Consider the following 57,671-nt stretch of genomic DNA (forward strand, 5'->3'; position numbering starts at 1 on the left):
CGCGGGCGGCCCGGGGGGGGCGGGGGGCCGCCCCCCGGGCCCCCCCGCCCGGGGGGGGGGGCCCCGGCCCCCCCCCCCGGGGGGCCCCCGCCACACGTTGCCGGCTTGGTCAGTCCTGGCGGTCGCCGGTGTACCGGTAGATGTTGCCGTTGCGGTTGACGCCCCAGACGGTGCCGTCCGCGGCCGCCCCGATGTCCGTGAGGCTGCCCGTGATCTGGTTCCACGGGCTGGAGGTGCGCTCGTCGTCGCCGGAGAAGCTGTAGATGTTGTCCCCGGAGTTGACGCCCCACACGTTCGTCCGCGATCCGGCTGCGATGCGGGTGAGGTTGCCGGAGATCTCGAACCAGTGGTTCTTGTTGTGCTGGTCGCCGGCGTAGCGGTAGATGTTGCCGTTGCGGTTGACGCCCCAGACGGTGCCGTCCGCGGCCGCCCCGATGTCGGAGAGGCTGCCGGGGATCTGAATCCACGGGCTCGGGGTGAGGAAGTCGTAGCCGGAGAACTTGTAGATGTCCCCGGCTTCGTTGACGCCCCACACGTTCGTCCGCGACCCGACCGCGATGCGGGTCAGGTTTCCGGGGATCTGAACCCACTGGTCGGCGCTCTCCTCCTGGTCGCCCGCGTAGCGGTAGATGTTGCCGTTGCGGTTGACGCCCCAGACGGTGCCGTCAGCAGCGGCCCCGATGTCGGAGAGGCTGCCGGGGATCTGAATCCACGGGCTGGAGGCGAGGTCGTCGTAGCCGGAGAACTTGTAGATGTTGCCGGCCGCGTTGACGCCCCACACGTTCGTCCGGGATCCAGCCGAGATCGCAGTGAGGTTTCCGCGGATCTGCTTCCACTCAGGCATGCTCAGTGACCTTCCATCGAGGATGAAACCCAGAGTTTTATCGCTGCGACAGAAGGTCACATGCGAGGTAAGCACCGGGCAGACCTGAAAACGATGTTTGGCTACGGAGCGGCCCGCACCCCTGAAGGGATCCACGCTCCGACCGCAATGTTCTTGGCCTGATCGGGCATCACCCGTACGAGTCACGCGGTACTGCTGCACTGACTCTCAGCTCGCCGTGCTGAGCAATCTCCCCAGCCATCCACGGTCATGGGCACCTGGATCAGCAACACCCGCAGCAGCCGGGACAAGCTGCCCGACCAGCAGCGGCCTGACACACCCGCAGGCGAGTCCGGTCGGTTCGGGCCGTACTCCGAAAGACCCGCCCTGACCCGCACACCCATACGGCACGGACCACCCGAAACCTATCCAGCGCGTCGGGCTGTCACGGCCTGTTGAGCACGGTGTCAGGGCGGCGCACCCCGCAGGCCTGGACCCCGTCGGCCAGCTCAGCACGGGCCCGCTGGCTTCGTTCACGTTCAGCAGCGGCGTTTGTTCACTGGTTGCGGCAGCAGTTGGTGATCGGCAGGCTCGTAGATGTTCACGAGGAATGACGGCGCTGTCGCTCCGCGGCGGGAAATTGCCGTGCGGAGGTCCGGTCCAGGTTTCACACTGCGGGCATGGATGAAGTCAGCGTTCCCGCGGCCGTCGCGTCTTCGGAGCGGTCGAGTGAGTTGCTGGGGTATCCGCCTGATGCTCGGCTGCTGATCGTCAACTGCGATGACTTCGGGATGTATCCAGCGATCAACGCCGCGGTGATCGAGTCGGTCGAAGAGGGCATTGCCAGTTCGTGCAGCCTGATGGTCCCCTGTCCCGGGGCACCGCAGGCCATGAAACTGCTCAGCCGGCGGCCGCAGATCCCGTTCGGGATCCACCTCACTCTGGTATGCGAGATGCCCGACATCCCGTGGGGGCCGCTGAACGCCAGAGAACGGGTTTCCTCACTGCTGGACCCTGCGGGCGAGCTGTTCTCGCCGACGCCTGTCGGCCGGGCGGCCTTGCTCGGCCAGGCTCGGCTCGATGAGATCGAACTCGAGTTCCGCGCCCAGATCGATGCCGTCGCCGACGCTGGGCTCACGCCGACCCATCTGGACTTCCATTGCCTGGCTGATGGCGGCCGCGACGACATCCTCGACCTGACCGTGGTACTGGCAGCGGAGTACGGCCTCGCGGTCCGGGTCTGGCTCGAACCCGGGCGCCAAGCGATGCGGGAACGTGGCCTGCCGGTCACCGACAACGACTTCCTGGACAGCTTCTCCCTCGACATTGAAGGCAAGGCGGCCCGATACGCTCAGATGCTGCGTGACCTGCCTGCCGGGCTCAATGAATGGGCGGTGCATCCCAGTCTGGGCGACAAGGAGTCGCAGGCCGTCGACGATGGCTGGACCGTGCGTCGGACGGACTACGAGTTCCTCACATCGCCGCAGGCCCGTGAGGTTCTCCAGCAGGAGGACATCACGGTGATCGACTACCGAACGATTCAGCGAGTCTGGTCCCGGAGCATGAGACCTCGATGACCGATCGGGCCCGTCGTCCATGCGGACGACGGGCCGCTGAGCTGACTATGGAGGTCAGCCTGCGACGGCCGTTTGTTCGGCCCGCGTGCAAGTGGTGGCCAGGCGGTGCGCTGCGGTGGGCCAGAGGTTCAAAAACGGGCAGTCAGGTACGCAGGGACAGGTAGTAGTCGCCGACCTCGGACAGGTAGCCGGGGTCGGCTGTCTCGCTGTCGGTGGTGAAGCGGGGAGCGGATTTGATTTCCTCCCGGGACGGTGCGACCTCCACCTTCTGCGCCTCGGTGTCGATGGAGGTGACGGAGCCGGCTGGGATCAGGACGCTTCTGCCGAATTTCCACACGCCGGTGTCGACGACGAGGTGCTGCATTCCGGGCTGGTCCTGATGGCGGTCCACGTGCCCGATGACCCCGTCAGCGGCCTCCACCGTGAAACCCACCATCGACTGCTGGGCCCCGTACCCGCTGTCCGGCGCGTACATCCACACACTTCCCACCGGTCCCTCTCCTCGTCTTCGGCGACCCGCACTGCGGATCTTCCCGTTGTCTGCCGCCCTCCTTCCCCGGCGTCCGGCGAACAATCGGGGCCGCGGACCCTCGCAGGACGCATTCCCCTCCAGGCCGCGGAAGAAGGGTTCACCGGGCGGTGCGGTGGTGTTCGGCGTTGATGCGCTGGGCTTCTTCGAGCTGGTCTTCGAGGATGACGATGCGGCAGGCGGCCTCGATGGGGGTGCCCTGGTCGACGAGTTCGCGGGCGCGGGCGGCGATGCGCAGCTGGTAGCGGGAGTAGCGGCGGTGGCCGCCCTCCGAGCGCAGGGGGGTGATGAGGCGGGCTTCGCCGATGGCGCGGAGGAACCCATGTGTGGTGTTGAGCATCTCGGCTGCCCGGCCCATGGTGTAGGCGGGGTAGTCGTCGTCATCGATACGGCCGAACGAGTCGCCTGCTGCCACTTGCACCTCTCTGTGGAACACACTGGAGGGGCCCTGGTGCCATATGGCACCAGGGCCCCGAAGGAACTGCTACACCATCGGCCGGCCGTGATCGGCTGCGCCGGCTCTCTGTTTCCGCATGCCCGCCCCGGGAAGGGTCGGGAGCTGCGGGGATCGCGGTTGCTTGACCGGAGACCACCTCACTATCGATGTCCTGCGGTACCCGGGCCCACCTCTTGCACCCGGGCGATCCAGATGGTGACCAACTCCTCCGTTCTTCCCTCTGGGCCAACTGCTTGCGTACTGCTGATACTGCGTCCTGCTCGGTGACCTGTGGCAGCGTCACTCTCCGGCAGCCAGCCCCGTCGCCCGTCCCGCGTCTGCTCCGGCTTGGAACCCCGCTGCCGAACCTCCCACTTCTCGCGGCGGCCCCTGATCACTGCGGGCCACCCGGTCCGGTCGTCAGTCCCGTCGCCTTCCTGCAACAACCCTGGCTCCGGAACTCCACCACCGCACCGTCCTGCGCACTGCAACTGCCTGTACTGCTGCCCGCCAGTTCGTCTCTGCCGGGCCCTGTTGATCTCAGCTACGAGAGAAACCATAACCACGCCCTCACCAGATGTCTACTGTGGCCGACACAGATTTCCGATGGCCTGGTGCAGAGGTAATCGAGCGTTGCGGGGTTGAGCGGGGCGGGACGGGGCACATGGGACAGCCAGGCAGAGCCAGGCAGAGCCAGGCAGTGACGAGCAGACGAGACCAGGGTGAACCTGATGAACACGATGCGCGTCGACGCCACCGCCATCCGTCCCGCGACCACCGTCGCCGGTGCGCGCGAGAAGGCCCGGAGCTTCCTGGAAGCCCTTCGGGAACCCGCCCTCGCCCCTGGAGCGGCAGACAGCGTGATCCCGGTCGTCTCCGAGCTCGTCACCAATGCCCTGCGCCACGGAGGCGGCACCTACACCCTTCGCCTGACCGCCCACCCCGACCTCATCGAGGTGGCCGTGGATGACCCCAGCCCACGGGCCCCGCGCATGCGCACCCCCGACCTGACCGGCGCCACCGGCGGCTTCGGCTGGCACATGGTCACCCAACTCGCCCGCACCACCGCAGCCATCCACCGGCCCTCCGGAGGCAAAACCGTCAGCGCCTTCCTCGCCCGCTAGCACCACGACGCCGGACGACCTCCGACCCCACGCCGCAGCGAGATCGAGCCCGCTGGCGGGGCAGCGGCAGCCGGCTGGCGGGGCAGCGGCAGCCGGCTGCGCAACGCAGCGGCGAACGGCGCCAACTGAGCTGCTCAGATACGTGGCTGCGCACGGTAGCCGTCGGTCAACGCCGACTGACCTGCACCGTCACAGGGGTCGAGGACGGCGCACATCCGGGCCACCCCGAGCGCGAGCGCGGTCCCCGGGTCGTCCGCGAGAAGCCGCACCGTCCCCGTGGCCACGGAGGCGACCGCCAGCAGCCGCACCTGCTGGTGCGCAGTGAGCCAGGCCGGCTCCGCGAGAACGCACGGCACCACAGCCAGGACTATGTTCACGAGGGCGAGAGGTTGGCGGGGCGCGGTCGAGGAGGACCGCCTCGGCTACCTGGCGGCGGGATGGCAGAAGGGGTCGCGCATCGCGGGGACGATGGGGAACCGCGGCTGACTGCCGCTCAGGGCAGGATCAGCGGGCGGCGGAGCTGGTGGCGGTAGCCGTCGCGGCGTCCGGGTGGATGGTGAAGACCTGGTCCAGCCCGACGATGCCCAGGATGCGGGCGGTGTTGGCGGGAACCGCGGCCAGGGCGATGTGGCCGCCTTGTTCGATGGTCAGGTTCCTGGCCGACAGCAGGGCGTTGATTCCGCTGGAGTCGCAGAAGCGCAGACCGGCCAGGTCCAGAACCAACAGGCGCCCCGCGGCACCGGTGAGGCCGTCCACAACCTTGCGCAGTTCGGGCGCTGTGTCGTAGTCGAGGTCACCGGCGATCTCGATGACGGGACCGGTGGCGGCCTCGCGGGCGGTGATCGTCAGTGGGTTCATGTCACTCCTCGCTCGCAGTGGTGGGAAGCGGGGCGGGTGCGCCGAGGGCGAGCAGCGCGGTGTCGTCGTCGAGTCCGTCGCCGAAGGAGGCGAGCAGTCCGCTCAGGGCCGTGATCAGCGCCTGGGGGCCGGCTGGTGGCTGGGTGGTGGTGAAGGTGTGCAGGGCGTCCTCGCCGTACAGCTCACGGTCAGGTCCGGTGCGCGCTTCGGTCAGGCCGTCGGTGTACAGGAGCAGAGTGTCGCCGGGCAGCAGCCGGGTGCGGGCGGCTGCGAACGGGGCGTCGGGCAGGACACCGATGAGCAGTCCGCCCGGGGTGTCGAGGTAGTGGGCGCTGCCATCCGCGCGCTGGATCAGCGCGGAGGGGTGGCCGCCGGAGGCCAGGTGCACGCTGATGTGCCCTTCGGCAGGTTCGAGGACGCCGAATATGGCGGTGCAGTAGCGGGTGTCGCCGCTCGCGTACCGCTCGTGGAGCACGGTGTTCAGGGTGGTGAGGACGGTGACGGGGTCTGCGTCGTGCAACGCTGCGGCGCGCAGGGTGTAGCGGGTCAGGGAAGTGACGGCGGCGGCCTGGGGGCCCTTGCCGCACACATCGCCGAGGAAGAACGCCCACCGGCCGGCGTCCAGGGGGAACAAGTCGTAGAAGTCTCCGCCGAGCAGGTCCGGGGAGGCCGTGTGGTAGTAGGAGCCGGCCTCCAGGCCCGGGACCGCGGGCAGTTGGGAGGGCAGCAGGCTCTGCTGGAGGGCGGCGAGCGCTTCCTGGAGCCGCTCGCGGTCGGCCTCCGCTTGCTGGCGGGCCGTTTTGGCCTGGAGGGCGGCTTCCTCGGCCACTTGGCGGCCGCGCAGCAGCTCCTGCTCGTAGGCGCGGCGGTCGCGGGCGTCGAAGACGGTGGTCCGGATCAGCAGCGGTTCGCCGTCCTGGCTGGTCTTCACCTTCGAGGTGACCAGCACCGGCATCCGCTGCTTACCGGCGGCCTTGAGGTCCAGGGCGACGCCGCTGACCTCGCCCTTCATCTGCAACAGCGGCGCGAAGTGCGTCTCGTGATAGAGCTTGCCGCCCACCGTCAGCAGGTCGGTGAACCGCATCCGCCCCACCACCCGGGACCGCTCCAGGCCCAGCCACTCCAGCAGCGTGGCGTTGACCTTCGCGATGGTGCCGTCCATCAGCGTCGACAGGTACCCGCAGGGCGCCTGCTCGTACAGCTCCTCCGCACTGTCCTCCAGCAGCGAGGTGAACATCGCGTCCGTGGGGTCCACGTCCTGCTCCTCACCCGGCTCGGGCACCTGTTCCGTGCGGCACATCACCGGCTTGTCCCGATGAACTCGATGATCGCGCCCGCAGTGGCCTCGGGTGCGCTCAGCTGCGGGCAGTGCCCCGTCGCCTCCAGCGTGACCAGCCGGCTGCCGGGGATCGCCGCATGGACGTACGCGCCGACCTCACGGGGGGCGATCACATCCTGCTCGCACTCAAGGACCAGCGTCGCCGCCGTGACCGTCTTGAGGTCGGCGCGGCTGTCGGACAGGAACGTCGTACGGGCGAAGACCCGCGCCATGTGCGGATCGGTCGCGCAGAACGACGTGGTCAGCTCCTCGCCGAGCTCCGGCCGGTCCGCGTTCCCCATGATCACCGGGGCCATCGTCGCCGACCAGCCCAGGTAGTTCGAATCCAGCGACTCCAGCAGCTCGTCGATGTCCTCCGCGCTGAAGCCGCCCCGGTAGCCGTCGTCATCGATGTAGCGGGGCGAGGGCGCGACCATCACCAGACGGGAAATACGCTCCGGGGTCTTCGCCACCGCGAGGACGCCGACCATCGCGCTGACCGAGTGCCCCACGAACGTCACGTCCCGCAGATCCAGCTCCTCGCAGACCTCCAGCACGTCCTGTACGTAGCCCTCCAGGGAGCTGTAACGCCGCTCGTCCCAGGCCGAAGGGTCCGCCCGCCCCGAGCCCACGTAGTCGAAGAGCACCACCCGGTAGTTCTCAGCAAGCACCGGCACGACCAGGCGCCACATGTTCTGATCGCAGCCGAACCCGTGCGCCAGCAGGAGCACCGGACCGTCCACACGGCCGGTGACGGTGACGTTGTTCCTGCGACGGAGATCCATACCCGCCAGTTTCCCACCCCCCTTCCCGCCCGAGTCAGGGGCCCTGGCACTCCGGCCGCTGGGCGGTGTCGTCGAGTACCACGTCCGGATCAGAGGCAGCAACTACGAGCGGGGCCTCGCACGCGGTACGGTCGGCAGCCGCCGGGCGTTGTCATGGCCACCTGGCAGCAAGATCGGGGTGAGTGAAACCACTGAGCCTGAAGAGAACGCGGTTGCCGCTGTTCTGACCACGCCGGAGGAGCGGCGTGTCTTTCTGAAGCGATACGGCGAGCTGTGCGTGAAGGTCCGTGCCGACGGTGAAGAGTTGGTCGATCTGCTGGATGACGATCAGCTAGAGGTTCTGGATCGAGGGCGGCGGAGCTGTGGTTGGGCAAAGCACCTGCTCGGGAGGAGGCTCTGGTGACATCCGAGGAGCGGCTCGGAGTGGAGTTCCCACCGAGCCTGCGGGGATTCTTGCTGGCGAGCGACGGGTGGACGCACCTGGATGCCTGGGTGGACGGCGTCCATCCGTGTGGCCGCGTCTTGTGGATGCGGGACAGCGATGCCGGCAGACGGGTAACCGAGATCTACGACTCGATACCCGGCAACAAGGACGATGTTCAGTTGTTTCGCCGGTCCATAGAAATCGCCCAGGGAGAGGACTTCTGGCTGCTCGATCCGACCGACGTCGGGCCGGACGGCGAGTGGGCCGCCTACGAGTTCGCACCGAAGTACGGCAACCCTACGAAGTACCCCAGCTTCTCCGCGCTCTTCCACTCCGGGTACGAGAGTATGGAGGAGGACGAGGACATGGGCTGAGCTTGTCGTTAACATCTCTGCTTGATCATCAGGCCCATGCGTTGAAGAGCGTTCCGCCCAGCGTGGTGATGCCGTAGGAGCGGATTTGGCGCCATTCGCTCTGCGTAAGCACCGAGGTGTCCACGTCGGAGAGAGGTGTGGCGAGCTGCTCGGTACTCAGAACCATGAAGCCTGCTTCAGTGAAGGTAGCGGCCCACGGCGGAGGGGGGAGAAACTCCTCTGCGTACCAGTTCCGGCGTTCTTGTGCGAAGGCGATCCACGGGTGATGGGCGTGACACAGGATGACGCACTCGCCGGTGCGGTTGACGACCGACGCGGTGTGGAAGGTCAGGGGATACTCCTGGTTCCCGATCTCGCCCACTTGGCCTTCGACGACTCGGGCAGCGGCATACAAGGCGGCCCGGAATGCCCGCAGGTCGGTTTCCGGAAGGGGGCCGTCCGCCGGTACGAAGAAGCCTGTCGCACCCCGCGGCAGCGTGAAGCCCGTGTTTCCCTCATTGCCCATGTCGCTCATCTTGCCCGGTGCGAGAACCACTTGGTCGTCGTAGGTGCTGTGGGCTGCGGGTTCATCCAGGGCGGCGGGGCTTGGTTCCTGTCTTGTGGTGTGCGGGGCGGGTGTATGCCTGGCCGGTGGCCAGGCTCGCCCCACGTCGTAGCGGGGTGCTGTGCGGTGGTTCTTCGAGCCGAGTGGCCGGCCTGGGCCGGGGCGGGCGGGTTTCGGTGCACCGGCCGGGGGACCGGGAGGCTGTCGCTCAACTGCTGCTTGCTGGCCGTCACGTACGAGTCGATGTTCGGTTCCGGTCTTGCGCAGGGCCTCGGAACCTCGGTCTGTGGGGCGAACTATCGTCTCCCTTCGCGTTCGGGCCCTACGGCTGCGGGAACGGTCACGGGCCGGGATCCGCAGGTCACCGAGTACGCATCAACTCTGCTACGAGAGTGATGAATTGGGTGGCCGTCGACCTGACAACGCCCGGAACAGGCCCAGTCGATGCCCCTTCTTTCGGCCCGAAGGACGCCGATGGGCTGGAAGAATCGCGGTCATGACTTCGATCCGTGCGCTGCTGGTGGGGATCAACGACTACCCACCGGGCGTGGCGCCTCCGCTGAGCGGCTGTGTCAACGACATCACCGACGTGCGAGCGCTGCTGGCCGGGCGGACCGCGGCAGGGGTCGCGTCGGCCGTCCAGGTCCTGCTGGACCGGGAGGCGACCGCCGCGGCGGTGGAGGAGGGTATCCGGCGGTGCCTGGGAGCGGCCGGCCCGGGTGACACCGCGCTGTTCTGGTTCTCCGGGCACGGCACCGAGACGCAGGCGCACGGCGCCGACCTCCTGATCGAGGCGACCGGGCGCAATCAGGCGCTGGTCTGCGCGGACGGCCCGCTGTCCGACAAGCGGCTGCGGGTGCTGCTCGACGAGGTGGCCTCCCGGGGCGCAAGGGTGGTGACCGTCCTGGACTGCTGCTTCTCCGGTGGTGCGACGCGCGACCCGGTGTTCACGGCGAGGTACGCGCCCGGCATCCGGCCGCCGGTGCGGCCGTCCGCGTCCCGTGAGGCGGTCCCCGCGGAACCCACCGGGACTCCGGGCACGGAGGGTGCCCTGCTGCTGGCCGCCTGCCGGCTGGACCAACGGGCGTACGAGACCCATTTCGAGGGCCGGCGCCAGGGGGTGTTCACCCGCGCGGTGCTCGACGCGGTGCGGGAGGGAGGGCCGGACATCACCTACCGGGAGGTGCTGGCCGCCGCTGACGCCCGGGTGCGGTGTTCGGGCGCTCACCAGCAGCCGGTCCTCTTTCCCGCCGGCCCCGACGGTAGCGCCGATACGCCGTTCCTCGGGACCGGCTCCGGCCGGCTCCCTGCGGGTGAGCACCTGCTGCGTCACGGGGCGGGGGGCTGGGAGGTGGACTGCGGGGCGGGCCACGGACTGCCCGAGCGGGACCGGGCCGTGGGCCCGGCAGCCACGGAGTTCACCGTCGTGGACCCGCAGGAGGCCGGCCGGAGCGTAGCCGTCCGTGCTGTTCTGCCGGACCGTTCCCTGGTCGAACCGCTCGGCTGGGCCCCCGCACCGGGCCGGGTGTATCCCGTGGCACTCGGCGCGCTGGGGCTGCCCGCCGCCACGTTCACCCTTCCGCCCGCCGCCGGCGCGACGGCCGCACTCGTGGAGGCCCTTCGCCGGGCGTTCGCCACCGCCGGTCCGAACGCGGGCCCGTCCCCACTCCTGCGGCAGGTTCCCGATGCGCGGCAGGGGGGCGACCTGCACTTCCGCCTGGAGGTGCGCGGACCGGCCGTCCACGTCCTGCGCCGCGACGGCAGCCCCTTCGTGGCTCCGCTGCCGCTGTCCGGGCCCCAGGGCGCACGGCGGATCGCCGACTGCCTGACCCACCTGACGCGCTGGCACCGGCTGCGGGACCTGCCGCCGCGCCCTTCGCCGCTCGACGGGCTGGTGAGGGTCGAGATCGTCCCGTGGGGCGACGGGGACGGGCGGCCGCTCACACCCGACGGCAGCGGCGAGATCGTCTGCGCGTACGGTCCGGGTACGGACGCCCCGGTCCCCCCGCTCCTGTCCGTACGGCTGCACAACCGCTCCGCGGACCGGCCCCTGTGGTGCCTGCTCCTCGATCTGACCGACGGTTACGCGAGCCACTCGACGCTGTACCCGGGGCACTTCATCGCCCCCGGCCACACCGGGTACGCGCTGGACGGACAGCCTGTGCAGTTCTCCCTGCCCCGGGACCGCCCGCCTGTCGCGGGGGCGGAGGCGAGGGACTGGCTGAAGCTCGTCGTCGCCGAACGCGAGCTCAACACCGTGCCGTTCCATCTGCCCGCGTGGCGCACGGACCCGCCCGGCATACGGGCCGTCTCCCCGGCCCCCGACGACGGCGTCCTGCGCTTCTCGCCTCCACGGCCGGGAACGTCGGCCAGGGATCTCGGCAGGCCCGCGGACCGTTCGCACGGCCGGTGGACGACCCTTACGGTGCCGCTGCGCATCGTCGTACCGAACGCCTGACCGGGCGGTTTCTCCCGCGCCCGCCCCTCCCTACCGGCCGAGGTGGAGGAAGCCCGCCCACGCGCTCAGATCGCGGGGATCCACCCGTGCAGCCAGTGCGGCCCGGCCCGGGGGGAACCCCTCGGGCAGGTCCCGTTCCCGTCCCAGCATCCACAGTTGGGCCCGTCGCAACGCTCCCGCAGGGGACTCCTGTTCATGCCGCAGGTAGTGGTGCGCCAGGAGCATCAGCACGGACGTCGCCTCGTCCGGCACCGGCCACAGCGAGCCGATGACCGAGCGGGCGCCCGCCACCAGGAACGCTGTGGCCAGGGTGAACGCCTCGTTGTGCCCATGCCCCGAGACATGGCTCCGGCAGGCCGCCAGCACCACGAGCGCCGGACCGCCGTGCCCCGTGTCGCGCACCGCCTCGGCGATCTCCTCCGCGTACAGTGCGCCCCCGCGCAGGGCCAGTCCCGCCGTGTGCCGGGCGTTCTCCACGACCGAGGCGTGGCAGGCCAGGTGCAGCACACCGGCCGCGCTCCTGTCCCCCTGCAGCCAGGCGAGCACCTCGGCAGGTGTTCCCCCGCCGTCCACCGCTCCCCCCGCACGCCGCCCCAGGAACTGCCCGCGGGGGTAGTACGTCCGCTGCACGACGTCCGCCTCCTCCCCCGCGTAGCGCAGGTCGCCCGTGGGGTCACCGACGACGAGGGCACCGGCCGTCCGTGCGGCGGGCCGTGCGGCCACCTCGCAGAGCAGCCGCGCGGAGGCGGTGTAGGAGAGGTCGGCGTCCTGCAGCGCGTATCTGCGGCCATGGGTGTCCGCCCGGTAGGCGGCATGCCAGGGGACGGTCCCGAGGCGGCCCATCGGTACGAGGACGAGCCGCGGAACACGGTGCGGGCGGCTGGGAGCCGCGAAGACCTCCAGCAGCGGACGCATCGCCGCGGACCAGGCCCAGCCGCACAGCCGGTCCAGCGCGTCGCGCAGGGCGGGGCGGGCGGACGGTGCTCCGGGGGAGGGTGTGGCCGGCCCGAGGTCCCGCCCGGCGCCGGGAGCCGGGTCGTACTCCCGCAGCGGGCCCGCCTGCTCGCTGAGTGCCGGGAGCGCCAGCGCGTGCGCCTCGCCCGTCGCGGTGACGATGACGGCCGCGCCGCCGCCCTCGTCCGATTCCGGCACGAGATAGACCAGTGCGTCCCGGCCGAGGGCACGCAGCGCTTCCGCTACGGCGGCGATGTCCGGCGGGTCCAGGAGATGGTCCTGAGGGGTGTCCGTCCGCGCGCGCAGCGCGGTGAGCACCCGCCGCCGCAGCGCACTGGGTACGGCCCCTTCCCCGCCGCCTCCGCTGAACAGCCCGGCCGGCGCCGGGTCGTCGAGGGCCGAGCGCCACTCGTCCGCGAGGGAACCGAGTCCCGCACCGGCCAGCCGCTGCGGCAGCGTGCGGGAGGTGACGGCGGCGTGCAGGGTGAGGCCCCGGCATGCCTCCAGTGCCTCGACGGCCGAGACCGGATCGCCGTCGCGCAGTGCCCAGGCAGCGACCTCCCGCGCCTCCCCGGCCGCCTGGCCCACGGCCTGCGCCGCGTACTCCGTACCCGACTGGAGAAGTGCCGTCCATGCGTATCCGCGCAGCCCGTCCAGGCCGAGGCTCAGGGACGTTTGCAGGTCGCCGGCCGCGTTGCGGGGCACGCGGGCGGCCCTCTCCCGGCGTGCGCGGGCGAGGGGCAGCGCGGACGGCGCGTACAGATGGTGTTCGGGGCCCCCGCACATGTCCACGGCCTTCTCCAGCAGGGCGACAGCCTGCGCCAGGTGCTCGTCGCGCGCGCGGGGGGTGCTCAGTGTGCACGCCAGGATCAAGTGGCCGGTGCCCAGCAGCCCGGTGTACCTGAGGTGGTCCTCGCCGCCGGGCCCCGAGAGGTCGGCCGCTTCGCCGACGAGGTCCATCGCCTCGGCCAGCGCGTCGCTGTCCTGGTTCAGCATGGCCGCGGCGAACCGGGCCCCGCCGTTGGTGCCCAGCACCCAGGCCCGGTGCCCCCGGTGGAACGACAGGCAGTCGCGGCGCAGTTCGGCAGCGGTGGGGGCGTCGGCCGGCGGGAGCGAGGAAGCGCCGACGCGCAGGGCGAGTTCCTCCCGCGCCACGCGCATCGTGGCCAGCGCCGTCCACACCTCGACCCGCGCCGGATCGTCCGGGGCCAGTTCCCCGTGAATGGCGGCCGCCCGGTGGACGCACCGGTCCACCGCGGCGAGGTCCCGCCGCCGGCCGGCGGCCCGCGCTTCCATGAACAGCTGTTGCGCCTCCACCAGCAGCAGCATGTAGGCGGGCACGGACGCGTCGTCACGCAGGCGCTCGTGAATGGCGCGCATGGCGTCGAGCTCGTCGAATGCCCCCTCGGTCTGCGCCCTGTACATACGGGCGGCCAGGGCCATCAGGTCCAGGCCGTAGTCGTGGCCCGCACCCGGGTCGCCGGGCACGGACCGGTCCAGGTGGGCCATCACCCGGTCCATGCCGGGGCCCTTCCCTCGCACCTCGTACCGCAGCAGCACCCAGCCCACCAGCCCGTGGGCCCGCCGTTGCCAGGCCGGGTCGTCCTGATCCGTCCGCAGCATCGATTCCATCAGGGCGTCCCGCTGTTCCCCGGTGCCGGTCTCCGCCTGGAGATCAGCCAGGACCGACATGGTCAGCAGAGCCGCCGCGTACTCCGCGCGCCGGCGGCTGCCCTCGTCCATCCCGGCCCAACGCGCGTACATCAGGGCGAAGTCGGTGTCCCGGCGGCGCCTGGCTACAGCGCTCGAGAGAGTGCCGGGCAGGTGGGGATCCGTACCTCCCTGGTCCGGGTGGAACTCTCCGCTCTCGGTGTTCGCGACGAGGGCGTCCCATATCCTGCGGACCTCCCCCGGGTCCGTCGGCGGGAGCGAGCTGTCGTCCGGTCCCAGAAGCCCCCGCTCCTCCAGCACGGTCCTGGCCCAGCCCCGTATCAGCAGGGCACCGTCCGTCAGCGCGGGCTCCTGCTGCTTCTCGGCCAGGGCGCGTGCCGCCAGCCGGCCGACCTCCCTGATCCGCCGCGGGTCCTGGTCTGCGTAGTACCTCATCTGCTGGTAGCCGGCCATCAGCAGCAGCGTTCTGATTACTGGTCCGTCGCGCTCCGGCTGCCACAGCCGGAGCGCCCTGCGCAGCATGGCGACGGCACGGTCCTGGCCCGCGCCGTCGGAGCGGCGGCCGGCCCATTCGTAGACGACACGGGCGAACGCGTCCAGGAAGACGGGATCGAGCCGGTCCTCCGCGTCCGGCTCGGCCAGCAGCAGGCCCACCGCCCGAGCGGCGGCCTCACCGCGCGCCGGGTCCTTCCAGACCGACCAGACCACGGCATGGACGTAGGCCAGCCGGATCAGGGCGTCCCTGGACCAGGGCTGCTCGCCCGCGCCCGACGCGTCCGCCCGGGCGAGCGCCTGCTCGAACGCCTCACCGGCTTCCTCCCACAGGGTGCGGTCCCCTGTCGCGCGCGCCCTCACGAGCAGGGCCATGCCCATCGAGTGCCGGATGCAGGGGAGATCGCTGGTGGGCAGGCCGGCCTCGAGCACCGCCCCGTAGTGTGTGGCCGCCAGCAGTGCGGCCTCACTCTCGCCGGTCAGCAGGGCACGCTGGAAGTGCAGGTAGCCCTGGGCCTCGTGGAGCTCGGACAGGGTGCCCGGATCGGCGTCCGGGTGGCCGGCCCGGCCGGCGAACCTGACCACCGCCTCGGTGTGCAGCCGCACGGCCTTGTCCAGCAACGGCAGACGCGGGCCGGTGCTCCCGCCCTCGCTCGCCATGAAGCGGAACTTCGCGGCGTTCGCGGCCAGCACATGCGCCGTGGTGCGGGTGCCGTCCTGCTCACCGCTGCCGTCCGGGTCCGTCGCGAGTGCGCGCAGCCCCTCCTCGAGGAGGTGTTGCGCCTGGCGCAGCAGACGGTCCGAGGGAGCGGCGTCGTACTGGATGCAGCGCACATGCCCGAACATGACGTGCCATACGGCCCAGTCGGGCCCCGTACCGGGGTCGGCGAACATGTCCTCGAACGCGTCGATCGCCCGGAGGAGTTCACTCTGCTTCCCGGTTTCGCAGTAGGTCCGGTAGGCGGTCTCGGCGACGGACGCTCCGGCCGTACCTGTCTCCTCGTGCATGCGGCGCCTCTCTGCGCTCAGCGGTGTCCGGCCTGTGGTGACAGCTGGACGCGATAGGGCTGCAGCACCCCGTTCAGCCACTCCTCACCGTCCGGGGTGGCGAGGTCGAGCGTGCTGTCGGCCGTCGGTCCGAACACGTCGGAGGGGCACCGGTCGCCGAAGAGGACCACGGTGCGGTCACCGGGTTCCCTTTTCGAGGACCAGACCATTCCCTGGGCCCACGGATCGGTGTGGCTCCGAATCCAGTGCGCCCAGTCGCGGGTGTAGGCGTATTCCTGTGCCTCTGTGTGGACGAGCCAGGTGTCCTGGTGGACCGCGGCCAGGTCCGTGGCGTTCATCAGGGAGACGAGGGTGACGTTGGTCCTCAGCCGGAGTGTGGAGAGCGACCGGCCCTCGACGGCGACGCGCGGAAGGAGCCGCGCGCCGCCCGCCGGATCGAAGGGAAGCTGGCGCAGCAGCGTCTCGCAGACGGCGGCCGCCGCCCCGAGGCCCGCGTAGAGATAGCCGTACCCGTCGCAGGCGGTGGCGTCGAACCGGCCCCCTCCGTAGAGGCAGTGTGCCGGTACGAGGTTGAAGGCCACGGGTGCGCGGTGTGCGGCGTGCACCCGGTACAGCGGGGTCCCGGCGGGCAGTTCGGCCTTCGTGGGCGACTCTCGCATACAGGTGGGCGGACGGTAGTTCGGCACGGCTACTCCTGCTCCATCAAGAATCGTGCGGTGTCGAGCAGCCGCGCCTCGTCCGTGGTCCCGACGAGCGCTTCGGGGCGGACGCCGAGCCAGGCGTTGGCGGAGAGCCACCAGTCCGCCGCGCCCCACGGATCGCGGTCGGCGGCCAGCACCGCGTTGACACCCGTGACGATCGGCTGCGGCCGGGTGGTCACGGTGAACTGGAAGCTCGGCAGCCGCGCGGCGCCGCCGGGCCCGGTCAGCCGGATCAGCACGGGCGTGTCCGGGTCGGTGCCTGCCCGCCTCAGGGTGTCGGGGTCCAGTGCCGGGGCGGCCAACAGCCGTCGGCGTACGGGGCCGAGCAGCGGGCCCACCATGCGGTGCCCGTCCAGCAGCAGCACCGCCAGATCCTCGGCGGAGAAGCCCTGGTGGGTCGCGTGCTGAGCCCCGGCTCCAGAGGGCGGTGCCGTCAGGGTGAAGCGGCCCTGCCGGTCGCCGCCGAACAGGTCGGGCAGTCCGGCGGCAAGCAGTTCCGCGGCGTCGAGCGCGGCCGCGTGACGCCGCTCCTCGGACCGTTCTCCCTGGTCACCCTCGCGGCGGACTTCGCCGAGCAGACCGGCCAGCCGCTCCAGCGGTACGGGACCGAGCAGACCCCCGATCCGCTCCCACCGGGCAGCCGCGGAGGCGAGTACGGCGTACGGGTTCACGGTCGCCCCCTGTTCACGGTTGCCCGTTTCCGGACGGATCGGCGAGGAGCCGTTCGATGAGGTCCGCGCGGGCGTGCCGCCGGACCACGAAGTGGATGTCCCAGGTGGCTCCGCGTGCCAGTTCGGCCTCTACCGCGGACCACAGGGCCCCGAAGCTCTCCAGCGGCGAGAGGCCGCCGCGCCCCGCTCCGAGGAGTGGCAGGCACAGGGAGCGCAGTGGCGGGGCGTGGCCGGCGGACTCCTGCGCGAGGAGGGCGAAGACCGCCGTCACCGCGCGTGTGACGTCCACCGGCAGGACGTCGTAGTCGTTGCTGTCGAGGTGCGGGACCGCTGTCGCCGCGTGGTAGACCCGGCGTATGCCCTGGCGTCCCAGTGCGCCCGCGGAGGTGGCGGCCACGGTCCCGGGCAGGGCGGCCCTGCCCGGCATTCCGTGGCGTACGGCCCACTGCCGTAACTCGTCGTGGATGTGGTCCTCGACCAGTGTCCCGGTGGGGTCCTTGCGTGCTCCCGCCCGCCTCAGGGTGGCGGCCACCGATGACTTGTAGGCGGCGGGCAGGGCGAAGTAGACGTTGGACGGGGAGACCACGACGTCGATGTCGCGCAGCAGATCGACCGAGTGGACATGGACCGTGACGCCGACCCGTCTGCCGTGCACGAGCGGGCTGAGCACGCGGTGCGCGGAAGCGAGCGAGAGGGCTTCCGAGGCGGCGTCCGGGGCTGCCGGGGCTGCCGTCGGCCGCGCCCCGGTGGTCACCGCGACGGCGATGACGAGGATCTGCTCCGCCACCTGTCCCAGCACCATCAGCTCATGGTGCTTGCGGAACCGCTCGATGCTGACTCCGTAGACCTGTGCCGCGCGTCGGCGCCGGTCGGCGGCGGGCCAGTCCCTCGTTCCGTCGGCGAGGCCGAGGCTGTACTCGGCGGCGTTCTGCAGGGTGCCGCCGCCGATACCGGCGACCGCGCTCCGCAGCAGCCGCTCAACGGTGACGGGGCGGTCGCCGGTCGCGGCGGAACTCCGCAGGTCCGCGATGCGGGAGAGTTCAGGGGTGATGAGCGCACGCAGTCCCACGACCCCGGCCCGTCGTATCATCCGCACCTCCGCGAGTACCGACCCGTGATCCGGCAGGTGAAGGGGGTGCGCCATACCGCCAACCATGTCACCGGCGTTCCCCGCCCCACAAGCCGTTCGTCCACTCCCATTGCACACGTCGCGCCGGTCGGACTCCGGTCGCTTCCGGGGCGGTTTCCGGGGCCGTTCCCGAGGCGGTTTCCCGGGGCCGTTCGCCAGACCGTTGCCGGGGCCGTTGCCGGCGGGGGCTCCCCGCACCGGCCGGCGCCGGACATCGGGGAAGAACGCACACCTGCTGGACGCACAGCACGACGAACCGCAAGCCGGCGGCGCCGAGCATGCCGCTGCTGCTTCTCCGAGTCCGGACCTAGGAAGATCTGACGGGTCGTCCGGCAGCCAACCGGGCGCGCCTTCGGCGTCGGGGACGTCAGGGCTGTCGACCCGCAGCCCGCCAACCAGATCGGTCACCGTTTGCGGTGAGGCCGCGCCGGAGGTCGCCCACCCGGCTTCGTCGCCGAGAAATGTAAGGAGCGCAATGCCGTCGAGCGGTGCATCGCCCGACTCAAGCAGTGGCGCGGCCTGGCCGAGAACGGACAAGCCCGCCGTCACCTGCCGGGCCGCACTCCACGTCGCGTCCATCTTGATCTGGGTCCGGTGCTGAACAGGTCGCTGGACCCTGGCATTCGGATCGTCAGTTGCTGAGGGCCAGCCTGATACCGAAGGCGCCGATGACGGTGCCGGTGATCCGGTCGAGCAGGCGGCGGGCCTGGGGCTTGCGGAGCCACCCCTGCAGGACGCGAGCGAAGCCGATGAGGACGGCAGACCAGAGCAGACCGATCACGATGTGCACCGTGGTGAGCAGGAGACCCACGGTGAAGTGGCCGGTACCTGAGGGGATGAACTGAGGCAGGACGGCCATGTAGAAGGCGCCCGTCTTCGGGTTCAGGAGGTTGGCGGGCGTCCCCTGCCGCCAGCCTCCGCTGACCGAGTCCGCGGATGTTCACGAGAAATCGCGTGCCGGAGAGCGGCCGCGTCACGGAAGTTGAGCCAGAGCCACTACTCGTGAATAGAGCCAGACGCCCAATCACCGACATCAACCCGGCACATCGCAACCAAGCATCCCCTCTTCCCGGAACCCGCCCAATGCCGCCAGCGCCCCCTCCCCACCAGTGGGGGCGTGGCATGCGGGGCGCAGCCGTGAACCGGGCGTTCCCGAGGGGGTCAGCGGACGCGCCGGATACAGATCGGGCCATGGGCTTCGGCCGGCCCGACAGGGCGGCCGCCCTGCGTGATCTCCACCTGGCCCGCTTCGGCCAGCCGCTGAGCAGCGCGGCGGGCTGGTTCCATCAGGGAACGCCAACCGTCATCGTCGCCCTGGTAGACCCTGCGCGCGGCTTCGGAAGGGCAGATGGAGGCGGTCGGGCCGCGGCGCTCCAGGAGGTCGCGGATCGCCTGTTCCAAGCGTCTGTCGATCTGCTGCTCGCTTCCGGTCATATGGCCAGGATGACATCGGTGATGAACGTGCGAACCCAGGCAGGGTGCCGCGCACGCTCGAAGCAGCCTGATGGGACAAGCTCCGCTATCCATACCGGAGAGCCCCGGGCGGGTCGGGCCGGCCAGGGCGATACACCGCCCCTTCACGGCAAGGGAGCCACCTCAGGCGTCTTCTCCGGGATCCAGGAAGACCGGGGTGCCGCACCCCCTGTTCGTCCCTTCTCCGTGTCAGCCGGTCCCAGCCCCGGTCCGTCGCGGACGCGAGGGACGGGTACCCGCGCTCCTGGAGCCCGCGGTCGGCAGCATCCGGGCCGACGGCCGTGAAGAAGCCGCGGACGATGCCCTGCTCCCGCAGGAGGCTGATGTGCCAGCCGCCGCCGGTGGCGGGGCAGGCCACCGCGTACCAGCGCGCCGGAGTCACCCGGACCGCCTTCAGCACCTCCGGTCCCCAGACCACGCCCGGTTCGGGCGCGCAGCGGCCTTGCTTGGGCCGGGTACGGCGGGTACGGGCGAGTCGGGTACGGCAGGCGCGGACGCAGATGGGGCGGGTGGGGGCGGGGCGGGCGCGGCTGGTCAGCGGGTTCTCATGGGGAGGGGGTGCTGTCACGGGGCGAGTAGCCGGTGTGCGGGACCGCTGTCCTAGGGCTTCGTCCCGTGGCGGGTGATGCTGTCCCCGTTCCGAGGGTTCGCACAGGGCCGGCCCAGCCGTGACCGTCCCCGCAGTTGATCGTTGCCCACACGTACTGGTGGCCGGAGCCGCGAAGGCCGACGAACGTGGACAGGACAGCGAAGCTGATGAGTGTGGACAGGACAGCCTGCCCCGGACAACCGTTCGTGCCGCCGCCCGGCGCGGGAGTGCTCGCCCACTCCCGCGCCCTGCGGTTCTGGCTGGACCCGGCCAACCTCGCGGCCCGCCTCGAGCAGGCGGGCCCGGTCGTTCCGACCAGGACAGGCCCGGCGACCGCCTTCCAGATCAACGACCCGGCACTGCTGCGCAAGGTCGGCAGTGATGAGGACACCTTCCGGTTCTGGGGCCCGGACCCGAGCCTGCGCGACTTCGCCGAGGACGGGGTGGTCGGCCTCGAGGGCGCGGCCCACCGGGAGCGGCGCGCCGTGATGAGACCCGCGTTCGCCGCGTCCCGGTTCACCGGTCTCGGGCCCAGCGTCCAGGCCCGTACCCGGCAGCTTCTCGCCGACCTGCCCGCGGACCGACCGCTCGACATGCGGGTGGAGATGAGCCGGATCGCCTGCGGCCTCCTCGTCAGCTGTGTCCTCAACAGTGAGCTCGCTCCCGACATCCTGTCCAAGATCGCAGCCGCCCGCTCCACCCTGTCCGGTGGCATGTTCTGGCGCTACGCCCTCGCGCCCTGGCCCTGGGTGCCCGTGCCCCGGCGCCGGGCCTGCCGCCGCGCGCTCGCCGAACTGGACGAGGCCGTCCGCCAGGTGCGAGCCCGCCACCGGCCCGACCCGGACGGCCAGGACCTGGTGTCCTTGCTCGAAGCTGCCGCTCCCGGGAACCCCCAGGTGGTGCAGCGCGACGTTCGCGCTCTGCTGATCGCCGGCATGGAGACCAGCGCCTCCACCCTCGCCTGGGCCTGCTACGAACTGGGCCGCTATCCGCACTACCAGCAGGCGCTCCAGGACGAAGCCGACGCCGCGCCCGATACGAGCCGCCTCCACGCACACCAGCTCCCGCTCGCGACCGCCTTCGTTCAAGAGGTCACCCGCCTCCACGGCATCCCGTTCCTGGTCCGCCGCACCCGCCACGAGACCTTCCAGGGCGGTGTACGGATCCCGGCCGGATCCGTGGTCACCCTGCCCCTGGGGGCTCTGCGCCGCGACAGGAACCGCTACCACGACCCGGACGTGTTCGACCCGCGGCGCTGGCTCCCCCACGCCGAGCCGCCACCGGCCCCCACCGCGCTGTTCGCCTACGGTCTGGGGCCCCGGTACTGCCCCGGCGCAGCCGCGGCCGATGCCATGCTGCCCGTCGCCCTGGCGACCCTGGCCGGCTCCCGCACGCTGCGCCCGGCGCGGCCGGGCCGCAAGATCGGCGTGAGCCTGGAACTCACACCGACGCCCAAGGGCCTGACCATGTACGCCACACCATGCGAACCCCGGCTGCCCGGTACATCACCGGAGCCCGGTGTGCGTCACCTTGGCGACGTACACCGCTGAACCGGGCCGGCGGGCCTGTGGAGGCCAGGGCCCCGGAAGCCGCCCGGGGCCCGCCGGCCAAAAGGGAGGAGGTGCCGTCCCCGTTTCGCTCACCGGCCCGTCTGCGGGGAGGGGAGCGGGACCCGTGCCCTGCACTCGAAGGCGTGGTGCCCGCTGGCCAGTCCAGTGACCGAGAGCAGGTCGAGGTCGGCCTCGGTGAGCAGTCGCCGCATGTCCTCGGGCGTTTCGAAGGCGCCGGCGCCGCTTCCGGAGATCACTGTCCGGAAGAGGGCGTGGACGGAGTCGGTTTCCCGGTCGAGGAGTGGTTCGAGCACGATCAGGCGGGGCGGGGCCGCGCCGGGCGCGCGGGAAGCCGTCGAGTGCGTCATCGCGTTCCGCACGGACGCGAGAATGCGCAGGCACTGGTGCCAGGGCCAGTCGTGCAGGACGTTCTTCAGCAGGTACAGGTCGCCGCCGTCGGCCACCGACTCGAAGATGTTTGCCGGGTGGAAGCTGAGCCGCCCGCCGTGGGGATGCCCTGCCGCCGCCATCCGGTCGGCCGAGCGGGCACAGACGCTGGGCCGGTCGACGCATACGCCCTCCAGGTGCGGGTTCCTGGCCAGGATCGTGCCGAGTACCGTGCCGTTGCCACCTCCGATGTCGACGACACGCCGTACCGGGGAGAAGTCGAACTGCTCGGCGATCGCCTCCGCAGCCGACCGTGCCAGCTCGGCCATCGCGGCGTCGAAGACCTGCTCCGTGTCCGGGTCGCCTTCGAGGTACTCGTACAGGGAGGATCCGAAGACCTCGTCGAATCCGGGACGGCCGGTCCGTGCGGTGCCGAGGAGTGCGCCGAAGGCGTCGTCGTAGGTTTCCGCGAGCAGGATGCAGCGGTTGCGCACAGAGTGGGGATGGTCCTTGCGGAGCGCGGTGAACTCTTCGGCCAGGGCGAAGGTTCCGTCGGGGCGCGTTCGAAGATCTCGTACTGGGACAGCACGTGCAGGATGCGGAGCAGCACGTCCCGGTCGGTCCGGGTACGTGCCGCGAGGTCGTCCGGCGTCATGGAGCCGCCGTCCAGGATGTCCGCGAGTCCCAGTCTGGCCGTCACCGCCAGCACGCGGGAGATGCAGCCGCCCGAGGCCAGCGCCGCGAGCCGGGTACCGCCCAACGTGTCGTGCGTCCGGTGCAATGTCTCATCCCTCACAGGTGCTGGTGCCCCCGCGCCCGGCGCGGTCGTGGGCACGGTGTCCGGATGTGGCGCCTGCGGGTGTCAGCAGGTGTGGTTCCACCGCTCGGCGCGTGAATGAACAACGAGACCGGGGTCGGTAGGGGAACGGGCCCCGGCGCGGACCGGGCGGCGAACACACGGCCGGAGAAGCCCCATGGGGGATGAACGTGACCGTTTCGGATGGCGTCCCGGACCGGTGGGTCGGCACTCTGGTCAGGGGTCTGTCCGGCGCGTCGCAGGATGCCGGGGGGCCTCCGCCGCGGTGGTGGGCCGGGTCCTGGGGCTCCCGTCGCGTACGGGATGGGTGACCGGTCCGCGTGCGGCCCGGTCTTGGGTGAGGATGACGGTGACAGTTACCCCTTTGGACGCGGGCCGGGCTCCCGCGTACCCGATGGACAGGGTCTGCCCTTACGGAATGCCCCCGGGTTATGTCGCGCCGCGGGAGCGCAGGCCGCTCTCACGGGTGTCCCTGGGCGATGGCCGCGAGGTGTGGCTCGTGGCCGGGAACGCCGGCGTCGCCCGGAAAGCGCGGGCCGTTCGGGACGGACGGCAGCGGTCCGGAGAGCGATGCGGACGCACACAGCCACGTGCACGCCGAGCCGGTGGCGGCCAGGATGACCACGCTGGGGCGGGCCGCCGTCCTGACCGCCCCTCTACGGGCTCTGACGGGCTCGTAGAGGGGCGGTCGGAGCTGGTGTGCGAGGTTACCGGTGCCCTGCCGTCCGAGCCGAATCCTCACCGGTTCCGGGATCGAAATCCTGACCCGCTCGGGGCTCGTGGCGGCCGGCCGGTCGAGAGGCGCCGCCGGTCACCCCGCCCGGGTGGTCCAATGGCCGCTGCCACCAGGAGGCGGGGAGTATCAGGGGTTGCCGTTCACCAGGCGGAGGGCAGGTGGAAGGGGCTGCGGGTGACAGTGCCGTGCCGCCACACGATGTCGTCGGCGGCGATGGTGAGGCGCAGGGCGGGCAGGCGGCCGGCGAGGCGGTGGAGGGCGAGTTGGAGCTCGGCCCGGGCGAGCCAGGTTCCCAGGCAGTAGTGCCGGCCCGCGCCGAAGGCGAGGGAGGGCTTGGGGAGGGGGGTGAACAGGTTGTCGGGGTCGTGAGGGTTGCCGGGGAAGGCCGCCGAGTCGCGGTTGGCGGCGACATGGTCGGTCGTGACGAAGTCACCGGCGCGGACCGTCACGCCGCCGAGGCGGATGTCCGCGGTGGCGGCGAGTACATGACCGGGGCGTTCCTCGCGGTCGCCCAGGGGAATCAGGTGGAGCAGTCGTTCGGTGAGGACTGCGGCAGTCTGTTCGTCCGAACCCAGCCGGTGCCAGGCCGCCGGCTGTTCGGTCAGCAGGTAGAGCAGGGAGTTGCTGAGCATGGTCATGGTGGTGTCGTGACCGCCGACGACCATAGTGGCGATCAGGTTGACCAGTGCGGCCTCGGGGATGCCGCCTTCACGGTCGGTGGCTTGGACGACGGAGCTGACCAGGTCGTCGCCGGGTGACCTGCGCCGCTCGGTGATCAGCGTGGTGGCGAAGTCGGTCAGTTCGCCTCGGGCCTGGTCACCGTCTTCCGACGCCGCGGAGGCCCCGGGGAAAGCGTGTTCGGCCCAGTGGATGAGCCGCTCGGTGGGAACGTGGTCCACGGCCAGCAGCCGGTGGATGACCTTGCAGGGCAGGGGCAGCGCGTAGTCGGTGACGAGGTCGGCGGGCGGCCCCTTCGCGACGAGGTCGTCAAGAAGCTGGTCGACGACTTCGGCCACCCACGGTCGCAGGTGCTCGACCGCGCGCGGAGTGAAGGCCTGGCCGACGGCACGCCGCAGACGCAGGTGCCCGTCACCGTCCTGCCGTCCGATGGAGTCGCGGCTGTCCAGCAGGCTGGGGCTGTCGAGGACCGGCGGAGTATCGGGGGCGTGGACCGGTGAGCGCTCGAAGCGGGGGTCGGTCAGAACTTGGTGCACGTCGTTGTACCGGGTGATGAGCCATACCGGTGTGCCGTTCGGCAGCTCGATGAGCCGGGGCGGCCCTGGCGCCGGGGCATTCACCTGGTGCAGGGGGACAGTACGGACGACGGGCACGGTGTTCCTCCTGGTTGCTGCGACGTCGCCCGGCCGGCCGGGCATGCCTCGTACCCGGTCAACGACAGATCTCCGATTCAGGTCACCGGGCCGTTCTGGCCCCTTCCGTGCGCCGGGGCGTTGTCCGCGTACGGGTCGGGCAGCGCGCGGGATGGCGTCCGCTTCAGGAAGCACATCGTTGCCCTTGCGGCGCGCGGCCCGTGCCCTGGTCGATCTGGAGCTGGACATACATGTCGAAGGGCTCGCCGTTCGGGGTGTCTTGTGCCCATACCTTCAGGGTGGTGATGCGGGTCCATGAGCTGCCGGATGTTTCCGGCACGATGAGAGCGTCGCCGATCGCTACCGTGGTCTGCGGGCAGGAGACCGAGGGGGTGGTGACGAAGAGCGTGGAGCCATCGCTGGTGGATGCGCCGGGCACGCGGATACGGACGTTGTCGTCAGGCGACACCCAGGATTTCTCGTTCACGGTCAGCACCGTTTCGTAGGTGCCGGGCTTGAACCGCAGCCGCGCAGCGTCTTGCGGGGCGTCCGCTGCCGTTCCCGGTGTTCTGTCGCTGGGGCGTGCCTGGTTCCGGTCGTCGATGAGGGTGACGGCTGCCCAGGCCGCTGCTGCGACGCCCAGCGCGGTGACCGTGCTCACCACCCACACCGGAAGCGACTTCCTGCGCGGACCACGGACCGGCGCCTCGTCCCCGCGCGCTCCTCGATCCGGATCAGCCGCCTCTGCGCCCCCGCCCCGGGCGATGGAAAAATGGCTCGTCGCCGACCCGGCGACGGCGCCCCCGGTTGCCGGGCCGGGGGCGAGAGTGTCAGGGATCGGTGCGGTGTCGCTCTGCGCGGTGGTCGGGGTGCGGGCGGCGTCGGCCTGCTTCCAGCGGCGCAGGCATTCCTCGGCCGCGGGCGGGCCGCCCAGGACCCGGGCGATCGGCTCCACCGTCGTCCAGCGCGGGAGGCGTTTGCCGTTGAGGGTTTCGGAGATCGTGCTGACGACCACGCTCGCGGTCGGATCGGTCACCCGGATCCGACGCACCATCTCGGTGTAGCTGGGCTTCTTCGCTTCCCGGTGCAGGTGGCGCAGCCAAGCGGCGAACTCCTCGACCGGGTCCATCGCCACCTCCTGCTCTCGTCGCTGTTCGGCGTCGTTCGCCGTCCTTCGGCCCGCCCCACCGAACACTTCGGGGCTGTCTCAATGAGTGGCGTCAGCCCGATCCCTACCTGAAGGCGCTCTCGTGATGATGCTCATTGTGCCGCTCGTCGGCCTCGTACTGGGCGTACTTGGTCCGCTCCTGGCCACCGCGGTCGCGGTTCTGGCCCACGATCCCGCCCGGCGCTCCGACGCCCGCAAGGTCCTCTGTCTCCTGTTGACCCGCCCCAGGCTCAGGCGAAGCCGGGACGAGTGCTCTCCGCCGTCACCGGCCCCATGGACCCGTGACCACCCGGGACTGCCTCAGCGGCACGCAGAATGACGAGGACTCCGAGGAGCGGTGTACAGCCCCCTCTGGCCGTCTGGCCGGTACGAGGAAACGATCCGCACCGAAGGTCTCGACGCCACCACCCGCTCCGCCCGGCCGGGGGTACCTGAGTAGGGGCCGCAGACGCGCGGACCCTCCACCGGACTTCGGCCAGGGCACGGGGCCTGCCGCTCCTTCGGCAATTGACAAGTGTGTTCGCCTGGCCACGCCAGGGACGGAAGTGTCGGACGGGGTCCAGCCGGGAACGCGTGATCAGATGGTCACAGGGGATAGAAGGAGGACGCTGTGGAAGCTGGCCTGGTGCGATGGGTGGGCGCGGCGACCGCTGCCTACGGTGTGGGTGTCCTTGTGCGCCCGGAGTTGATGGCTCGTCCGTGCGGTCTGGACCGTGAGGACGGGTCCGTTCCCGCCCCTGCCGCTCTGCTGATCCGGGCCATGGGCGTCCGGGATGTCGCGATCGGCCTCGCCATGCTGGTCGCGAAGGACCGTTCGGTCCGGCGAGCAGCAACCGCCTGCCGGGTCGCGGCGGACCTCGGCGACGCGCTGATCTTCGGTACACAACTCCCTGATCCGGCCGCGCGCGGTAAGGCCGCCGCTGTGGCGGGAGGCTGGGGGGCGCTCTGCGCGGTGGCAGGTCTGGCGTCGGACGGACCGCGAGGACGCGACACGGACGGACAACGCTAGCCTCGGGTCAGCTCGCCGCTCCGCCTGTTCTCGAAGCCTTTGCTGTCGCGTGGAGCCGACCGGCAGATGGGAGGAGGACAGGTCCCGCAGGGCACGGATCGTCGCGATGTCCCCGGCATCAGCCGGTTCCGCGACAGCGGTAGGGACTGTCGCGCGAGCCCGTACGGGAACGGGCTGCGGCACCGAGGTGGCGGCGCTCCCGACGGGCCGCCCGGCTCTGTCCCCCGGTACGGGGCCGCTGCCGGGGGAGCCAACCGCTCAGGATCGGGGCAGGCGGCCCTGCTCGCATACCTGCCGGGCGGCATCGCCGGAGTTCGACGTTGCGGTCCGGGAGGAGTGGTACGGGACGTTGAGCGCTTCGTTCCGGGTGATGTGGTGGCGGGCCGGGCACGGGGCCGCGGGCGCCGGGAAGCGATGGCCTGTCAGCCCGGTCAGCTCTTGAGCCCTCCCCCCCCTCTCGGAGTCACTGCGAGGAACCCGAGCACAACGCAATTGCCTCGTCGCCAGGACGAGCCGGCACGAGTGTTACCCGATGAGCCCGCGTGCGTGGTGACCGTCGCGGCTGTCAACGGAGAGACTCCGGACTCCGACGGAGTGATGTGTGGTCACGGCGGACGAAGTCCTCGGCGATGAGCGCCGCAAGGTCGAAGTACGCCTCGCGCGTCCTGGGGCGCAGCATGTCGAGGTCGATCTCCGCGCCTGCGGACAGGTGCTCGTCGAACGGCACGACCACCACGCCGCGGCAGCGGGTTTGGAAGTGCGCAACGATGTCGTCCGCCTTGATCGTCTTCCCGGTCTCAGGGTGACGCGATAGCGGGCGCGCCCGGAGACCTCACCGGTGAGTATCAGTACGCCCTCCTGTTCGAGGAAGTCGTGCAGTGAGCGAAGGGCGCTCTTCCACTGTGTGGGCGGGATCCGATCCGCTTCGAAGGCGTGACGCAGTTCTGGACGTCTTCGATGCCGGGCACATGCGCCCTGGCTGGAAGCTGCTCGCCGGCGCCGAACGGGTCTACAGGCTCGGCGAGTCCGGCTCCCCGGAGGAGATCTCCGCGGTTGCGGCCGGACTCTCGCTGCGGGGTGCCGCCGGAGACCGGCTTCGTCGACGCCGATGAGGTCCAGGGGCGGCGGGTGGTGGTCGCGGTGACACCGGCCCGGGGATGGGGTGAGGTGGGGTGCGGTGGCATGTTGCACCGCACCCCGGGGGTCATTCGGCTGCTTCGGTGATGACGGCGAGGGTGGAGCCGGTGGTGGCTTTGCGTACGTGGAGGCGGTGGGGCGGCGGCGCAGTTCGGGGATCACTTCGGGACGCTCGAAGCCGGCTGGGGTACCGCGAATGCGGGCGCACGCGACCGGGTCAAGTTCACCGTCTCCCGCTTGCGCGGCAAGCTCGACACGACACCGGTGGGCGGCGGGTCCATCGTCTCGGTCCGCGGGATGGGCTATCTCTACCGCTCCCCCACCGCCCCTGCTCTGCCACCGCCCCCCGCACCCGTGTCCGTATCAACTGGGTACGGCCACACAGGCGCCCTTCGCAGCACGTCCCCCCAGCCTCACCGGACGGGGCGCGGGAGCGGTTGACTCCGGGATGTCCGGGCGAGGGAAAGGAGGTCCGGACGGGCTCGGACGCCGGTGTGGCGCGCTTCGCCCGGCTCGGGGCACCCGGCGGCCCGCGCAGCCTGCTCCGGGGTGCCACAGGCAAAGCCGTCCGGCCGGGGCCGGTGTTGCCTCCCGCCCCGGCCCGCAGAGGGCCATGAGGAGCCCTGGGCGTACCCCGCGGGCTGGGGGGAGCCGGCACGCGGGCAGTCGGTCAGGGCCGTCAGTGGCATGAACCGGCTTGCCGGCCACCTGTCTGAAGCGGCCGGCGCCGGCTACGAACCGGAAGGGGCCGAGGCGGGGGTGGTGGGGTGGTAGAAGACCGAACGTCCCTGCTTGGAACGCTCCAGCAGCCCCTGGGCGACCCCCTGTTCCAGGGTGTTGCGCACGACCGTCACCTGGACCGTGCGCTCGGGGTGCGTCTGGGTGAGCGAGGCCGCTACTTCTGCCGCGGACCTGGGCTCGCTCTGTCCTCCCAGGTAGGCGGTAGTCAGCTCCAGCCATGTCGGCTCGCCCGCCTTCTTGGGCGACGCGGTCTTCTTGGGTGCCTTGCGCCCGGTGGCGGCTGCCGGCTTCCCTGCCGCTGTCCTGCGGTTGGAGCCCCGGGCCGCAGGAACCGCGCCCCCCTTGCGGTGCTTGCGCTGCTTCGCTGCCTGCTCGGGCGTGCCGCCGAGCACTTCCTGCATCTTCGTCAGGACCTGCTCACTCTCTTCCAGGCGGACGAGCTCTTCCTGCGACCGTGCCAGTTCGGTGCGCACGCGCTCCTGATCGCTCCGGTTCGCCGCCAGGTCATCAGCGACCCGCTGGGCATAGTCTGCCGTGACACTCTGAACGGGAAGGTTTCCAGACATGTAGTCCTCGGCTCTCGACGTGGGGGGCGTTTAGCGACGATCGTACCCACACGAATCAAGCCAACCCGCCAGTGTGTCTGGTGGGAAGGCGGCAGCCGAGCTGTTCTCCCCCGGTCGTGAGGTGCACACGCACCCGCTCACCAGGTGTTCGCGCCCTGTAGGTGTGGCTGGGAATCGGTGCCTGCGAGCTCCGGGCAGTCCGGGACGGAGAGCCCCTCGGACCGGCGTCGGGCCGGTGCCGGCGCAGGGCCTTCCCAGTAGGACGAACGTGTTACGGGTGACGGCGGGATCCGCCCCGTCGGCATCGGACCACTCCCCCGCCGCAGGGCAGGAAAGACAGTGTTCGGGATTTCCGCGGCACCGGCGGTCGGCAGGTCGATGCGGAGCGTTCGGTCGCGGTGGACCAGCACACCGTGTGGGTATCGGGCAGGACAGTGGTGCGGGCCCGCCGGGTGAAGTCGGTTGCTCCGAGGCGGGGTTCGCGGTTTGGGCGCGGCTGAGTGCGGCAGGGGGCGATGCGCTCCGCCTTGGCCTTCTCGTGTCCCGCGCGTGCGGTGATCTTGCGGACGCGGTCCGTCTCCGGCTTCTCCGGCGCGGCTTCGCCTTCTTGATGCCGTCCCGCCGGGACGCGCAGCTCGGCCGGCTCCGCGTTGCAGGTCTTTGTGACCGTCACGATCGGTGCCGAGGAGGCGGGTTGGCCCCGGCCGGGCTGATCCTCCTCTGATCGATCCCGCCTCCTGACGGGATCGACCCGTGCCATCGGAACGCCGGAGGGCGGGGTTCAGGCCGTTTCGTCGCGGATCAGCTGCGCCGCCCGTTCGCCGAGCATCACGGCCGGGGCGTGTGTGTGGCCCCGTGTGATGTGCGGGATGACGGATGCGTCCACCACGCGCAGGCCCGGTACGCCGTGGACCTTCAGGGTGGGGTCCACCACCGCGGTCCCGTCGTCCGGGTGGCCCATGCGGCAGGTGCCCACCGGGTGGAAGAGCGTGTCGGCGTTCTCCCGGATGTGTTCGAGGAGGGTGGTGTCGCTCATGCCGTGGGTCCAGGGGGCCATCGCCCCGTCGACCAGGGGGCGCAGGGCCTCGGTGTCGAAGAGGCGCTCGGCGAAGCGGGCGCCCGCCGCGAGGGTGTGCAGGTCCTCTTCGGCCGAGAGGTAGCCGGGGTCGATCAGGGGCGGGAGGGCGGGGTCCGGTGCCGCGAGGGTGATGCGGCCGCGGCTTCGGGGCTGGAGCAGGATCACGGCGATGGTCAGGCCGTGGCCGGGGCCGCCCTCCTGGAACGCGACGGGCGCCCAGATCACTTCGAGGTCGGGCGGGCCGGGGCGGCCGTCGCTGCGGAACAGGCCGACCGCCTCGGCGATGTTGGAGGTGAGCGGGCCCGTCCGGTCCTGGTCGAACTGCCGCTGTGCTTCCGGGGTCGCGCTGCCCGCGAGGCGGACGGGGGACGTCGCGCTCATGACCAGATCGAGGGCGATGTGATCGTGCAGGTTGCGGCCGACGCCCGGCAGGTGGACGCGCGGTTCGACGTCCGCCGCCAGCAGGTCGTCCCGGTCTCCGATGCCCGAGAGCAACAGGAGGTGGGGGGAGCCGATGGCGCCCGCGCTCAGGACGACTTCGCGGCGCGCGTACAGGGGGCCCGCCGCCAGTTGCACTCCGTGCGCGCGGCCGTCCTCGATGAGGATCCGGTGGACCTGTTCGCCGGTGATCACGGTGAGGTTGGGCCGGTCCAGGGCCGGCCTGAGGTATCCGTCGGCGGTGCTCCACCGGGCGCCGTCGCGCTGGTTGAGCGGGGTGGTCGTGCTGCCGCGGTGGTCGGGTCCGCCGAGGCCGCCGGGGACCGGGCCGAGCCCCAGTTCGGCGCACGCTTCGAGGAAGTGCGCGGTGGTGGGGTCGGGGTCCCTCGGCGGTGAGATCCACAGAGGGCCGCCCCGGCCGTAGGTGGTGCCGTCCTCGGGGGGACCTGCCCAGTGCTCGGCCCTGCGGAAGTAGGGCTCCACGGCGTTCCAGGACCAGGAGGGTCCCGCCGTGTCGGCCCAGGCGTCGTAGTCGGTGGCGCAACCAGGGATCCACATCTGGAAGTTGAGCGATGAGGAGCCGCCCAGGACCTTTCCGCGCGGCCAGGGGACCGTGCGTCCTGCGATGCCCGGCTGCGGCACCGTCCCGTAGCCCCAGTCGTGTTCGCCGCCCAGCAGCCCGAGCGACCCCGCGGGCAGCCGGAAGGCCGGGTCCGTGTCGGGGCCGCCCGCCTCGACGAGTGCCACCCGCACCGCGGGGTCCTCGGAGAGGCGGGCGGCGAGGACGGCTCCTGCCGATCCCGCGCCCACGATCACGTAGTGGAAGTGCTTGCCGCTGTCGCTCATGCTGATGCCTGCTCCAGGTGGACGGACAGGGCGAGTGGGGACTTCGGGCGGGCGCCGAGGACGCCGGGCAGCTCCGCGCGCGCGGCCTGTCCCCGCTCGCGCGGGGGCTCGTCCGCCGCCCGGATGCCACCGGCGCCGGGGGCGGGGAAGAGGGGCGGCCGGCGGGTCATCGGCTGCCCAGCACGGTCGGGGTGCTCACCGGACGAGGATCTGGCCCGCGGCGCGCAGGCCGGACTCGATGGCGCCGTCGACCCAGCCGCTCCACCCGGTGGCGATGTCGCTGCCGGCGAAGGCGAGGCGTCCGACGGGGTTCTGGACGGTACGCAGGGGGCCGGTGAGCTGGCCCGGCTGCTTGTAGGTCCAACCGCCGCGCGCGTAGGGGTCGCTGCCCCAGTCGTGGCCCTTGACCGCGAGCACCTCGGCGTCGGGGACCCAGCGTCGCAGCGACTGCTGGACCTGGGCGGCGTTGTTCACATCGAGCGAGGGGTCCAGGCTGAAGCCGAAGGCGAGGTGTCCGTCGGCGAGCTTGTGGACCGGGGCGACGTCCGAGAGGCCGGGCTCGCCCTCCGCTCCCGCCGCGTAGAAGAGGCCCTTGCTGCTGCGGATGTGGAGGAAGAGCTTCTTGGCCTTGGGAACGGCGACGGTCGCGGCGGCGAGGCCGCGGTACACCTGCGGTAGTCCTGGGGTGAAGGTGATGGTGTTCCATACGTTGACCGGCACCGCGATGACGACCTCGGGGGCCTGGTAGACGGTCCCGCCCTTCGTGGTGACGCGGACGCTCCGGCCGTCGTCCGCGATCGCGGTGACGGGCGAGTTGAGGCGCAGCTGCGAGCCGGAGTCGTCGAGCATCGCCTTCAGGAAGGCGGCGGTGCCGTGGACGAGGCGGGAGGACTGGCCGCCGGAGAACTTCTGGAAGTCCCAGTCGGACAGGGCCCACCACTGGGCCATCTGCGTCAGCGAGCCGCGGGTGGAGTTGCCGGACAGGCCGCCGAGGTTGCCGGTGACCCACTTGCGGTCGACGGGCGAGTAGTTCAGGGCGTTGATCCGGTCGATCAGGCGCAGCTTGTCGACCGGGCGCAGGAGGTCCTCGCGGGCGAAGGGGTTTCGCGGGGTCGGGAGATAGTCCCGGGAGCCGTCGAAGACGGGGGTGACGAGGCTGGCCAGGTGGCCGAAGCCGTCGACGGGGGCGTACGCGCGAAATCCCTGTTCGGCCGGGAAGTAGGCGACCTCCGGCCCCGGGTCGCTGGTGAGCTGCAGCTTGTAGTGCTGGATCTCCTTCCAGGCGTGCGGGTGGGTCGCGTCGAAGAAGGCGCCGCCGAGTTCGACCTTCTCGCCGACGAAGTCGTGGGTGTAGGTGCGGCCGCCTATGCGGTTCTGGGCTTCGAGGATGAGCGGCTTGCGTCCGTTGCGGAACAGCTCGCGGGCGGCGGTGACACCGGCGAAGCCCGCACCGATGACGATGACGTCGTAGGTGGCGGCCGCTGCCCGCCGGTCGGCTGCGCGTGCGGTGCTCAGGCCCGTCGCGCCGAGGAGTGCTGTCAGGCCGGCGGCCTTCAGCATGGTCCTTCGTGTGCTGTCGGGGGCGTTGCGCGGTGTGCCGGAAGGGTTGTCGGTTCTCACCGTGTCTCCTTGGGATCGTTGTGATGAGGTGCCGGGGTGCGGTGGGGGTTCGGGGTGCGTGTTTCGGGGGCGGGTCCTGCCTGTGCGGGATGGGTCCTGCCGCCTCAGGTGGTGGGACCGCGCTGTTCCTCGACGAGGCTCCGCGGGCTGTCGGTGCCGTGGCCGTGTGCGGCCCGGTGGTTGAGCCGTGCGGTGGCGTACGGGTCCGGGGCCGGGGCGGCGTGCGCCCGGTGGGTCTCGGCGGGTGCTGTCCCGGCGTCGCGGCGGACGGTGTTCACGCGGCGGACGGTGTTCCTGCCCCGGCTGGTGTTCGTGCGCCGGCCGCCGTTGAGTACGCGGGTGTCTGCGGTGGGCAGGCGGGTGGCGGTGGGGGTGAAGCCGCCCGGGACCGGCACGGGTGCGATCCGGTGCGTCGGGGGGCGGTCTCGCGCGGCCTCCGGCTGTTCCGTGGCCGGCGGGCCGAGCCCGGCAGAGCGCTTCGTTTTCGTCCTGCCGAACAAGCCGTCGCCGTGCAGGGGTTGGTAGTTCTTCTTGGGGTCCCAGTGGCACGTCCCCGCTTCCGGGCTGTTCTCCGGGAGCGGGGAGACGATGCCCTTCACCGCGTACACGACGGAGTCGGCGTCGACGGCTGCGGGGGTCACTGGTTCTCCTTGGCTTGTTGTCATCGGGACCGCTGCGCGGTGCCGGCGAGGATCGCCGCGCGGGTCGTCGACGGCGTAGGGAATTCAGCAGGGTTATCTGCGCGATTCCGGGCTCGACGAGATTTCAGGGAATCATGTTTCCGGGCCCTCGCTGAGCGGTAGGAACGTTATATACGGGCGCGCTTAATCGACGGCGAATTGCCAGGTAATGATCCGTCCATCGGCCAGTCATTCCCCTATTTCGCGGGAATTGTCCGAGGTCGGGTGGTTATGCGGAGGAGTTCGTTCGGTCCGCGGCAGGAGTGCTCTCGGGAGCCGTCCTCCGGGCCACCGGGGCCGTTCGTCCGTCCGGGGAGCGGGGCCGGCACCGATGTCTCCTGCCGGATGGCCTGGTGGCGGCGCGCGTCATCTCGCACGTCAGCCGGGCCGGTGCCCCGTTCCCGGTGGAGTTCGCGGTCGAGGCGGATGTGCATGCGTTGGCAGTCATTCCGTTGGTGTTCGCTTTGCCCGTGCTCCGGGCAATGGCACCGGCGGCGACGTGCGGTACCGGTCCCGGAGGGTCGGCGGCGGCGACGGAATTCGTCGGACGGCGTGGAATTTCCGCTCGTCCTGGCGGTGCGGGCGTCATGTTTCGCGTGGAACGCGCGGCGGTGGTGGGCCCGGTGCCCGGCCCGGTGGCTGCGGCGTTCGCGCGGGCGCCCTGCGCTCACGGGGCGGTGGCGCCCCGTGGTGGGGGACGCGGTCCGGCCGCTTCGGGGTCTTCGGTGTGCGACCAGGGGGCGCGGCGCCCGTTCGCGGGGCGGCCGCGCCCCCTCGTACGGCAGGCGGAACCTCGGCAGAGGGGCAGGCGGGTCAGGCGGCGTTGAATCCCTGCTCGTCCTGGCGGCGCAGTACGCCGGCCACGTCCCGCAGGGCGGTCTCCAGCTGGGCGATGTCTTCGTCGCTCAGGTAGATGGGCGGCTCGAAGCGGAAGGTGTGCAGGGCGCTCGCCGTGGTGAAGGTGCGGATCCGGTGGTTGCGCAGCAGGTAGCCGGCGACGGCGAAGCCGATGTAGCCGCTCTGGGTCTGCTCCCTGATGACCTCGGAGGCGGCGTCGGACTGGTCGTGGAATTCCAGTCCCAGCATCAGGCCCCGGCCGCGGACGTCCTTGACGACGTCGGGGAAGTCGGTGCGGACCGACTCGAGCGCCGCCCGCAGCTTCTCGCCGCGCTCGGCCGCGGTGCGGTAGGCCTGGCCGTTGTCGGCCTCCAGGGTCTCGATGACCTTGAGGGCGATGAGGGAGGAGAAGCTGTCCTTGCCGAAGGTCGAGCTGTGGATGAGCTCGAACCCCTGGCGGTAGCGGGCCTCGCGCACCAGCACGATGCCGGTCTTGGCGATGCCGCCCGCGAGGCTCTTCGCCAGGATGATGTAGTCGCCGCGCAGCCCGATGTGCGAGGCGGCGAAGAAGGCGCCGGAGCGGCCCGTGCCGGACTGGATCTCGTCGGAGATCACCGGGCAGCCGAGCTTGGCGGAGACCCGCTCGACCTCCTGGGCGAACTCCCGGCTGAGCGGCCGGATGCCCGCCTCGCCGCGGATCGGCTCCAGGAAGAAGGCTCCGAAGACGGGGAAGTCGCGCTCGACGACGCGGACGGTGGAACCGTCGACGACGACGTCGAGGGCGGCGACCCGCTCGTCGTCGACGACCTTGGCGAGGGCGTCGGGCTGGTCGGCGGGGACGAACCGGGCCTGTGCGGACAGCGACTTGAAGGGGGTGCGGAAGGTTTCGTTGTGGGTGAGCTGGATGCTGCTGCCCAGCTTGCCGTGGAAGGAGCCTTCCAGGGTGAGGAAGAGCGGCGGCACGGCGGAGGTCTCCTCGTTGCGCCGGGTGACCTCGGCGATGAGGTTCTCGAAGCCGGTGCCGCCGGAGGTGCGGTCCGTGATGCCGAGCAGTTCGTACGCCTCGTCCGCGACGTCGGCCGTGCCGGCGTGGACGGCGGTGCGGGCGGCTTCGGTGTTCGTCTCGATCGAGCCGAGGAGTTCCTTCGCGCGCTCCAGCCGGTCGTACTCGGCGTGCTTGATGGCGATTTCGACGGCCTCGGCGCCGGAGTTGCCGAAGAGGGCGTAGTAGGGCTCGTCCGTGTCCAGCTCACGCTGGATGATGTTGTTGAGCGCTGTGGCGAGGTCGTTGGTGTGCGCGTGCACGGCGAGCTGCGCGTGGACGGGGATCTGCGAGTCCAGGATCTCCTTGGCGCGCGCCGCTATGTCGGGGTTGTTGTGGCCCAGCATCAGGGATCCGAAGCCGCAGGCGAAGTCGAGGACGCGGATCTCCCGGCCTTCGTCGTCCTGGTAGTAGAGGGCGTTGCCTTCGGCCCGGGTGTATTCGACCGCGAGCCCGAACGGGGCGATCATGTCTCGCACGTTGGCGTCGGCGTACACCGGTGCGGTGGGTGAGTTCATTTCGTCCCCAGATTCTCGGTCGATGGTGTGGCGTAGGGCCGGTTCGTCCGCCGGCGCGGTCCGGCGGAGCGGTGGGCGCCCGGGCCACCGCTTGCAGGCACTGCGAGGCTAGGGGCGGCCTCTCATCGAGTGGTCACTGCTCGGTCTGGCGGGTCTGGCGGTCCGACGGCCCGGCGGTCATGGTCTGCGGCCGGTGCCGGTGGCCGGTGCGGGTCGGGGCAGTGGTCGGCGTACGGGCTGATCAGCCGTGTGTGGGGGCGGTCAGGGCCTCTTCGGGCGTCATCGCGCGGCCCCTGCGGTACGCCGCGTCGTAGGCGTTGCCATCGAGGCGGGCGTGTGCGGCGGCGGTGATCCGGTCGACGTCGCCCCGCTCGGCAGGGGGCAGTGGCATGCCCACCGACTCGCGGGCCGCGTACGCCGCTCCCAGCAGCAGGGCGGCCTGTGCGGGGCGGTCTGCGAGGGCGTGTGCTCCGGCCAGGCCTTCCAGGGCCAGTGCCAGGGCCCTGGCGTCCCCGGTGCGGCATGCGGCGGTCCAGCCTTCCTGGTGCAGGCGCAGGGCCCGGTCGGCTTCGCCGCGCTGTTCGGCGATGAAGCCGAGTTCGGCCAGGACCAGGGCGCGGCCCGGTTCGAAGGCCATCCTGGACAACCAGTCCAGCACGCGGTGCAGATGGGCCTCGGCGGTGTCGAACCTGCCCTCGCGGCGTGCGCCGAGGCCGAGGCCGGTCTCGGCGTGGATCTCGCCCGGTTTGAAGCTGTGCTCCGCGGCGAGGCGCAGGGCGCGCTGGTGGTAGTCGCGTGCTGTGGTGTGGTCGCCGGTGAGCATGGCGGTGCTGCCGAGGCTCGTCAGCCGGTCGGCGGCCTCGGGCCACAGCCCGAGGTCCTCGGCCAGGCCCAGGCCCTCCTGGTGCAGGCGGGCCGCCAGGGCGTAGTCGCCGCGCATCTCGGCCAGCGCGGCGAGGGGTTCCACGGTCTGCAACTGGCCCCAGCAGTCGGCGAGTTCCGCGAAGAGTGCGGCGCTCTCGCGGCCGTCGCGCTCCAGCCGTTCCAGGTCTCCCCTGACATGCGCCTGGTTGGCCCTCACGCTCAGGGCGGCGGCGGTTCCCCAGGTGTCGCCGAGGGCGCGGAATCCTTCCAGGGCCTGGTCGATCAGGGTCTCGCTGGCGGCCTGGTGGCCGACGCCGAACAGGGCGAAGCCCAGGAACCACTGGGCCCTGGCCCCCTCGCGCCGGTCGGCGATGTCCCGGGAGAACTCCACGGCGACGCGGCTCCACTGGGTGCGGTCGCCGTCCTCGTCGACGAGGACGGCGAAGCCCGCCTGCCAGGCCCGGGTCCTGGCGCGGGCGGAGGCGACCGGCTCGGTGCCCGCCGCGGTGCCGGTGTCCTGGGCCGCGGAGAGCGCGGCCTCCAGGGACCTGCCGGCCTCCCGGAGGCGACCGCGTGAGAACCAGTACCAGGCCAGCGCGTTGACCAGGCGCAGGGCCTCGTGCGCGGCGCCGTGGTGCACGGCGTCCTCCAGGGCGCGGCGGAAGTTCGCGGTCTCCGCGTCGAGGAGTCGTAGTCGGCGTCGCTGGTCGGGTCCGTGCAGCAGGGGTGCGGCGCGTTCGGCGCGTTCGATGTAGTAGTGGCGGTGCCTGCGGCGTACGCGTTCGGTTTCGGCTGCTTCGTGGAGCCGGTCCAGGCCGTACTCGGCGACCGATTCCAGGAGCCGGTAGCGGGGGCCTTCGCCGTCGTCGGCCATGACGACCAGGGAGCGGTCCACCAGTCGTGCGAGCAGGTCGAGTACGTCGTCGGGGTGTGTCCCCTCCCCCGCGCAGACCGCCTCCGCCGCTTCCAGTGTGCAGCCCTCGATGTGGACGGCGAGGCGGCGGAGCACCATGCGCTCCGGCTCGGTCAGCAGCTCCCAGCTCCAGTCGATCATGGCGCGCAGGGTCTGCTGGCGCGGTGGGGCTCCGCGGTATCCGGTGGCCAGGAGCCGGAACCGGTCGTCGAGGCGGGCGACCAGGCCGCGCACGCCCAGGGCCCGTACGCGGGTGGCGGCGAGTTCCAGGGCGAGCGGGATTCCGTCGAGGCGGCGGCAGATCACCGAGACGTCCCGGGCGTTGCCGGCGTCGAGGGTGAAGCCGGGTGCCGCGGCGGCGGCTCTGGTGACGAAGAGCCGCACGGCGCTGGAGCGTGCCACGGCCGCGGGGTCGGGTGTGCTGCCGGTGGTGTCCGGCGGGGGTACTTCCAGCGGGGGCACGGACCAGAGCACTTCGCCCGGGTTGCCGATCGGTTCCTGGCTGGTGGCCAGGATGCGCAGGTCCGGGGCGCGTTTGAGGAGGAGCAGTGCCAGCTCGGCCACCGCGTCGATGACGTGTTCGCAGTTGTCGAGGACGAGCAGGGTCCGCTTGTCGCCGAGTGCGTCGGCGAGGCGCTCGGCGGGCGGGAGGGCCGTTCCCGGGGCTCCGGGGCCGGGGGCGGGGGTCGGGGCGGTTCCTTCGCGGATGCCGAGTGCCGTCATGACCGCTTCGACGACGGCGGACACGGCGTCCGCCGTGCTGGTGTGGCCCAGGGAGGCCAGCTCGACGAGCCAGGTGCCGTCGGGGAAGCCGTCCGCGAGCTGGGCCGCCGTCTCCAGGGCGAGGCGGGTCTTGCCGACGCCGCCCGAGCCGGTCAGGGTCAGCTGGCGTGCTTCGGCGAACAGGGCTTTCACCTCGGCCACCGCGCTCTGTCTGCCGACCAGTTCACTGACCGGCGCGGGGAGGTTGGTGGGCCGGCGCGGCGGGGGGTGCGGGGCGGCGGGGACGGTGGTGGCGGGTGCCGCGGTCAGGGCCGGGTCCTGGCGGAGGATGGCCTGGTGGAGCGCGACGAGTTCGGGGCTGGGATCGAGGCCCAGCTCGTCGGCCAGGCGGGCCTGGAGTCCGCGGTACTCGGCGAGGGCTTCGCTTGCCCTGCCCGCGCCGTAGAGCGCGCGTATGTGGACCGCGCGCAGCCGTTCGCGCAGCGGGTGTTGGGTGGCGAGTGTGTGCAGTTCGGCTGCCACGTCGTTGTGTTCACCCAGGTCGATTCGGGCTTGGGCGCGTTCTTCCAGGGCGGTGAGTCTGGCTTCTTCCAGTCGGGTGGCCGCCGGCCGGGCGAAGGCGGTGTCCTCGTATCCGGCGTACGCGTTGCCCCGCCACAGTGCGAGGGCTTCGGTCAGCAGGGTCGCTCTGGTCCTGGGGTCACGGGCCGCCCTGGCGCGGGCCGTCGTCTGCGTGAACCGCGCGGCGTCGACGCTTCCGGGGCCCGTGGCCAGTACGTAGCCGTTGTCCCGGAGGGTCACCAGGTCGCGGCCGCCCTGTTCGGCGTCCTCCAGGACCCGGCGCAGCTGCCAGATCTTCGTCTGGAGGGCGGCGGCGGGGTTGCCGGGCATCTCCTCCTCGCTCCACAGGTCGTCGATCAGCCGGTCCGCGGACACGGGCCGTCCCTCGTGGGTGAGGAGGTCGGCGAGCAGGGCTCGGGGCTTGGCTCCGGGGACGGTGACCTCACGGCCGTCCGCCGTCCACACGGCCAATGTCCCCAGCACCCCGAATCGCATGGCGTCACGGTAGCGCAGGGCTGTGACGTGCCTGGAGCGGCCGACAGCGGGCTGTGAGTGCGCGGTGAGTGCGCGGTGAGCGGCCGGCCGCAGGGTTGCCCATGAGAACACCACCCCGGCGGTATGCCGGCCGAGCGCGGGAGCACGCCGATGTCCGACCACGACCGACTGCGGTTGGCGATCATCATCGGCAGCACGCGCAGAGGCCGTTTCGGGCCGACGGCGGCGAACTGGCTCACCGGTCATGCCCGGCGGCGCAGGGACCTCGACGTCGATCTGATCGATCTCGCCGAGACCCGGTTGCCGCAGACGCTGGGGGATGAGTGCGAGCCCCGGCCCCGGTCGGTGGCCGCTCTGGCGCCCCGGCTCGCGGCCGCCGATGCGTTCGTCGTGGTGACTCCCGAGTACAACAGGAGTTTTCCCGCTCCGCTCAAGACGGCCATCGACTGGTATCTGGACGAGTGGAAGGCCAAGCCCGTCGGCTTCCTGTCCTACGGCGGCCCTTCCGGCGGCCTGTACGCGACCGAGCAGCTGCGCAGTGTGTTCGCCGAGGTCCATGCGGTGGCCATCCGTGATTCCGTCAGCATTCCCGACTACTGGAACGAGTTCGACGCCGACGGCAACTGGCCCAAGCCGTCCGCGCGGCTGAAGGCCGCCGTCACGACGATGCTCGACCAGCTCCTGTGGTGGGCGCGTGTCCTGCACGACACCCGGGCCGTGCGGCCGTACGCGTTCTGACCGTTCCCCGGGGCGCCCTGTGCGGCGCTCTCCATTGTCTCCTCGAACCCTGGAGGGTTCCCCATGACTACCGTCACCCAGTCAGAAGCCGGCCTGAGAGCCGGGCCCCGGGAGTGGCTCGGGCTCTTCGTGCTCACGCTGCCCACGACCCTGCTGGCGCTGGACTCCACGGTGCTGAACCTGGCGGTCCCGCACCTGAGTGCCGATCTCCAGCCCACCAGCTCGCAGTTGCTGTGGACGGTCGACATCTACGGCTTCATGATCGCCGGTTTCCTGGTGACCATGGGCACGCTGGGAGACCGGATCGGCCGCCGCAGGCTGTTGCTGTTCGGTGCTGTCGGCTTCGGGCTCGCCTCGGTCCTCGCCGCGTTGTCCACCAGCCCCGAGATGCTGATCGTGGCCCGTGCCCTGCTCGGTATCACCGGTGCCACGCTGATGCCCTCCACGCTGGCTCTGATCAGCAACATGTTCAAGGACCCCGGGCAGCGCGGTACCGCGATCAGTGTGTGGGTGACGTGCTTCTCGCTGGGCGTGGCCGTCGGTCCCGTGCTCGGTGGTGCCCTTCTGCAGTGGTTCTGGTGGGGCTCGGTGTTCCTGCTCGGCGTCCCGGTGATGATCGTGCTCGTGGTGGCCGCGCCCCTGTTGCTGCCGGAGTACAAGGACGAGAACGCGGGCCGGATCGATCTCACCAGCGTCGTGCTGTCGCTGGTGTCGGTGCTGCCGTTCATCTACGGCATCAAGCGGCTGGCCGAGCACGGTTTCGACGCCCAGGCCGCCGGCACGATCCTGGTCGGTGTCGTTCTGGGCGTGGTGTTCACGCTGCGTCAGCGCAAGCTGGAGAACCCGCTGCTGGATCTGAGTCTGTTCGCGAACCGGGCGTTCAGTGCCGCGCTGCTGATGCTGCTGTTCGGCCTCGGTCTCATGGGCGGGCTCTACCTGTTCATCACGCAGTACCTGCAGCTGGTCGAGGGTCTGTCGCCCATCAAGGCGGGGCTCTGGCTGCTGCCCGCTGCCGTCGCTTTGATCGTGGCGTCCTCGATGACGCCGGCGCTCGCCCGCCGGATTCGCCCCGGGTTCGTGGTCGGCGGTGCGTTGCTGATCTCGATGGTCGGTTATGTGCTCGTCACCCAGGTCGACAGCAGCGGCGGTCTGCCGCTCCTGGTGACCGGCTTCGTTCTCATCTACGCCGGCATCAGTCCCATGATGGCGCTCGGCACCGACCTGGTCGTCGGCTCGGTTCCGCCGCAGAAGGCCGGTTCCGCCGCCGCCATGTCGGAGACGGGCATGGAGTTCGGCATCGCCCTGGGCATCGCGGGACTGGGCAGTGTGGTCACGGCCGTGTACCGGGACGAGGTCACCGGGGCGCTTCCCGATGGTCTGTCGGACTCCGCCGCCGGGGCCGCTCGCGACACCCTCGCGGGTGCCGATGCCGTGGCCGGCGAGCTGTCCGCCTCGCTCGCGTCGGATGTTCTGGAGCCTGCCAGGGAGGCGTTCACCTCCGGCCTGAACCTCGCGAGCGGCATCGCGGGGGTCATCGTCGCGATCGTGGCGGTCGCCTCGATGGTGCTGCTGCGGCACGTGCCGGCGGGGAAGGATGCCGAGGCCGGTGAGGCCGAGGGTGCCGAGGGTGCCGAGGGTGCCGGTTCCCCGGCCTCTGCGGCCGGTGGGGCCGAAGGCGGCGGTGTGCCCGCGACGCAGGTGTCCGCCAGGGTCGAGGTGCCGGCCGCGGCGGGCGAAGGGCGCTGAGTCCGGTCCGGCGCCGGGGTGGTGTGGTCGTTCTCGGCCGGCCGCCCCGGCGTCGGATCAGGTCGCCGGAATCTGCGGGGCGCGCGAGCGGCCCGCGTCCGCGTCCCTCGATGAGTCGCGGTCCGTCTTCGTCGTGGAGGCCGCTCCGGCAGGGGTGAAGGTGACGGTGCGGGCCGCGGCCCGTACCCCCGACGCCCCGGGCGACCGGCAGGGTCCGGGAGGGGGCGGGGGCGCCCGGTGGTCTGCTTCGGGCCCTGGCGGCAGAACCCTCGTCGCGGCGGTGCACTCTGCCACTGCGCGGGCAGCGGCCCCGGCCCCGCTCCCCCGGGCGCCCCCCCTTTTTTTCAGGAGCGGCTAGACGGCGCTCCAGCCCCCGTCGACGGCCAGGCCCGCCCCGGTGACGAAGGATGACCTGTCACTGCACAGCCACACCGCGGCCTGCGCGATCTCGTCGGGGTGCGCCAGGCGTTTTTGGATCGCGCGTACGTTGAAGCTCTCCTCGAGGCCGGGGTTCTTGCTCAGTACCTCGTCCATCAGCTCGGTCCTGGTGTTGCCGACGACCAGCGAATTGACCCGGATCCCCCGCTCGCCGTACTCGCTGGCCGCCGCCTTGGTCAGGCCCTGCACCGCGTGCTTGGCCGCGATGTAGGGGGCGGCGGCTCCCGTGGCGACGACGCCCGCGGCGCTGGATGTGTTCACGATGGTCCCGCCGCCCGCCTGGAGCATGACCGGGATCTGGTGCCGCATGCAGTTCCAGACGCCCCGGACGTTGACGTCCATGATCTCGTCGAACAGGGCGTCGTCCAGCAGGTGCAGATCCGACCTGGCCACCGCCCAGCCCGCGTTGTTGAACGCTCCGTCCAGTCGGCCGAAGGCCCCTACCGCCGTGCCGACGACGCGCTCGACGTCACCGGCGACCGTCACATCGCCGGCCGCCGCCACCGCCCGGCCGCCGGACTCGTTGATCTCCTTGGCGAGGGTGCCCAGTTCGGCCTCGCGACGCGCCATCAGCACGACGGCCGCTCCCTCCTTCGCGAACAGGCGGGCCGCGGCCGCGCCTATCCCGCTCGACGCCCCGGTAATCATGACAACCTTCTGATCCAGCAACACCGTTGCAGCTCCCCTTGATCCGGTTGGTCGGTTGGTCCACCGCGGGGGCCGGGCCCGGCCCCCGCCTTCATCTTTCACGCCGCCCGGGCGGTACGCACGTGCGTTACGGTTCGCCGCGCCGCCGGCCCTCACCGTGATCGGTTCGTACGTGCCGGGCTCAGCCCCGGCGTCCTGCCCGGCGTACCGCGCCTCGCCGCGTCCGGCGGCAGGGACCGGCAACGGCTCGGTAATCACACGTTCCGCGGGTGTTCCGCGCGCGCTCCGCACCGGCAGCTGAATCGGCGATGACTGGCCGGTGGGACGTGCGTCGCTACGTTGTGGAGAGGCTTGCGACGTTCCACAACCCACGGTCCAGGGGCCGGGGAAGAGGCGAGAACGAACGGAGAGAGGGAGCGGCTTCGCGGGTTGAGCAACCTGATCCCCGTGCGCTGCCGCACCGGGATCATCCCCCCTTTTTTTCCGGGCCGTTCGCTCATCGACTGGCCGGCCCCGATCGCACGAGAATGGATCATGATGGATTCTCTGACCGAGGCTCTCCTGTCCGGTGCATCCACGTCAGTGATGGAGCGGGCGGAGATACCCGATCAGTACACCGCCGCGCATTTGCGGGCCGAGGACGTCGGGATGTTCGACGGTACCGACGACAAGGATGTGCGCAGGTCGCTGCGGGTCGGGCAGGTGCCCATGCCGGAGCTGGCCCCGGACGAGGTGCTGGTCGCGGTGATGGCCAGCTCGATCAACTACAACAGCATCTGGTCGGCGACTTTCGAGCCCGTGCCGACGTTCTCGTTCCTCGAGCGATTCGGGCGCCAGGGCGGTTTCGCCGCCCGGCACGACCAGCCGTACCACGTGATCGGCTCCGACGCGTCGGGCGTTGTCGTGCGGGCGGGCGCCGCCGTGCGGCGGTGGAATCCGGGTGACCACGTCGTCGTCAGCTGCATTCAGGTGGACGATCACGAGCCGGCCACCCACGCGGACGCCATGCTCGGTACCGAGCAGCGCGCCTGGGGGTACGAGACGAATTTCGGCGGCCTGGCCCATTACGCGGTGGTCAGAGCCAATCAGGTCATGCCGAAGCCGCGGCATCTGACGTGGGAGGAGTCCGCGAGCGTGATGCTCACGGCGGCCACGTCCTACCGCATGCTGATCAGTGACAAGGGCGCCCGCATCAAGCTCGGGGACGTCGTGCTGATCTGGGGCGCGACCGGTGGACTCGGCGCGTTCGCCGTGCAGTTGGTGCGGCAGGCCGGCGGCATCCCCGTGGGTGTGGTGAGCTCGGAGCGCAAGGCGAAGGCCCTGCAGTCCCTCGGCTGCGACGTGATCATCAACCGGGAGGAGCTCGGGCTGACGGAACCGACGTCGCCCGAGGAGGTCATCGAGCAGGGCAAACGCCTGGGACGGGCCATCAGGCGCGAGGTGGGCGAGGACCCCCACGTCGCGTTCGACTATGTGGGACGTTCCACCTTCGGTATCTCGGTGTACGTCGTCCGGCGCGGCGGCACGGTGGTGACCTGCGGGTCGAGCACCGGCTACCAGCACACGTACGACAACCGCTACCTCTGGATGAACTCCAAGCGGATCCTGGGCAGTCACGCGGCCAACCTGCACGAGCAGTCCGAGCTCAACCGGCTGGTGTCGCTGGGGAAGATCAACCCGGTGATGTCGTCCGTCTACAGCCTCGACGAGGTCGGCGAGGCGGCCCGGCTGGTGCAGACGAACCGGCACATCGGGAAGGTCGCGGTGCTCTGCCAGGCTCCGCACGAGGGTCTCGGGGTCACCGACGCGGCGCTGCGCGAGAAGATCGGCGTGAGTGCCCTGAACCCGCTGCGGGGGCTGTGATGTCCGTGGCGAGCATCGGAATCCTCGGCACGGGCTCGTACCTGCCCGAGACCGTGGTCACCAACGCGGAGGTCGCCGCCAGGGCGGACACGACCGCGGAGTGGATCGAGAGCAGGACGCAGATCCTCAACCGCCGTTACGCGGCGCCGGAGGAGGCCACATCGGATCTGGCGCTGCGGGCCGCGGAGCGCGCGCTGGAGGCTTCGGGGCTGGCCGCGGGGCAGATCGACTACCTCATCGTGTCGACGTCCACCCCGGACTCGCCGCAGCCCCCGACGGCGTACCACGTGCAGCGCGGGCTGAACGCCTACGGCGCGGCCTGCTTCGACATCAACGTCGTGTGCAGCGGCTTCGTCTACGGGCTGGCGCTCGCCCGGGCCCTGATCACGCAGCGCCCCGGCAGCCGTGCCCTGGTCATCGGCGCCGACGTCTACTCGCGCTGCCTGGACTTCTCCGACCGCCGCACGGCCGTGCTGCTGGGCGACGGGGCCGGCGCGGTCGTGGTCGGCGAGGTCGACGCGCCGTACGGCTTCCTCGACTTCGAGCTGGGCTCCCGCGGGGACGCCCACCGGCTGATCCGGGTCGAGGCGGGCGGCAGCCGGCTGCCGGCGTCCGCCGGGACGCTGGCGGAGGGCGGTCACTTCTTCCGTATGGAGGGCCGGGGCGTGCGGGACTTCGTGCTGGACAACTTCCCCGCGTTCGTCGACAAGTTGACCACCCGTGCGGGTGTCGCGCTGGACCGGATCGACCACTTCGTGCCGCATCAGCCCAACGGGGTGATGCTGTCGCAGCTCGTCGAGCAGTCCGGTCTGAGCGCCGCGCGGACGCACCGCACGCTGGAGCAGTTCGGCAACACGGGCAGCGCGTCCGTGCCCGTGACGCTCGACGCGGCGTGCCGCAAGGGCCTCGTCCATGACGGCGACCTCGTGCTGCTGGCCGGTTTCGGCGGCGGTATGTCCCTGGGCGCCGGACTCATCCGCTGGGGAGCCACCGCATGACCACGACGACCACGACGACCACGACGAGCGTGCCGGAGATCAGCCGGGTGGGAGTCGTCGGCTGCGGGCTGATGGGCTCGGGCATCGCCGAGGTGTGCGCGAGGGCGGGCCTTCAGGTGACGGTCGCCGTCTCGCGCGCGGACTCGGTCGCACCGGGCCTGGAGCGGATCGCCGGTTCGCTGGGCCGGGCCGTCGCCAAGGGCAGGCTGACCGCGGCCGAGAGGGACGCGGCACTGGCCCGGGTGACCCTGACGCCAAATCTGGAGGAGCTGGCGGACCGGCAGTTCGTCATCGAGTCCATCCGTGAGGACGAGATGGCCAAGGCCCATCTGTTCAAGCGGCTGGACAAGATCGTCGAGGATCCGGAGGCGATCCTCGCGTCCAACACCTCGTCCGTCCCGATCATGCGGCTGGGGCGCTGCACGACCCGGGCGGACCACGTCGTCGGGGTGCACTTCTTCAGCCCCGCGCCGGTGCTCGCGCTGGTGGAGCTGACGGCGTCGCTGCTCACGGACGAGACGGTGACCGACCGGGCCGAGCACTTCGTCACCCAGGTGCTGGGCAAGCAGGCGATCCGCTCCCCCGACCGGCCGGGCTTCGTCGTCAACGCGCTGCTGATCCCCTACCTGCTCTCGGCCATCCGCATGGTGGACTCGGGCTTCGCGTCCGCGGAGGTCATCGACCGGGGCATGCAGCTGGGGTGCTCGCACCCCGTGGGTCCGCTGCGCCTCGCCGATCTGATCGGCCTCGACGTCGTGGAGTCGATCGCGGACTGCCTGTACCAGGAGTTCAAGGAGCAGCCGTACGCTCCCCCGTCGCTGCTGATCCGCATGGTCGAGGGCGGCATGCTGGGCAAGAAGGCCGGCCGGGGCTTCTATACGTACGCCCGCTGACGCATGCGGGTCCGCCGGCATCCCGCGCGGACGGACGAGGCCCCCCGGTGGGGAGTCGAGCTGTCGGGCAGCTCTCTCGGCACCGGGGGGCCCGCCCTGTGTGCGGGGGGCTTCAGCTCTGGGTGAGCCGCTGTCCGTCCTGGTCGCGCAGCAGGGCGCACAGGGCCCGCAACGCCTCTTCGACCTGGTCGATCTGAGCGTCGGTCAGTCCGATCGACGGTTCGAGCCGCAGGGTGTTGACGGCGCTTCCGGTGGGGAAGGCGCGGACGTGGTGGGCGCGGAGCAGATAGCCGGAGAGGGTGAAGCCGAAGAAGCCCGCGCGGGCCGTCTCGCGGATCGGTCCGGAGGCCGAGTCCGACTGGTCGTGGAACTCCATGCCGAGCATCAGGCCCCGTCCTCGTACGTCCTTGACGACGTCGGGGAAGTCGGCGCGGACGGCGTCGAGCATCGCCTTGAGGCGGGAGCCGCGTTCGGCGGCCCTGCGGTAGGCGAGGCCGTCGTCGGCCTCCAGCAGGCTGAGCGTCTTGAGGGCTATGTGGGTCGAGAACCCGTCCTTCGCGAACGTCGAGCTGTGGACGATCTCGAAGTCCCTGCGGTAGCGGGATGCGCGGATGAGGGTGACGGAGATCTTGGCGATGCCGCCGCCGAGGCTCTTGGCGAGGGTGAAGTAGTCGCCGTGCAGAGCGATGTGCGAGGCGGCGAAGAAGGCGCCGGAGCGGCCCATGCCGCTCTGGATCTCGTCCACGACGACGGGGAAGCCGAACTCGTCGCTGACGCGCCTGACTTCTTCCGCGAAGTCCTGGGTGATCAGGTTGATTCCGCCTTCGCCCTGGATGGGTTCCAGGACGAAGGCGGCGAATGCCGGGAACCTCTGTTCGGTGACGACGACGGTGCCGTCCTCGAGCGTGAGGCCGAGCAGTGCGGCGGTCTGCTCCTGCTCGACGGCCTTCCTGATCGCTCCGGGGTCGCCGAGCGGGATGAAGCGGGCCTGTGCGGCCAGGGACTTGAAGGGGATACGGACCGCGGGGTTGTGGGTGAGCTGGACGCTGGCGGCCAGCTTGCCGTGGAAGGAGCCCTCCGGCGCGAGGAACAGCGGGGGCCGTGCGAGCAGCTCCGCGTTCCGGCGGTTCACCTCGGCCGCCAGCTCCTCGAAGCCGGCCTGCTGGTCCGCGGGGGCGTCGATGCCCACGGCGGCGTAGGCGCCGGGGTCGACGACGGCCCGGCCGCCGCGGAGCTGGGAGCGTGCTGTGTCGATGTGCGCGGCGATGCCCTCCGAGAGTTCGGAGAGCTTGACGGTGCGGTCGAACTCGGCGTGCTTGATCGCTATTTCGACGGCTTCGGCGCCGCTGTTGGCGAATACGGCGTAGTAGGGCTCATCCGTGTGGAATTCACGCCCGATCACCGTGTTCAGTGCCGCGGCCAGTTCGTTGGCGTAGGGGTGCCGTGAGAACTGTGCGTGTACGGGGACCTGGGAATCCAGGAGTTCTTTCGCGCGGGAGACGATCTCCGGGTGGTTGTGACCCAGGATCAGCGAGCCGAAGCCGCCGACCAGGTCGAGCACCGGCACCCGTTGACCGTTCTCGTCGAGGCGGTACAGGATGTCTCCGCCGGCGGCCTCGTATTCGATGTCGAGTCCGGCGGACGCCAGCACCTGACGCAGGTAAGGTTCGGCCAGTTCCCATTCGGTTGCCCGGACACTCATACTATCCCTTTCGCTGGCATTGGACTCCGCCGGCGATCCTATCGGCGGGCGTATCCGAATACGGCTTCCCTGGTAACCGGGTGTCCATTTTCGTGTCAATTACCGGGTCATGACCGGGTGGTGGCCGGAGGACAGGGGCGGGCGAATACTTTGGGGTGTCGAGAATTCGCATGTGACGGGAGAATGGCATGTCAAGCAACAGGCGGAACCCCTCTCCGCTGGTTGATCACCCGGCGGCCGCGGCTCCACTGCGCGAAGTGATGTCACAGTTCACCACCGGTGTGGTCGTGCTGACCGTCGGTGGTGAACAGATCCACGGAATGACCGCCAATGCGTTCAGTTCGGTGTCACTCGATCCACCCTCGGTCCTGTGCTGTATTTCCCATGGCGCGGTGATGTACAACGCGATCACGTCCGCGCGGCGCTTCGGCGTTTCGATCATGCGTGCCGACCAGGGGCCAGTGGCGCGGTACTTCGCGGACAAGAGCCGTCCTCTGGGGCCTGAGCAGTTCGATGAGGTCGACTGGTTCCCCGGTGGTGAGACCGGTGTGCCGCTCCTGTCCGGGGCGCTCGCCTGGCTGGAGTGCGAGATCGCCGATTCCTACGAGTCGGGCGACCACTCGATATTCATCGGCGATGTGCTGTTCTCCGGCCTGAGCCCCGAGCTCGGCCCCGGTGCCGACCGGGACGGTCTCCTCTTTTTCGGCGGCCGGTTCTTCGACGGGATGCGGCGCCTGCCTTCCTGACGTGTCGGGACAGGGAGCGGGACACGGGAAAGAGCCATCGTGCGGGCTGCACACGATGGCTCTTTCCTGTTTTCAGTGAAAGGCGGTCAGTCGGCCTCTGCGGGTACCGGACGGTCGACGGCGACGAACCACTTGCCGCCCTTGTCCCGGGTCATGACGTCCGAGCAGGAACCGCGCATGATCGCGGTTTCGCCGTCCGGTCCCGTGATTTCGATCTCGTAGTCGGCGACGACGAGCATGGTGTCGCCGGCGGTGTAGGAGCGCTTGTAGGTGGCCTTCATGCGGGGCTTCTGGGCCAGCAGTTCGGTAATCGACTTCGTGCGCTCCGCACCGGTCAGCGGGCCGCCCGAGAGATTCGAGATCGAGTCCTCCCGGTACAGTGAGTCGAACACCGCGCCGTCTCCGGTGTTGAAAGCGCGCAGGAACACATCGCTCTGCTGAATGGGGTCTTCGGTGAGGACCAGGTCTTCGAGGCTGATTTCTGTGGTCATGGGCCGAGCCTATTCAGCCGGTGTCATCCGGCGCCCACTGACCGGTAATCGCATCGGACCGTGAATTTCTGACGCGGAGGGCCGGTGAGTGCCTGGGCGGAGTGCATTCGTGGAGTCTCCCGATTCCCGTCTCCCACGCCTGTGTCACGCGTTCGACCGGTCCGGTGTCTGCGGCCGGCCGGTGCTCGTGGCGGGTTCCGGGTCGTCCGCGGCGGTGACGCGCTTGCCGCTCCGGGCGCTCACGAGCGTCCAGACCAGCGCCATCAGGGTGATGCCGGCGGCCGGGACTCCCAGCCACACCGGGGAGAGCCACTTCTGGAGGAGGCCGCCGAGGGCGCCGCCCAGGGCGATGCCGAGGTAGATGGCCGAGGAGTTCAGGCCCAGCAGTACGGGGGTCGCCGCGGGTGCGTGGGCGACCAGGCGGTGCTGCTGGAGCACGGTCGGGACGCCGACGAGCAGGCCCCACACCGCTGCCCACACGAAGGTGGTGGCGAGGTGCTCGATGGCCGGGCGGGCGAGCAGCAGGACGACGGTGAAGGCGGCGAGGCCGCCGGTCAGGAGCCGTTCGGCCGGGTAGCGGTCGCAGAGGCGCCCGGCGAGGAGGTTGCCGCCGAGCACGCCGAGTCCGAACACGAACAGCACCCGGGTGAGCGTGGTCCCGGAGCCGCCGGTGGTGTCGTCGAGGGCTGCTCCGACGTAGGTGTACAGGAGGTACGCGCCGGTCAGGGTGAGCATGGTGACGGCCAGGGTGCCGAGGACCCGGCGTTCCCCGAGGGGCTCCACGCGGGCGCGGAACGTCGTGGCCGGGAGCATGGTCCTCGGCAGGGCGGCGGCGACGCCGAGGGCGGCGACGAGGCCGAGCGCGGCAACCGCCCACAGGGTGATGTGCCAGTCGCTGCTGCCGATGAGGGTGCCCAGCGGGAGGCCGATGGCGCTGGAGAGCGTCAGGCCGCCGAGGACGAAGGCCAGGGCGCGGCCGCGGCGCTCGGGCGGGCTGATCACGGCCGCGGCGCTGGAGGCGCTGGAGGTGATGATGCCGGCGCCGGCCGCGGTGATGACGCGGGCTGTCAGGACGGCGGCGTAGGTGGTGCCGAGGGCTGTGGCGGCGTTTCCGATCGCGAACAGGATCAGGGCGAGTATCAGCGCCTTGCGGCGGTCCATGGAGCTGGTGGCCCAGCCCAGGACGGGTGCGGCGACGGCGAGGGTCAGTGCGAAGGCGGTGACCAGCTGGCCCGCTGCGGGGACGCTGACTTCGAGGTCTTGCGCGATGGCGGGGAGGAGTCCCGCGATGACGAATCCGTCGGTGCCGACGGCGAACGTGGCCAGCGCCAGGGGGAGTAGCCGCTTGTACACGATGCACTCAATTCCGCTGCGGAGCATGTGGGGACGGTGAGGGGGGCGGCAACGTGACGTACGGCCGGGGCCGCGTCGGGCGGCCCCGGCCGTACGTCTCCAGCGGTTTCACCTGGGCCGTCGAGGTGCGGGGGTTCTGGCCGTCACGCCTCTTCCCGGCCCAGATCGACGAGCAGTTCGCGGTGGCCGTTGGAGACGAACGACTCCATCGGCCGCACCTGCTGGGCCAGGCTGAGGCCGGGGAAGCGGGCGAACACCGCGGAGAGGGCGAGCGATACCTCCAGGTTGGCCAGCGGGGCGCCGATGCAGCGGTGGGATCCGTGGCCGAAGGAGATGTGCTCGCGGCGCGTGGACCGGGTGATGTCGAAGGTGTCCGACGTGGTGCCGTGGACGGCGGGGTCCCGGCCGGCGGCCGCGTAGGAGATGATCAGCGCGTCGCCCTTGGGGATCGTCACGCCGTCCAGTTCGATGTCCTCGACGGCGAAGCGCATCGGCAGGTTGGCGATCGGCGCCTCGAAGCGCAGCGCCTCGTTGATCACGTCCTCCCAGGACGCCTCGCCCTCCTGGACCAGGCGCAGCTGCTCGGGGTGGGTCAGCAGGCAGTGGATGGCGTGGTCGATCAGGTTGACGGTGGTCTCGTGGCCCGCGCCGATCATCAGCAGGACGGTGTCGACCAGTTCGAGCTCGCTCAGGCCCGCCGACTCCTCGTCCTCGCTCGCGTTGATCAGACCGCTGACCAGGTCGTCGCCGGGGGTCTCGCGCTTGTGCACGACCATGTCGCCGACCAGCGCGTACAGGGCGCGTTCGTTGGCCTGCACGTCCTCGATGGAAGCGGAGGTCAGGAACATGTCGCCGACCATGCGGAACATGTCGTCGCTCATGTGGCCGGGTATGCCGAGCAGTTCACCGATCACCCTGATCGCCAGCGGGTAGGCGAACTCCTGGCGGATGTCGACCACGTGCCCCGCCGGCGTCGCGGCGACGCGGTCCAGCAGTTCCGTCACGATCGCCTCGATGCGGGGCCGCAGGACGGCGGTGCGCCGGGCGGTGAACGCCTTGGCGACCAGCCGGCGCAGCCTGGTGTGGTCGGGGCCGTAGGAGTTGAGCATGTTGCGCTCGGACACCCACTGGGCGAGCGGCCAGGTCTCGGCGAGCTCGCTCTCGCCCTTCTGCCAGGTGGGCCAGTGCAGATTGGCGTCGCGGGAGACCCGGGGGTCGATCAGCAGCCGCATGGACAGGGCGTAGTCGGTCACCATCCAGACCGCGACGCCCCCGGTCAGCTGTGCCTGGACGAGCGGCCCGCGTTCGCGCAGGCGCCGTCCCTCGCCCTGGATGTCGCTGCCGGTGGCGTCGACGTGGAACGGGCAGGATCCGCCGGTCATCGTCAGGCCCCCGCCACGTGTGCGGCGGCGCGCCGCCCGGATTCGATCGCTCCGTCGATCCAGCCGCTCCAGCCGGTCGCGATGTCGCTGTTGGCGAAGGCCACCCGGCCGACGGGCTGCTGGATGGAGCGCAGGGTGCGGGTGAGCTGGCCCGGCTGCTTGAAGGTCCAGCCGCCGCGCGCGTACGGGTCGTTGCCCCAGTCGTGGCCCCGGGCCGCGAGGAGGGTGGCGCCCGGGTCGAACCGCTGTACGGCGGCTTCGATCTGCTGGGTGTTGGCGACGTCGAGTGCCGGGTCGATGCTGAAGGCGTACGCGAGGTAGCCGTCGCCGAGCCGGTAGGAGGGGATGATGGTGCCGATGGGTGCCGTCTCCTCGCCCCGGGTGAAGAGCATGCCCTTGTCGCTGCGTATGTGCAGCCACAGCTTCTTGGCCGTGGGCACGCCGATGGTCGCGGTGGAGGCTTCGCGGTAGACCGTGGGCAGGCCGGGGTTGAAGGTGATGTCCTTCCACACGTTGACCGGTACGGCCACGACGGCCTTGGCCGCCTGGTGGGTGACACCGCCCCGGGTGACCACCTGCACCCGGTCGCCGCTGTGGGTGACCGAGGCGACGGGCGAGTTGAGGACCAGGTCGGCGGAGGCCTCGGTGAGCATCGCCTGGATGAGGGCGACGGTGCCCTGGACGGGGCGGACGGAGTAGGCGTTGCTGAACTTCTTGTAGTCCCAGTTCGACAGGGCCCACCACTGGGCCATCTGCGTCAGCGCGCCGCGTGCCGCGCCGCCCGCGAGTCCGCCCATGGCGCCCGACAGCCACTTCGTGTCGGCGGGCGAGAGGCTGTACTGGCTGAGCTTCGCCCGCATCGAGACGTTGTCGACCGGGCGCAGCAGGTCCTCGCGGGCCCATGGGTCCAGGGGGTTGGGGAAGTAGTCCCTGGACCCGTCGAAGAGCGGGGTGACCAGTTGCTCGGTGTGGGCGAAGCCCTCGGCGGGTGTGTAGGTGCGAAAGCCGGTGTCGGTGGGGAAGACGGTGGCGTCCGGTGCGGAGTCGGTCGTCGTCGGCACCGCGTAGCGCTGGAGTTCGGCCCAGGCGTTGGGGTGCGTCTCGTCGAACCAGGCGCCGCCGAGGTCGACCTTCTCACCGAGGAAGGTGTCGGTCCAGGTGCGGCCGCCGACGCGGTCGCGGGCCTCCAGGATCAGGACCTTCTTTCCGCTGCGGCGCAGTTCACGAGCGGCCGTGACCCCCGCGAAGCCCGCGCCGATGACGATCACGTCGTAGACGCCCGCTGCCGACCGCTGGGCGGCCCGCGCCGGGCTGGTCGCGGCGAGGCCGAGGAGTGCGGCCGCGCCGGTGGCGCCGGCGCCCTTCAACAGCGCTCTGCGGCTGGTCCGTTGGGGACCGCTGGGGATGACGGGGTTCACCGTGTCTCCTTGGAAGGTCTGACTGGACTGGACGGACTGGGTGGGTGGTGGCCCTGGTGGGCGGGGGCGCGGCCGGCGGGTGGTCCGTCCGCGGGCGGGGGGGTGTCGGCGGGAGTGCGGCCGGTCGCCCGTCCCCGCGCGGCGGAGGCGGCAGCGCCCGGGCCGGCCGCGGGGACGTCCGGTCTGGGTCAGAGGTGCGTCGCGGTGGGGCGTGAGGGCCTTCCGGTCCGGTGCGGACGGGTGGTCCGCACCGGATCCGGAAGGCCCTCACGCGTTCGGGGTCCCCGGTCGGTGATCACGGGGTCACCGCACCCTCTCTCCGTGGACGAAGGCGCCCTAGGAGGACGGGTTCCTGAGCAGTTCGACCAGGCTCGCGAGACCGTCGGAGCCGTGGCCCTGGGCGATCCGGCGTTCGATGAGGGCCTGCATGGGCAGGGCCATGTCGGTGCCGACCCCCTGGGCCCTGCCGGTCTCCACCAGGTGGGCGATGGCGTCCTTGTTGACGTGGAGGGAGGAGGTGTCGTCGCCGTACGCCCTCTCGTCCATCTCCCGCGCCAGGTCCGGGAGCATCGGGCTCACCACGTGGTCGAGCCACTGTCCCGAGAAGGCGAGGAAGTCCTGGGCGGAGATGCCCTCGCTGCCGACGAGTGCGACGGCCTGGATGTATCCGCCCAGCGCCGACCACATCATGCCGAGCAGCGCCACGTCGTAGAGCGAGGGAAGGCCGTGGTCGGCGCCGAGGTGGAGGGTGTTGCCGCCCAGGACCCGCAGGGTCTGCTCGTGCGTCGTGAACGCCTCGGCGTCGCCTGCGTAGAAGAAGAGCCCGTCGGGGCTGCCGACCAGCTGCGGGATCGCCATGATCGCGCCGTCGAGGTAGCGCGCGCCCTGTTCGGCGGCCCATGCCGCGGTCTCGCGGGCCTCCTGGGGTGTGCCGGAGGTGAGGTTGACGAGGACACGGCCGGCCAGGTGCTCGCGCACGGGCTCCAGCACGCCCCGTACGGCCTCGTAGTCCGACAGGCAGAGGATGACCACGGGGCTCGCGGTGACGGCGTCGGCCACCGTGCCGGCGGCCGTGGCGCCCTGCTCCACCAGTGGAGCGCACTTGGCGGGCGTGCGGTTCCAGACGGTGGTGGGGTGGCCCTGGCCGGTGAATGCGGCAGCCAGGGCGGAGCCCATCAGGCCCAGTCCGGCGACCGTGACCGGGGTGACGGTCGTGCCGGTGGGGTCGGTGCTCATGTCTTCCTTCCGAGGTGGTGGTTGGCAGCGGCGGGTCGTGGCGGTGGGTGGTGTCAGCGGGTCACAGCAGCGGGTTGTCCTCGTCGATGCCGAGCAGGATGCGTCCCTGGAGTTCGAGGCTGGAGGTGAGCAGCAGGAATCCGTGGAGGGAGAAGCCCTCGATGTCACGGAAGAAGCGCTGCAGCGGCACGCTGCGCTGGATGACGGAGGCGCCGCTGGCCCGGTAGAGGATCTCGACGGCTTCCTTGGCCAGCTGGGCCGCGTAGGAGCCTTCGCCGCGGATCGCGGCCTTCTCCTCGACGGTGGGCAGTTCGCCGGCGTCGGCCCGCGCCTGCAGCACCGTCGCCCAGCGGGTCAGGAGGGCCTCGGCCGCGGCGATCCGGTTGGCGGCGGCGGCGACCTGGATCTGGGTGAGCGGGTGCTGGGCCTGGTCCTCATGGGCGGTGTAGGCGATGGCGCGGCCGGGGACGCGCTCCAGGAACAGCTCCAGCGCACCGCGGGCGGTGCCCACCAGCGTGGCGACGGTCGTGGTCAGGATGTAGGAGAACAGGCCGTAGTCCCGGCCGGTGTCGTGCTTGGTGCGGTCTGCCACCGTGTGGTAGATCGCGTCGGCGTACGGGACCACCCGGTGCTCCGGCACGAAGACGTTCTTCGCCGTCGACGTGGAGCTGCCGGTGGCCGAGGCGGAGGAGGTGTGCCAGTCGTCCGCGAGGGTGAACTCGGACATGGGCACGAGGGCGACGACCTCTTCGTGCGTGCCGTCGGCCTTCTCCAGGACGGTCGTGGCGATGTTCCAGTGGGCGCCGCGGGAGCCGGTGTTGAAGCGCCAGCTGCCGTTGAGGAGGTAGCCGCCTTCGGTGGGCACGATCGACCCGTTCGGCGTGAAGCCGCCGGAGACGCGTACGGAGGGGTGTGCGAAGACCTCCTCCTGGGCCCGGTCGGGGAACAGGGTGATCAGCCAGGTGCTGGACGCCCACACCGCGGCCACCCAGCCGGTCGAGGGGCAGCCGCGGCCGATCTCGGCCAGGACCCGGAACTGGTCGGCGACCGGGAGTTCCAGGCCGCCGAAGCGCTTGGGCGTGACGATGCGGAACGCGTCCGCCTTCTCCAGGAGCTGGATGTTCTCGTCCGGCAGCCAGCGCAGCTCCTCGGCCTTCTGGCCGTTGTCACGCAGGGTGGGGACGATGTCCGCCACCGCCTGCACGACGACGTTCGCTTCATTCTGGGCAGTTGTCATGGCGGGGGTCCCTTTTTTTTTCGACCGGGTGCGCGCGGAGGCGGCGAAGGCTGGTGGCTGCTCTGTTCAGTTGCGGGGGTCGCCGTAGGGCTCGTCGATGGCGTAGCGCCAGTTGCCCTTCTCGTCCCGGCGCAGGATGTCGGTGCCGACGCCCGATTCGTGGTCGATGCCACCGTTCTCGTTCGGGATGTCGAGCGTCCAGTCGGTGATCAGGAGGGCGGTGTCCGACGTCACGAACGACTCGCGGATCTTCGCGTTCAGCACCGGCTTGATGGCGATGAATTCGGCGAGTGCGTCCCTGCGGGCCTGGCCGCTCAGCGGATTGCCCGGCTGCCATACGGAGATCGCGTCTTCCGTGTAGAGCTTTTCGGTGCCGGCCAGATCACCGGAATTGAAGGTGCTTACGAAGTGGGCGAGGTGCTCGGCGACGCCGCCGGCGTGCTCGGTCGTCTGCAGGGTTTCGGCCATGGTGAGAGCCTCCGAAAAAAGGGGGGACCTGGGCGGGAATGGTGTCTGAAGTTTCTTTACGTCGCCCGCCCCCGGGCGACGTGCCCGCGAGAGGTACGGATCGCTGCGCACCGTGGGCAGCGGCGATCGGGTTCACGCTATCCCCGGGGCGATCATTGTCCGCACACCGGCCGGTAATGAGCTGGTCTCACCGGGTTCGCAACCGGTAGTTCCCTGGCCATTACCGGACGTTGAGGGACTCGTGCGGCGACTGAATAACATGAGTGCCACACACATGGACGCATGTAAAGAACGCACCAAACAGGCCGTTCGAACAATTCGGGCCCGCTGGGGTCGAATA

General features: G+C 70.9%; 43 protein-coding genes and 3 pseudogenes. 12 read left to right on the top strand and 34 right to left on the bottom strand.

The window, feature by feature from the left end; translation table 11 throughout:
- Nucleotides 1-109: 109 nt before the first annotated feature.
- Nucleotides 110-844, bottom strand: a complete 735-nt coding sequence (locus ACIRJT_RS36295) for a tectonin domain-containing protein (RefSeq protein WP_403918161.1) — start codon at nt 842-844, stop codon at nt 110-112.
- 659 nt (nt 845-1,503) lie between these two features.
- Here ACIRJT_RS36295 and ACIRJT_RS36300 point away from each other — a divergent pair.
- Nucleotides 1,504-2,400 carry a polysaccharide deacetylase family protein gene (locus ACIRJT_RS36300; protein ID WP_403918164.1) on the top strand — a complete coding sequence of 299 codons (897 nt, stop codon included), beginning with the start codon at nt 1,504-1,506 and terminating at the stop codon, nt 2,398-2,400.
- Between the two features lie 142 nt (nt 2,401-2,542).
- Here the strand turns inward: ACIRJT_RS36300 and ACIRJT_RS36305 are convergent, their stop codons facing one another.
- Both ACIRJT_RS36305 and ACIRJT_RS36310 read right to left on the bottom strand, forming a co-directional pair.
- The gene (locus ACIRJT_RS36305; RefSeq protein WP_403918167.1) at nt 2,543-2,890 is read right to left on the bottom strand and encodes a PRC-barrel domain containing protein; all 348 of its coding nucleotides are present in this window, start codon (nt 2,888-2,890) and stop codon (nt 2,543-2,545) included.
- A 139-nt stretch (nt 2,891-3,029) separates the two neighbouring features.
- Nucleotides 3,030-3,344: a MerR family transcriptional regulator gene (locus tag ACIRJT_RS36310; RefSeq protein WP_403918170.1), complete on the bottom strand. Its 315-nt coding sequence runs from the start codon at nt 3,342-3,344 to the stop codon at nt 3,030-3,032.
- A 752-nt stretch (nt 3,345-4,096) separates the two neighbouring features.
- Between ACIRJT_RS36310 and ACIRJT_RS36315 the strand changes: the two genes are divergently transcribed.
- Nucleotides 4,097-4,489, top strand: a complete 393-nt coding sequence (locus ACIRJT_RS36315) for an ATP-binding protein (RefSeq protein ID WP_403918173.1) — start codon at nt 4,097-4,099, stop codon at nt 4,487-4,489.
- A 134-nt stretch (nt 4,490-4,623) separates the two neighbouring features.
- Here ACIRJT_RS36315 and ACIRJT_RS36320 read toward each other — a convergent pair whose 3' ends face one another.
- From ACIRJT_RS36320 to ACIRJT_RS36335, 4 genes are all read right to left on the bottom strand, one after another.
- On the bottom strand, nt 4,624-4,866 hold the full coding sequence (locus ACIRJT_RS36320) for a hypothetical protein (protein ID WP_403918176.1): 243 nt from the start codon (nt 4,864-4,866) through the stop codon (nt 4,624-4,626).
- Nucleotides 4,867-4,993: 127 nt separating this feature from the next.
- Nucleotides 4,994-5,347: an STAS domain-containing protein gene (locus ACIRJT_RS36325; protein ID WP_403918179.1), complete on the bottom strand. Its 354-nt coding sequence runs from the start codon at nt 5,345-5,347 to the stop codon at nt 4,994-4,996.
- Between the two features lies 1 nt (nt 5,348).
- A complete protein-coding gene (locus tag ACIRJT_RS36330; RefSeq protein ID WP_403918182.1) occupies nt 5,349-6,647 on the bottom strand; it encodes a PP2C family protein-serine/threonine phosphatase in 1,299 nt (432 codons plus the stop codon).
- Nucleotides 6,647-7,450 carry an alpha/beta fold hydrolase gene (locus ACIRJT_RS36335; RefSeq protein WP_403918185.1) on the bottom strand — a complete coding sequence of 268 codons (804 nt, stop codon included), beginning with the start codon at nt 7,448-7,450 and terminating at the stop codon, nt 6,647-6,649. Before ACIRJT_RS36335 ends, ACIRJT_RS36330 begins: the two co-directional genes overlap by 1 nt.
- Before the next feature lie 178 nt (nt 7,451-7,628).
- Between ACIRJT_RS36335 and ACIRJT_RS36340 the strand changes: the two are divergent.
- Nucleotides 7,629-8,248: pseudogene (locus tag ACIRJT_RS36340) on the top strand (SMI1/KNR4 family protein).
- Between the two features lie 28 nt (nt 8,249-8,276).
- Here the strand turns inward: ACIRJT_RS36340 and ACIRJT_RS36345 are convergent.
- A complete protein-coding gene (locus ACIRJT_RS36345; protein WP_403918187.1) occupies nt 8,277-8,783 on the bottom strand; it encodes a hypothetical protein in 507 nt (168 codons plus the stop codon).
- A 505-nt stretch (nt 8,784-9,288) separates the two neighbouring features.
- On the opposite strand from ACIRJT_RS36345, the gene ACIRJT_RS36350 reads away from it, so the two are divergent.
- Nucleotides 9,289-11,250, top strand: coding sequence for a caspase domain-containing protein (locus ACIRJT_RS36350; RefSeq protein WP_403918190.1), 1,962 nt, complete (start codon nt 9,289-9,291; stop codon nt 11,248-11,250).
- Nucleotides 11,251-11,280: 30 nt separating this feature from the next.
- On the opposite strand, the gene ACIRJT_RS36355 is transcribed toward ACIRJT_RS36350, so the two are convergent.
- The 6 genes and pseudogenes from ACIRJT_RS36355 to ACIRJT_RS36380 all read right to left on the bottom strand — a co-directional run bounded on the left by ACIRJT_RS36355 (nt 11,281) and on the right by ACIRJT_RS36380 (nt 19,310).
- Nucleotides 11,281-15,375, bottom strand: a complete 4,095-nt coding sequence (locus ACIRJT_RS36355) for a CHAT domain-containing protein (RefSeq protein WP_403918193.1) — start codon at nt 15,373-15,375, stop codon at nt 11,281-11,283.
- 17 nt (nt 15,376-15,392) lie between these two features.
- Nucleotides 15,393-16,061: an RES domain-containing protein gene (locus tag ACIRJT_RS36360; RefSeq protein ID WP_403918196.1), complete on the bottom strand. Its 669-nt coding sequence runs from the start codon at nt 16,059-16,061 to the stop codon at nt 15,393-15,395.
- 2 nt (nt 16,062-16,063) lie between these two features.
- Nucleotides 16,064-16,747, bottom strand: coding sequence for a hypothetical protein (locus ACIRJT_RS36365; RefSeq protein WP_403918198.1), 684 nt, complete (start codon nt 16,745-16,747; stop codon nt 16,064-16,066).
- A gap of 13 nt (nt 16,748-16,760) precedes the next feature.
- On the bottom strand, nt 16,761-17,837 hold the full coding sequence (locus ACIRJT_RS36370) for a hypothetical protein (RefSeq protein ID WP_403918201.1): 1,077 nt from the start codon (nt 17,835-17,837) through the stop codon (nt 16,761-16,763).
- Nucleotides 17,838-18,507: 670 nt separating this feature from the next.
- Nucleotides 18,508-18,768: pseudogene (locus ACIRJT_RS36375) on the bottom strand (LysE family translocator); the annotation flags it as partial.
- Between the two features lie 269 nt (nt 18,769-19,037).
- Nucleotides 19,038-19,310, bottom strand: a complete 273-nt coding sequence (locus ACIRJT_RS36380; protein ID WP_403918204.1) for a DUF3253 domain-containing protein — start codon at nt 19,308-19,310, stop codon at nt 19,038-19,040.
- A 795-nt stretch (nt 19,311-20,105) separates the two neighbouring features.
- On the opposite strand from ACIRJT_RS36380, the gene ACIRJT_RS36385 reads away from it, so the two are divergent.
- A complete protein-coding gene (locus ACIRJT_RS36385) occupies nt 20,106-21,488 on the top strand; it encodes a cytochrome P450 (protein ID WP_403918207.1) in 1,383 nt (460 codons plus the stop codon).
- Between the two features lie 89 nt (nt 21,489-21,577).
- Here the strand turns inward: ACIRJT_RS36385 and ACIRJT_RS36390 are convergent, their stop codons facing one another.
- The 3 genes from ACIRJT_RS36390 to ACIRJT_RS36400 form a co-directional block, all read right to left on the bottom strand.
- Nucleotides 21,578-22,369 (bottom strand): methyltransferase, encoded by a 792-nt coding sequence (locus ACIRJT_RS36390; RefSeq protein ID WP_403918209.1) that lies wholly within the window; start codon nt 22,367-22,369, stop codon nt 21,578-21,580.
- A 1,199-nt stretch (nt 22,370-23,568) separates the two neighbouring features.
- On the bottom strand, nt 23,569-24,759 hold the full coding sequence (locus tag ACIRJT_RS36395; RefSeq protein WP_403918212.1) for a cytochrome P450: 1,191 nt from the start codon (nt 24,757-24,759) through the stop codon (nt 23,569-23,571).
- A gap of 163 nt (nt 24,760-24,922) precedes the next feature.
- The gene (locus tag ACIRJT_RS36400) at nt 24,923-25,867 is read right to left on the bottom strand and encodes an XRE family transcriptional regulator (protein ID WP_403918214.1); all 945 of its coding nucleotides are present in this window, start codon (nt 25,865-25,867) and stop codon (nt 24,923-24,925) included.
- 649 nt (nt 25,868-26,516) lie between these two features.
- On the opposite strand from ACIRJT_RS36400, the gene ACIRJT_RS36405 reads away from it, so the two are divergent.
- Nucleotides 26,517-26,915 (top strand): DUF4267 domain-containing protein, encoded by a 399-nt coding sequence (locus tag ACIRJT_RS36405; RefSeq protein ID WP_403918217.1) that lies wholly within the window; start codon nt 26,517-26,519, stop codon nt 26,913-26,915.
- A gap of 610 nt (nt 26,916-27,525) precedes the next feature.
- Here the strand turns inward: ACIRJT_RS36405 and ACIRJT_RS36410 are convergent.
- The 8 genes and pseudogenes from ACIRJT_RS36410 to ACIRJT_RS36445 all read right to left on the bottom strand — a co-directional run.
- Nucleotides 27,526-27,714, bottom strand: a pseudogene (locus ACIRJT_RS36410) (MinD/ParA family protein); the annotation flags it as partial.
- 1,069 nt (nt 27,715-28,783) lie between these two features.
- Nucleotides 28,784-29,359: a hypothetical protein gene (locus ACIRJT_RS36415; RefSeq protein WP_403918220.1), complete on the bottom strand. Its 576-nt coding sequence runs from the start codon at nt 29,357-29,359 to the stop codon at nt 28,784-28,786.
- Nucleotides 29,360-30,140: 781 nt separating this feature from the next.
- A complete protein-coding gene (locus ACIRJT_RS36420) occupies nt 30,141-31,721 on the bottom strand; it encodes a GMC family oxidoreductase (RefSeq protein WP_403918223.1) in 1,581 nt (526 codons plus the stop codon).
- The gene (locus ACIRJT_RS36425; RefSeq protein ID WP_403918225.1) at nt 31,718-31,891 is read right to left on the bottom strand and encodes a hypothetical protein; all 174 of its coding nucleotides are present in this window, start codon (nt 31,889-31,891) and stop codon (nt 31,718-31,720) included. The genes ACIRJT_RS36420 and ACIRJT_RS36425 overlap by 4 nt, the downstream gene beginning before the upstream one ends.
- A gap of 25 nt (nt 31,892-31,916) precedes the next feature.
- Nucleotides 31,917-33,341 (bottom strand): flavin monoamine oxidase family protein, encoded by a 1,425-nt coding sequence (locus ACIRJT_RS36430; protein WP_403918228.1) that lies wholly within the window; start codon nt 33,339-33,341, stop codon nt 31,917-31,919.
- 104 nt (nt 33,342-33,445) lie between these two features.
- The gene (locus tag ACIRJT_RS36435) at nt 33,446-33,982 is read right to left on the bottom strand and encodes a hypothetical protein (protein ID WP_403918230.1); all 537 of its coding nucleotides are present in this window, start codon (nt 33,980-33,982) and stop codon (nt 33,446-33,448) included.
- 852 nt (nt 33,983-34,834) lie between these two features.
- Nucleotides 34,835-36,418, bottom strand: a complete 1,584-nt coding sequence (locus ACIRJT_RS36440) for an aspartate aminotransferase family protein (protein WP_403918232.1) — start codon at nt 36,416-36,418, stop codon at nt 34,835-34,837.
- 241 nt (nt 36,419-36,659) lie between these two features.
- Nucleotides 36,660-39,974 (bottom strand): AfsR/SARP family transcriptional regulator, encoded by a 3,315-nt coding sequence (locus ACIRJT_RS36445; RefSeq protein WP_403918235.1) that lies wholly within the window; start codon nt 39,972-39,974, stop codon nt 36,660-36,662.
- A gap of 150 nt (nt 39,975-40,124) precedes the next feature.
- Between ACIRJT_RS36445 and ACIRJT_RS36450 the strand changes: the two genes are divergently transcribed.
- Complete coding sequence (locus tag ACIRJT_RS36450) at nt 40,125-40,712, top strand: NADPH-dependent FMN reductase (protein ID WP_403918237.1); 588 nt, start codon at nt 40,125-40,127, stop codon at nt 40,710-40,712.
- 63 nt (nt 40,713-40,775) lie between these two features.
- Nucleotides 40,776-42,458: an MFS transporter gene (locus tag ACIRJT_RS36455; RefSeq protein ID WP_403918240.1), complete on the top strand. Its 1,683-nt coding sequence runs from the start codon at nt 40,776-40,778 to the stop codon at nt 42,456-42,458.
- Between the two features lie 354 nt (nt 42,459-42,812).
- On the opposite strand, the gene ACIRJT_RS36460 is transcribed toward ACIRJT_RS36455, so the two are convergent.
- A complete protein-coding gene (locus ACIRJT_RS36460) occupies nt 42,813-43,544 on the bottom strand; it encodes an SDR family NAD(P)-dependent oxidoreductase (protein ID WP_403918243.1) in 732 nt (243 codons plus the stop codon).
- 537 nt (nt 43,545-44,081) lie between these two features.
- Here ACIRJT_RS36460 and ccrA point away from each other — a divergent pair.
- From ccrA to ACIRJT_RS36475, 3 genes are read left to right on the top strand one after another with little or no spacing between them, the layout of a single operon-like run.
- Nucleotides 44,082-45,407, top strand: a complete 1,326-nt coding sequence (gene ccrA, locus ACIRJT_RS36465; RefSeq protein ID WP_403918279.1) for a crotonyl-CoA carboxylase/reductase — start codon at nt 44,082-44,084, stop codon at nt 45,405-45,407.
- Complete coding sequence (locus ACIRJT_RS36470; protein ID WP_403918246.1) at nt 45,407-46,405, top strand: 3-oxoacyl-ACP synthase III family protein; 999 nt, start codon at nt 45,407-45,409, stop codon at nt 46,403-46,405. The genes ccrA and ACIRJT_RS36470 overlap by 1 nt, the downstream gene beginning before the upstream one ends.
- Nucleotides 46,402-47,298 (top strand): 3-hydroxybutyryl-CoA dehydrogenase, encoded by an 897-nt coding sequence (locus ACIRJT_RS36475; protein ID WP_403918249.1) that lies wholly within the window; start codon nt 46,402-46,404, stop codon nt 47,296-47,298. Before ACIRJT_RS36470 ends, ACIRJT_RS36475 begins: the two co-directional genes overlap by 4 nt.
- Nucleotides 47,299-47,410: 112 nt before the next feature.
- On the opposite strand, the gene ACIRJT_RS36480 is transcribed toward ACIRJT_RS36475, so the two are convergent.
- Nucleotides 47,411-49,000, bottom strand: coding sequence for an aspartate aminotransferase family protein (locus ACIRJT_RS36480; protein ID WP_403918252.1), 1,590 nt, complete (start codon nt 48,998-49,000; stop codon nt 47,411-47,413).
- Between the two features lie 188 nt (nt 49,001-49,188).
- Here ACIRJT_RS36480 and ACIRJT_RS36485 point away from each other — a divergent pair, with 188 nt between their 5' ends.
- The gene (locus tag ACIRJT_RS36485; protein WP_403918254.1) at nt 49,189-49,746 is read left to right on the top strand and encodes a flavin reductase family protein; all 558 of its coding nucleotides are present in this window, start codon (nt 49,189-49,191) and stop codon (nt 49,744-49,746) included.
- A gap of 86 nt (nt 49,747-49,832) precedes the next feature.
- Here the strand turns inward: ACIRJT_RS36485 and ACIRJT_RS36490 are convergent, their stop codons facing one another.
- The 7 genes from ACIRJT_RS36490 to ACIRJT_RS36520 all read right to left on the bottom strand — a co-directional run bounded on the left by ACIRJT_RS36490 (nt 49,833) and on the right by ACIRJT_RS36520 (nt 57,331).
- Nucleotides 49,833-50,237, bottom strand: coding sequence for a YybH family protein (locus ACIRJT_RS36490; RefSeq protein WP_403918256.1), 405 nt, complete (start codon nt 50,235-50,237; stop codon nt 49,833-49,835).
- Between the two features lie 144 nt (nt 50,238-50,381).
- The gene (locus ACIRJT_RS36495) at nt 50,382-51,617 is read right to left on the bottom strand and encodes an MFS transporter (protein ID WP_403918259.1); all 1,236 of its coding nucleotides are present in this window, start codon (nt 51,615-51,617) and stop codon (nt 50,382-50,384) included.
- 116 nt (nt 51,618-51,733) lie between these two features.
- Nucleotides 51,734-52,972 carry a cytochrome P450 gene (locus ACIRJT_RS36500; protein WP_403918262.1) on the bottom strand — a complete coding sequence of 413 codons (1,239 nt, stop codon included), beginning with the start codon at nt 52,970-52,972 and terminating at the stop codon, nt 51,734-51,736.
- Between the two features lie 2 nt (nt 52,973-52,974).
- Entirely contained in the window at nt 52,975-54,390 is a 1,416-nt protein-coding gene (locus ACIRJT_RS36505; protein ID WP_403918265.1) for a flavin monoamine oxidase family protein, read from the bottom strand.
- A 336-nt stretch (nt 54,391-54,726) separates the two neighbouring features.
- Nucleotides 54,727-55,626 carry an NAD(P)-dependent oxidoreductase gene (locus ACIRJT_RS36510; protein WP_403918268.1) on the bottom strand — a complete coding sequence of 300 codons (900 nt, stop codon included), beginning with the start codon at nt 55,624-55,626 and terminating at the stop codon, nt 54,727-54,729.
- A gap of 61 nt (nt 55,627-55,687) precedes the next feature.
- Nucleotides 55,688-56,863 carry an acyl-CoA dehydrogenase family protein gene (locus ACIRJT_RS36515; protein WP_403918270.1) on the bottom strand — a complete coding sequence of 392 codons (1,176 nt, stop codon included), beginning with the start codon at nt 56,861-56,863 and terminating at the stop codon, nt 55,688-55,690.
- A gap of 66 nt (nt 56,864-56,929) precedes the next feature.
- Nucleotides 56,930-57,331, bottom strand: coding sequence for a YybH family protein (locus tag ACIRJT_RS36520; protein WP_403918273.1), 402 nt, complete (start codon nt 57,329-57,331; stop codon nt 56,930-56,932).
- Nucleotides 57,332-57,671: the final 340 nt, after the last annotated feature.

The sequence above is a fragment of the Streptomyces sp. NPDC102283 genome (assembly GCF_044766265.1).
Taxonomy (GTDB): Bacteria; Actinomycetota; Actinomycetes; order Streptomycetales; family Streptomycetaceae; genus Streptomyces.

Bases quoted from the DNA above. Each gene is read 5' to 3' on its own strand.
- ACIRJT_RS36295 (WP_403918161.1), bottom strand. From the start codon at position 844: ATGCCTGAGTGGAAGCAGATCCGCGGAAACCTCACTGCGATCTCGGCT.
- ACIRJT_RS36300 (WP_403918164.1), top strand. From the start codon at position 1,504: ATGGATGAAGTCAGCGTTCCCGCGGCCGTCGCGTCTTCGGAGCGGTCG.
- ACIRJT_RS36315 (WP_403918173.1), top strand. From the start codon at position 4,097: ATGAACACGATGCGCGTCGACGCCACCGCCATCCGTCCCGCGACCACC.
- ACIRJT_RS36325 (WP_403918179.1), bottom strand. From the start codon at position 5,347: ATGAACCCACTGACGATCACCGCCCGCGAGGCCGCCACCGGTCCCGTC.
- ACIRJT_RS36330 (WP_403918182.1), bottom strand. From the start codon at position 6,647: ATGTGCCGCACGGAACAGGTGCCCGAGCCGGGTGAGGAGCAGGACGTG.
- ACIRJT_RS36335 (WP_403918185.1), bottom strand. From the start codon at position 7,450: ATGGATCTCCGTCGCAGGAACAACGTCACCGTCACCGGCCGTGTGGAC.
- ACIRJT_RS36350 (WP_403918190.1), top strand. From the start codon at position 9,289: ATGACTTCGATCCGTGCGCTGCTGGTGGGGATCAACGACTACCCACCG.
- ACIRJT_RS36355 (WP_403918193.1), bottom strand. From the start codon at position 15,375: ATGCACGAGGAGACAGGTACGGCCGGAGCGTCCGTCGCCGAGACCGCC.
- ACIRJT_RS36370 (WP_403918201.1), bottom strand. From the start codon at position 17,837: ATGATACGACGGGCCGGGGTCGTGGGACTGCGTGCGCTCATCACCCCT.
- ACIRJT_RS36380 (WP_403918204.1), bottom strand. From the start codon at position 19,310: ATGACCGGAAGCGAGCAGCAGATCGACAGACGCTTGGAACAGGCGATC.
- ACIRJT_RS36385 (WP_403918207.1), top strand. From the start codon at position 20,106: ATGAGTGTGGACAGGACAGCCTGCCCCGGACAACCGTTCGTGCCGCCG.
- ACIRJT_RS36400 (WP_403918214.1), bottom strand. From the start codon at position 25,867: ATGGACCCGGTCGAGGAGTTCGCCGCTTGGCTGCGCCACCTGCACCGG.
- ACIRJT_RS36415 (WP_403918220.1), bottom strand. From the start codon at position 29,359: ATGTCTGGAAACCTTCCCGTTCAGAGTGTCACGGCAGACTATGCCCAG.
- ACIRJT_RS36420 (WP_403918223.1), bottom strand. From the start codon at position 31,721: ATGAGCGACAGCGGCAAGCACTTCCACTACGTGATCGTGGGCGCGGGA.
- ACIRJT_RS36425 (WP_403918225.1), bottom strand. From the start codon at position 31,891: ATGACCCGCCGGCCGCCCCTCTTCCCCGCCCCCGGCGCCGGTGGCATC.
- ACIRJT_RS36440 (WP_403918232.1), bottom strand. From the start codon at position 36,418: ATGAACTCACCCACCGCACCGGTGTACGCCGACGCCAACGTGCGAGAC.
- ACIRJT_RS36445 (WP_403918235.1), bottom strand. From the start codon at position 39,974: ATGCGATTCGGGGTGCTGGGGACATTGGCCGTGTGGACGGCGGACGGC.
- ACIRJT_RS36450 (WP_403918237.1), top strand. From the start codon at position 40,125: ATGTCCGACCACGACCGACTGCGGTTGGCGATCATCATCGGCAGCACG.
- ACIRJT_RS36455 (WP_403918240.1), top strand. From the start codon at position 40,776: ATGACTACCGTCACCCAGTCAGAAGCCGGCCTGAGAGCCGGGCCCCGG.
- ACIRJT_RS36460 (WP_403918243.1), bottom strand. From the start codon at position 43,544: ATGATTACCGGGGCGTCGAGCGGGATAGGCGCGGCCGCGGCCCGCCTG.
- ccrA (WP_403918279.1), top strand. From the start codon at position 44,082: ATGGATTCTCTGACCGAGGCTCTCCTGTCCGGTGCATCCACGTCAGTG.
- ACIRJT_RS36470 (WP_403918246.1), top strand. From the start codon at position 45,407: ATGTCCGTGGCGAGCATCGGAATCCTCGGCACGGGCTCGTACCTGCCC.
- ACIRJT_RS36475 (WP_403918249.1), top strand. From the start codon at position 46,402: ATGACCACGACGACCACGACGACCACGACGAGCGTGCCGGAGATCAGC.
- ACIRJT_RS36480 (WP_403918252.1), bottom strand. From the start codon at position 49,000: ATGAGTGTCCGGGCAACCGAATGGGAACTGGCCGAACCTTACCTGCGT.
- ACIRJT_RS36485 (WP_403918254.1), top strand. From the start codon at position 49,189: ATGTCAAGCAACAGGCGGAACCCCTCTCCGCTGGTTGATCACCCGGCG.
- ACIRJT_RS36490 (WP_403918256.1), bottom strand. From the start codon at position 50,237: ATGACCACAGAAATCAGCCTCGAAGACCTGGTCCTCACCGAAGACCCC.
- ACIRJT_RS36495 (WP_403918259.1), bottom strand. From the start codon at position 51,617: ATGCTCCGCAGCGGAATTGAGTGCATCGTGTACAAGCGGCTACTCCCC.
- ACIRJT_RS36500 (WP_403918262.1), bottom strand. From the start codon at position 52,972: ATGACCGGCGGATCCTGCCCGTTCCACGTCGACGCCACCGGCAGCGAC.
- ACIRJT_RS36510 (WP_403918268.1), bottom strand. From the start codon at position 55,626: ATGAGCACCGACCCCACCGGCACGACCGTCACCCCGGTCACGGTCGCC.
- ACIRJT_RS36515 (WP_403918270.1), bottom strand. From the start codon at position 56,863: ATGACAACTGCCCAGAATGAAGCGAACGTCGTCGTGCAGGCGGTGGCG.
- ACIRJT_RS36520 (WP_403918273.1), bottom strand. From the start codon at position 57,331: ATGGCCGAAACCCTGCAGACGACCGAGCACGCCGGCGGCGTCGCCGAG.